Raw genomic sequence first — 57,671 nt, forward strand, 5'->3', positions numbered from 1 at the left:
TGGCACTTCAAGGCAAATGCATATAAAGGAGTTTTATCTTTGTACCATCAGGATCGCTACCAAATTTCACCCCATGCTGTGTCTCTCTTGGCTGCTTTAGGTAAGAAGCAAGAGCACGAAAAGTAAATTTAGACGAGTTTTCAAAAAGTTTGACACAAGAATAGCATTTAAAGTTAAAAATGGCTGCCATATATCTCTAGCATTATAGTTAGGTTGCGCGTATGACGCGGCGTTACCAGCAGGCGATGGTGGACCGGTCTTCAGTCAATTACGGGGCAGACAAGGTTTGCAAAGCTTGTCAAAGTCGAATTCGCATTACATGCATGGCGTACAGCCTGGGTTGAGCCTTAGTTGTGACCCTTTTCAGCGTACTATATCAATGGCTTTGCTGGATTGAAGGTGTGTTTGAGCGAATGTTTGATTTTGGCATTTGTCCGCCACCAGCCACTGATTTTGGTTGGCCGAGGAAAACAGGGTTGGTTTTTGATGGTAGATCGAAACAAAATGAGGTTTTACGACAGCCTCATCTGGTGATGATGCGGTAAAGCATGAGTCGCAGGGAAGTTTGCTGGGATAATGCCCCGCTGGACGCTTTTTCCACAGCTTGAAACACGAATAACTTGAATACGAGGTTTTTAGAACCAAAGAGGCCGCAACTCAAAGTCTGCTGGATTAATTTGGCCTTTTACAATGGCCGCCGAGGTCACTCAACTCGTGACTACCTATCCCCGCTTAATTTTGAGCGGAATTATTTGCAGAATGTGGCTGGTAGGTGTGCGGTTTTGATTGATACATATAGTGTGTTCTGGGTGTGAACAGTCTTTTATATTTGCTTTGAACTTTCTCAATACTAATGAATGCCAACAATCAATATTTAATTCAGCGAGATCTCGCCGTACTCTGGCACCCTTGCAGCCAGATGAAGGATCACGAACAATTACCGCTGATTCCGATTAGATCCGGTCGAGGTGTCTGGTTGGAGGATTTCGACGGTAAGCGTTATTTGGATGCGATCAGTTCCTGGTGGGTTAATTTGTTTGGGCATTGTAATCCCGTTATCAATCAAGCGATCAAGGCTCAGCTGGATACGCTGGAGCATGTGATCCTGGCTGGCTTCAGCCACGAGGCGGCGGTGGAATTGGCGGAAAAATTGGTGGAGATTACCCCGCCGGATTTGAATAAATGTTTTTACGCCGACAATGGCTCATCGGCGATCGAAATCGCGTTGAAGATGAGCTTTCACTACTGGCGTAATCTCGGGCAGAGTCAAAAAAACCAATTCATTACCTTGGAAAACAGCTATCACGGTGAGACGCTTGGTGCGTTGGCGGTCGGTAATGTCAGTTTGTATAAGGAAACCTACGCGCCATTATTGATGGATGTAATCAACGTGCCTAGTCCGGATTGCTACCATCGTGAAAGTGGAGAAAGTTGGGAAGATTATTCCATCCGCCGTTTCGCCGATATGGAACAAACCTTGGCGCGGTACGCCGATTCGGTTTGCGCGGTGATCGTCGAACCGCTGGTGCAATGCGCCGGTAGCATGCGCATGTATCATCCGGTTTATCTGAAACTGTTACGCGAGGCATGCGACAAGTACGGGGTTCATATGATCGCCGACGAAATCGCGGTCGGCTTCGGCCGAACCGGCACCCTGTTTGCCTGCGAACAGGCGTCTATCAGTCCGGATTTCATCTGTTTATCGAAAGGATTGACCGGCGGCTATTTGCCGTTGTCGGCAGTGCTGACCACCGATACGGTTTATCGGGCATTTTACGATGACTATCAAAATCTGACGGCATTTTTACATTCGCACAGTTACACCGGCAATGCGCTAGGCTGCCGGGCAGCTCTGGCAACCATCGGTTTGTTCCAACGGCAGGATGTTCTGGGTGACAATCGTCAGTTGGCAGCGATCATGACCAAAGCCTGCGAACGCTTCAATGGACATCCCAATGTGGCCGAGGTGAGGCAGACCGGCATGATAGTCGCAATTGAATTGGTCAAAAACAAACAAACTCGTGAAGCTTATCCGTGGCAGCAACGCCGGGGGCTGAAGGTTTACCAATATGCTCTCGGTCGCGGTGTGCTGTTGCGTCCGCTAGGCAATGTCATTTATTTTATGCCGCCCTATGTGATTACCGAGCAGGAGATACAGTTGATGGCCGAAGTTGCTTGGCAGGGCATACAGCATGCGGTACAAGACTGATGCGTGTATCTCGATTATTTGTAAATTCGCCGCTGAATGTCGGCGGACGGATCGAGTTGGATGATGAGGCCGCGCATTATGTGCGTAGCGTGCTTAGGCTGAAACAGCAGCAAAGCATAGTCTTATTCAACGGACACGGCGGTGAGTATCTGAGCCGCTTTAGCGAAGTCAGTCGGAAAGCGGTACGAGTCGAAGTCGAGCAATACATTGACCGGGATGTGGAGTCGCCGCTGGCTGTGGTCCTGGGGCTAGGTATTTCGCGTGGCGACAGAATGGACTGGTCGGTGCAAAAAGCCGTCGAATTGGGTGTGACGCAGTTGACGCCTTTGATCACGGAACGTTGCGTGATCAAACTCAACGATGACAAAAAACAGCAACGCCTGCAGCATTGGCAAGCTATCATTCATCATGCGGCGGAGCAATCCGGTCGCACGCGTTCGCCGGTGATAACCGAGATAGCCGATTTGTCGGATTGGATAGTTCAACAGCAAGGTGTTTGCGTTTTTTTGGATCCGTATGCCGAGCAAAGTCTGGCCGACTTGCAGCCGGCAAATAACCAAATCACCTTGCTTTCGGGGCCGGAAGGTGGCTTTAGTGAACAAGAACGGCAAATTGCCAAAGCCGCCGGCTTCATTCCGGTAAGAATGGGGGCGCGAATTTTGCGCACCGAAACAGCAGTGTTATCGGCGCTGACTGCGGTGCAAACCCTTTGGGGGGATTTTAATTGATGCGCTTTACCGCTTATGCGTTACTACCGTAAGTTACTGCTGGTAGCTCTGGCGGGCTGCGCCAGCATGTTGGCTACGGATTGTTGCAACTAACTGACGCCATACTGCCGCAGCCAAAGTCATCTTGATCTTACTTATCCTTAGCATTGTCTCGTTGAAAAAAATCCTGAATTTCAGCTGGTCGGATTTAGGTTTTGTACTTCCCATTTGTGTCGCCGCCCTCAACACCCTGAGTTCTCTGGCCTACAATCGGAGTTCCTGCACAACCTTTTAGACAAGTTAATTGAAGATTAAAGTTTCAGAAGAAGTTGTCGATACCCCTCTCAAATCCGTCGGCTCTTAAGTTATATCGGGAAGAGCGAACTCTAACAATGGCATAATAAATTAAGGGGATTGGTCATGACTTCAATCGTTACCGGAATGACGCCAGCGCAAATTTCAGCGCTGACAACCGCCCAGATCAAGGCTCTCAATACCGCTGACTTTAAAGCAATGTCAACGGATCAAATACAAGCGATTACCAGTGATCAGGTCACCGCAATCGAAACCAGGGATCTGGTAGTGCTGAGTTCCGGGCAAATTGAAGCAATACAGACATACAGCTTACAATCGTTAGCAACCAGTCAGCTCCAAGCTCTTACTTCAAGCCAAGTTCAAGCCCTCTCAACCGATCAAATTCAAGCACTTACCACTGATCAAGTTGTTGCCTTGACAACCGCGCAGGTTAAAGCGCTGGAAACACGCGATCTGGCTGCCCTGTCGACCGACCAGATTGCCGCCATGGAAACACGGGATATCGCATCCTTGACGACCGCACAAATTGGCTCGCTGACCACCGATCAAATCCAAGCACTGAGCACTAACCAAGTTGCTGCACTGACGACCGCGCAGGCCAAGGCCTTGACCACGGACCAATTAACGGCGTTGTCGACCGACCAAATTGGTGCGCTGGAAACCCGCGACGTGGCGTCCCTAACCACTGCGCAAGTCGCGGCCTTGACCACCGATCAAGTTCAAAGCGGGTTGAGTACCGCGCAAGTTGCGGCGCTGACGACTGCACAAATTGGCGCCTTGAGCACCGATCAAGTTCAAGCGCTGAGCACCGACCAGATCGTAGCGTTGTCGACCGCACAGGTTAAAGCATTGGAAACGGCTGATTTGGCCGCGTTGTCGACCGACCAAATTGGTGCGCTGGAAACCCGTGATATTGCCGCGTTGACCACCACGCAAATTGGCGCATTAACCACCGATCAAATTCAGAGCGGTCTGAGTACCGCGCAAGTTTCCGCACTGACCACTGCCCAAATCGCTTCATTCTCCACCGATCAAATCCAAGCATTGAGCACTGACCAGATCGAAGCGTTGTCGACCGCCCAAGTCAAGGCGTTGGAAATAGCCGATTTGAAAGCGTTGTCGACCGATCAGATTGCCGCGATGGAGACTCGTGATCTAGCATCCTTGACGACTGCGCAGATTGCCGGCTTGTCAACCGACCAAATCCAGGCGTTGAGCACCGATCAGGTTGTGGCGTTGACGACCGCGCAAGTCAAAGCGTTGACCACGGATCAATTGACGGCGTTGTCGACCGATCAAATCGGCGCGCTGGAAACCCGCGACGTAGCGTCCCTGACCACCGCCCAAGTTGCCGCGTTGACCACCGACCAAGTTCAAAGCGGTCTGAGTACCGCGCAAGTTGCCTCGCTGACGACCGCGCAGATTGGCGCCTTGACCACCGATCAAGTGCAGGCTTTAAGTACCGACCAGATCGTGGCACTGAGTACCGCACAGGTTAAAGCGCTGGAAACGGCCGATTTGGCCGCGCTGTCGACCGACCAAATTGGCGCGTTGGAAACCCGTGACTTGGCGTCCTTGACGACAGCCCAGGTTGCCTCGCTGACCACCGATCAAATCCAAGCACTGAGCACTGACCAAGTTGCTGCACTGACGACCGCGCAGGCCAAGGCCTTGACCACGGACCAATTAACGGCGCTGTCGACCGATCAAATCGGTGCGCTGGAAACCCGCGATCTCGCATCCTTAACCACCGCGCAAGTCGCGGCCTTGACCACCGACCAAGTTCAAAGCGGGTTGAGCACGGCGCAAGTTGCCTCGCTGACGACCGCGCAGATTGGCGCGTTGACCACGGATCAAATCCAGGCTTTAAGTACCGATCAAATCGTAGCGCTGAGCACCGCGCAGGTTAAAGCGCTGGAAACGGCCGATGTGGCCGCGCTGTCGACCGACCAAATTGGCGCGTTGGAAACCCGTGATCTGGCGTCAATGACAACAGCCCAGGTTGCGGCGCTGACCACCGATCAAATCCAAGCACTGAGCACTAACCAAGTTGCTGCACTGACGACCGCGCAAGCCAAGGCCTTGACCACGGACCAATTAACGGCGTTGTCGACCGACCAAATTGGTGCGCTGGAAACCCGCGACGTGGCGTCCCTAACCACTGCGCAAGTCGCGGCCTTGACCACCGATCAAGTTCAAAGCGGGTTGAGTACCGCGCAAGTTGCGGCGCTGACGACTGCACAAATTGGCGCCTTGAGCACCGATCAAGTTCAAGCGCTGAGCACCGACCAGATCGTAGCGTTGTCGACCGCACAGGTTAAAGCATTGGAAACGGCTGATTTGGCCGCGTTGTCGACCGACCAAATTGGTGCGCTGGAAACCCGTGATATTGCCGCGTTGACCACCACGCAAATTGGCGCATTAACCACCGATCAAATTCAGAGCGGTCTGAGTACCGCGCAAGTTTCCGCACTGACCACTGCCCAAATCGCTTCATTCTCCACCGATCAAATCCAAGCATTGAGCACTGACCAGATCGAAGCGTTGTCGACCGCCCAAGTCAAGGCGTTGGAAATAGCCGATTTGAAAGCGTTGTCGACCGATCAGATTGCCGCGATGGAGACTCGTGATCTAGCATCCTTGACGACTGCGCAGATTGCCGGATTGTCAACCGACCAAATCCAGGCGTTGAGCACCGATCAGGTTGTGGCGTTGACGACCGCGCAAGTCAAAGCGTTGACCACGGATCAATTGACGGCGTTGTCGACCGATCAAATCGGCGCGCTGGAAACCCGCGACGTAGCGTCCTTGACGACAGCCCAGGTTGCCGCGTTGACCACCGACCAAGTTCAAAGCGGTCTGAGTACCGCGCAAGTTGCCTCGCTGACGACCGCGCAGATTGGCGCCTTGACCACCGATCAAGTGCAGGCTTTAAGTACCGACCAGATCGTGGCACTGAGTACCGCACAGGTTAAAGCGCTGGAAACGGCCGATTTGGCCGCGCTGTCGACCGACCAAATTGGCGCGTTGGAAACCCGTGACTTGGCGTCCTTGACGACAGCCCAGGTTGCCTCGCTGACCACCGATCAAATCCAAGCACTGAGCACTGACCAAGTTGCTGCACTGACGACCGCGCAGGCCAAGGCCTTGACCACGGACCAATTAACGGCGCTGTCGACCGATCAAATCGGTGCGCTGGAAACCCGCGATCTCGCATCCTTAACCACCGCGCAAGTCGCGGCCTTGACCACCGACCAAGTTCAAAGCGGGTTGAGCACGGCGCAAGTTGCCTCGCTGACGACCGCGCAGATTGGCGCGTTGACCACGGATCAAATCCAGGCTTTAAGTACCGATCAAATCGTAGCGCTGAGCACCGCGCAGGTTAAAGCGCTGGAAACGGCCGATGTGGCCGCGCTGTCGACCGACCAAATTGGCGCGTTGGAAACCCGTGATCTGGCGTCAATGACAACAGCCCAGGTTGCGGCGCTGACCACCGATCAAATCCAAGCACTGAGCACTAACCAAGTTGCTGCACTGACGACCGCGCAAGCCAAGGCCTTGACCACGGACCAATTAACGGCGTTGTCGACCGACCAAATTGGTGCGCTGGAAACCCGCGACGTGGCGTCCCTAACCACTGCGCAAGTCGCGGCCTTGACCACCGATCAAGTTCAAAGCGGGTTGAGTACCGCGCAAGTTGCGGCGCTGACGACTGCACAAATTGGCGCCTTGAGCACCGATCAAGTTCAAGCGCTGAGCACCGACCAGATCGTAGCGTTGTCGACCGCACAGGTTAAAGCATTGGAAACGGCTGATTTGGCCGCGTTGTCGACCGACCAAATTGGTGCGCTGGAAACCCGTGATATTGCCGCGTTGACCACCACGCAAATTGGCGCATTAACCACCGATCAAATTCAGAGCGGTCTGAGTACCGCGCAAGTTTCCGCACTGACCACTGCCCAAATCGCTTCATTCTCCACCGATCAAATCCAAGCATTGAGCACTGACCAGATCGAAGCGTTGTCGACCGCCCAAGTCAAGGCGTTGGAAATAGCCGATTTGAAAGCGTTGTCGACCGATCAGATTGCCGCGATGGAGACTCGTGATCTAGCATCCTTGACGACTGCGCAGATTGCCGGATTGTCAACCGACCAAATCCAGGCGTTGAGCACCGATCAGGTTGTGGCGTTGACGACCGCGCAAGTCAAAGCGTTGACCACGGATCAATTGACGGCGTTGTCGACCGATCAAATCGGCGCGCTGGAAACCCGCGACGTAGCGTCCTTGACGACAGCCCAGGTTGCCGCGTTGACCACCGACCAAGTTCAAAGCGGTCTGAGTACCGCGCAAGTTGCCTCGCTGACGACCGCGCAGATTGGCGCCTTGACCACCGATCAAGTGCAGGCTTTAAGTACCGACCAGATCGTGGCACTGAGTACCGCACAGGTTAAAGCGCTGGAAACGGCCGATTTGGCCGCGCTGTCGACCGACCAAATTGGCGCGTTGGAAACCCGTGACTTGGCGTCCTTGACGACAGCCCAGGTTGCCTCGCTGACCACCGATCAAATCCAAGCACTGAGCACTGACCAAGTTGCTGCACTGACGACCGCGCAGGCCAAGGCCTTGACCACGGACCAATTAACGGCGCTGTCGACCGATCAAATCGGTGCGCTGGAAACCCGCGATCTCGCATCCTTAACCACCGCGCAAGTCGCGGCCTTGACCACCGACCAAGTTCAAAGCGGTCTCAATACAGGTCAAATTGCTGCGATGCTTTATACTCAAGTTGCGGCATTAACTACTGATCAAGTCCAAGCCCTGAGTACCGACCAAATAGTGGCGCTTACCACTGCGCAGACTGCTGCGCTGGAAACGGCCGATGTGGCCGCGCTATCGACCGACCAAATTGGCGCGCTGGAAACCCGTGATCTGGCGTCAATGACAACAGCCCAGGTTGCCTCGCTGACCACCGATCAAATCCAAGCACTGAGCACTAACCAAGTTGCTGCACTGACCACGGCACAAGTCAAAGCCTTGACCACGGACCAATTAACGGCGTTGTCGACCGACCAAATTGGTGCGCTGGAAACCCGCGACGTGGCGTCCCTAACCACTGCGCAAGTCGCGTCCTTGACCACCGATCAAGTTCAAAGCGGGTTGAGTACCGCGCAAGTTGCGGCGCTGACGACTGCACAAATTGGCGCCTTGAGCACCGATCAAGTTCAAGCGCTGAGCACCGACCAGATCGTAGCGCTGTCGACCGCACAGGTTAAAGCATTGGAAACGGCTGATTTGGCCGCATTGTCGACCGACCAAATTGGTGCGCTGGAAACTAGTGATTTGGCGTCCTTGACGACAGTTCAGATCGCGGCATTGACCACTGATCAAGTCCAGGCCCTTAGTACTGATCAGATCGCCGCGCTGACCACCGCGCAGACCAAGGCCTTGACCACGGACCAATTAACGGCGCTGTCGACCGATCAAATCGGTGCCCTGGAAACCCGTGACCTGGCGTCATTGACCACCGATCAAGTCGCGGCTTTGTCAACCGATCAAGTACAAAGTGGATTGAGAACTTCGCAAATCGCTGCGATGCTTTACACTCAAATTGCGGCATTGACCACTGATCAAGTACAGGCACTCAGTACCGATCAGATCGTGGCGCTGACCACCACGCAAGTCAAAGCGATAGAAACCGCCGATCTGGCCGCGCTATCGACCGACCAAATCGGCGCACTGGAAACCCGCGACCTGGTGTCATTGACCACCGATCAAATCGCCGCATTAACTACGGATCAAGTACAGACCGGTTTGAGTACAGCGCAAATATCCTCGCTGGCAACCTCGCAAATTGCGGCGTTGACAACCGATCAGATCCAGGCATTGAGCACAGATCAGATCAGTAGTTTGACCACAAGTCAGGTTCGCTCGTTGACATCGGATCAGATAGGCGCTTTGTCAACGGATCAGATTCAGTATCTGACGTTCTAAGTATAGAATTTGAACTGTTCTTATAGCGTCTCCTGTGTGATGAATAATCGCACAGGAGACGCTATGGGCGTCTTTTCGAGGATACCCGATGTTGCTTTATCATTCCTTAACGTATTTCCGTGTCATTTATTGAAGTTGATTTTACCTCTGCGTTACTACATGCTTGGCAAGGAGAGCTCGACTTTGGTCAACTGATCAATTACGCGAACGAACTGCAAGCAAATGGTGAAACACCGCTTGCCGCAGTACTTTACCAAACATGGTTGCGACGAAACCAATCACCACACAACCATCTGGTGTGTTTTAATTTGGGCACAGTGCTTTTCAATCTAGGGGATTTTCCTGGTGCGAAGGAGATATATGTCCAGGCCATCCAACTAGCGCCTTTATTTGTGCAGCCGCGCTTTAATCTTGGTTTGACTTACGAGCGCCTTGGACAGGTCGAGGATGCGATTGTCGAATGGCGTTGGATCGATGACAACGTGGGTCCCAATATCGCCGAATACCGACAGATATTACTGTTAGCCCTCAACAATCTTGGCCGCATCCTCGAAACCCGTAAGCAATATGCTGGCGCACTGGATTATTTGGCAAGAAGCCTAGCAATCAATCCCAATCAACCGGACGTCATTCACCATTGGGTTTATTTGCGGGAAAAGCAATGCGCCTGGCCCATTTATGGGCCTATATCAGGCATCAACTCGGAGTTGATGCGTCAGTCGACTTCGGCCCTAGCGATGCTCAGTTTGTCGGACGATCCGGAACAACAACTTACGGCTGCGCGTAATTACGTAAAAAATAAGATTAATTCTAACGTTCCAAAGCTAGCTCCCGTAAAAGCGTACGGGCATCAGAAAATACGCATCGGCTATTGTTCGTCAGATTTTTGTTTACACCCGGTCGCCATGTTGACCGCTGAACTGTTCGAACTGCATGATAGGAAAAATTTCGAAATTTATGGCTACTGTTGGACGCAACAAGGCCATTCGCCGCTACGCCAGCGAATAATCGATGCGATGGATTACTTCGAGCGCATCGATACCATCAGCGACGAAGTTGCCGCCAGACTGATTCGAGAACAGGAAATCGATATTCTTGTTGATCTGCAAGGTCAAACGTTGGGAGCTCGTGCCAATCTGATGGCTTATCGACCGGCGCCGATACAGATTACCTACCTTGGTTTGCCGGCAACCACGGGGCTGCCTTCAATCGATTACGTTATCTCTGACCGTTTCCTGATTCCGGAAGAATATGCCCATTATTATTCCGAAAAACCATTGTACATGCCCGATGTATACCAAGTGAGCGATCGTCGGCGGCAATGTGCCTCTATTCCTAGCCGAGAAAATTGTCATCTGCCGGTGGAAGGCTTTGTATTTTGTTCGTTCAATAACAGCCACAAGTACACTCCGGAAGTTTTCAGTATTTGGATGAATATCCTGCGGCGTGTCCCCGGCAGTGTGCTGTGGCTACTTGCCGACAATCCCTGGGTCGAAATTAATTTGATAAATGAAGCTAAAACTTGCGGTATCGATCCGAATCGGCTCATTTTCGCGTCTAGGGTTGAGCCGGAACACTACTTAGCTCGGTTTGCGGTGGCCGATCTGTTTCTAGACTCTTTTCCGTTCAATGCTGGCACTACCGCCAATGATGCCTTATGGATGGGCTTGCCAGTACTGACCAGAAGCGGACGCTCCTTTGCGTCCAGAATGGCCGGTTCTTTGCTTACGGCGGCTGGATTACCCGAATTGATTACTTATAATTTGCGGGATTACGAAGACAAAGCCGTGGCCTTGGCTCAATCTCCGGAGTCGTGCTTGCAACTCCGGGAACATTTGCAAAACATCCGTAATAGCGGCGTATTGTTTGATACGCCGCGTTTTGTAGATAACCTTGAGCGGCATTTCAAACGTCTCATTGCTGAACTGAGTTGAGTGTTGGCTGTTCTTTCATACCGCTACGGCTCGTACCACATATTGAAAGGCCATGGCGTCCTTTACAGCCTGCTCTGGATCGGCGCCGCTGGCAATCGCCATTCCCCGGATATGTGGCAGATATTTATCCGCATCCACTCCCGGAAAATTGAAAATTCTGGACACAGCCGTTTCAATATGAAAACCGTTGGTTTCAAACATTTCGAAAATGGTCTTGCGAGTAAAGAAACGCAGATGGGTTCTATCGAATAATCCGCTATCCTCGTATCTGAATTCGCCGATATTGAGCCGAGCTTGGAAACTCCAATGTTGCGCATTGGGTATGCAAGCGATCACTTGATTGCCAGGCGCCATTCGAGACTTAAGTTTTCGCAACAACTGCCAAGGGTCACGCAAATGCTCCAGCACATCGCCAAAGACCCAGACATTGGCGGGAAACAAAGCATCCAATTCCGCATCGCGCATTGTTTCGATATCGGCGCAAAATGCTTGCGTACATTCCTGGTTGGCAATTTGAATGTTATCTTCATCAATGTCGATCCCGACCCATTGGCAATTGGGGGTGTTTTTGAGATATTCCCTGGCCAGAGTTCCGCGCATACAGCCGACTTCCACCACTTTTTCCAGGTTAGGAGCTAGCATCGCCAATATCGAATCGTTGAATAAGTCGTGCGCGGGTGTTTGTTTCATAGTGGTCTCTTGCGGCTTGTGGATGGGCGGTTTCGGGAATACTTGCTGACGAATTTGATTATAAACGGCTGCATATTCCGGAAAATCTTGTTGAGTCATCGCGATTTTAAGCGCATCGGCGATGACCGCCTGTTGCTTGAATTGTCCCAGTTGGCTGGACCAATTCATGATAAAGGGATTATAAATTTCGGTTTTCCATGAGTTTTGGCACAGCAGCAGTGATGCGATCCCTTCTATCACAAACACTTTGCGAGCTACCGCGCCAGGGTAAGCGGTTTTATGAGATAGTTGTTGGGTTAACTCATCGTCGTTATTCTGTTGCTCGGCTATCGCGAAAAGTTTTTCGGTAAGTTCCAGCCAAGCTCGCCAGAAACACGGTTTGGCTGCGAAATAATTACTGAAAACAATGCTCCGAGAGTCCATGACCAATGCCTTCAGGTCTATAGCGAAGCCAATCCGGTCGAAAAACTGCTGGCAAGTTGCCATGGCTCCGGGATCAGTTACATCACTACCTTCGAAGATATTCTTAAAAAAAGCGCCGATATCCGGCTGAGGGCTAAAAAGAAAAACATCCGTCTGGCTATCTTTGGATTCGATGAACGCCATCACGTCACTGTAAGATAGGCGAGTCTTATCTCGAAAACGGGGTGAAAAAAAGCCGTAATAAGCGGATTCGTCTAAAGCTGGTGATTGTCCGAAGAACTTGCGTATCGGCCAGTATTCATACCAATCCGGGCGTTCGTTGTCGGTGTTATCCAGCAGCAAATAGCCGTCTTCGATGGCATTTAAAGTCTCGGCGGAATAAGCAATGTGATAGAGAAAAGCTTTCATTTGATTCATAAGCGATGTATGTTGAGATTTGATGGTCCGGTATTGGTCTTTCGGCATTCATACCGGTTGCGGCAAGCTCTAAATCTACGATCCCCATTTGTCAAAATATAGCGTTCGCCCACTTTCCCACTCCGGTGTTGCGAAAGCGCCGCCGCTCCGATGCGTGAGACAAATGGGCCATGTACCGATCTTCAATCCGAAATTCGCCGCGCTACGGCAAAAGTCCAGATCGTAAAAATGAAAATTAAAGCGCTGGTCAAACAATACCCCATGCTTTCGCAGTGTGTCTTTCGATGCAGCCAGAAACAGGCCATCCAATAATTCGCAAGCCGCCGGAGCCGGACCATAGATATTGATCTGTCCAAAAGCCTCGTTTCCATGCGCCACGGAACCGCTAAAATTTTCCGGAGTGTCGACTTTAAGTCCTCCGCCGTGTTGCACGAATGCCCAGCTCGGTTGGTATGGTTGTCTTCGCTTGTTGCCGGCCACGCCAATGATGTCGTAACTTTGCAAACCTTCGATGACGCGATTTACCAAAAAAAAATCGTCGATCCAAACATCGTCATGCACAAACACTAAATAATCAGCCGCATCATCGACCTGAATCCGGCGATTGTAAATCTCCGGCAAACCGAGCCGATTTTGATAGGTGATGTGCGTTCGCAGGCGTTTATCTTGCTGCAAGCGTTTTAAGGAAAGGCCCAATGCGGAATGATTCCAAAAATCATCTTCGGTTTTTAGGGTGGCGCTGACTATTTCAATAATTGGGTCGGCCTCGCGCTTGGGCAAGGTAAGTTGAGCGTAAACGTCCAATAGAGCTTGTTCCAGGCTGCGGGCGAAACGTTTCGAATCAAACAGAGGTGTTTCAAGCTTATGGCTGCGCAGATAGGCTTTGTAATTGGCAATGTGTTGCGGCTGTTGTGCAAGCATCACCGCCCGTTCTTCATAGGCATGCCAATTCGGCATGATCAATTCGGGTAATCCGACAGCGTTCAGTAAACTCCCTGCCATACGGGAGGCAAAGGTGTTGCCTGGGCAGGTCAGTACCGGTAAATCCGCCCAAAGAGCATCGCTGGCGGTCGTTCCCGCGTTATAGGGGCTGGTATCGAGCAGCAAATCCGCTAGCCGATAACGCGCGAGATATTCCATGGGGGCGACTTTTTGCGCAAAGATTAAGCGCTCCGAATCGATTCCGTGTTTTTTTGCTTGGTTATGTAGATTGGCTTTTGCAATTTCATTGTCCGCGACCAGCCACAAAACGCTGTTTGGAACCCGGTTAAGTATTCGCATCCAGACAGCGAACACGTCGGGATTGATTTTGTAACTGCCGTTAAACGAGCAGTAGACAAAACAATCCTCCGGTAAGCCGCACGCGGCCCGGCTAGGCGTTTCTCCAATCACGCGCTGGCTATCGTTCACCTGATAGACATCGGGCAGGTACAAAGGCTTCTCCATAAAGTGTTGTGCCAACGCCTTGGGAAAAACGAATTGGTCGGCCAAGATATAGTCGATTTCCGGCATGCCCAGTGTGCCGACAAAACCCAGGTAGGAAACCTGTATCGGCGCGGGTTTATACGCCAAAAGGGTTACCCTGGCGCCCGATGTCAATCCGGTCAGATCGATCAGCACATCAATTTCAAGCTCGCGAATTGCCTGTGCCGCTTGTAGATCGGACAAGTCATGAATCGGGACATGACGGTCCATCGCCCGCAATACTCTCTGTCTGAGGGCGCCGCCGTCGTCGACGCTATAATCGATGGCATAGATCTCAAAGTGCTGCCGATCATGTAGTTCGAATAGTTCAACTGCCAGGATAGACACGGCGTGCCAGCAAAAGTCGCCTGACAAATAGCCGATACGCAATTTGTCGTGCCGGTATCCCGTGGCTGGGGACAAGCGCGGCAAGTTTCTCGGAATTTTACGCTCGACCCAGGAAGAAATGACTCTTAACTGTACCGCCGGATCGTCGGTAAGCGCTAACACGCCTAATGGGCCGCAGTGATCGAGTAGTTTCTGTTCGGAAATGCCGGCGACGGCTTCGAGAATGGGCCACTGACACATTTTTTGCTGGATATGCAAGTAGTGTTGGATGACGTCCGCTTGTTCGGGATTGGCCATCAAGCTTCGCTTGAGTAGCATTTGCGCTTGATCGTAGCGTCGTGCGTTTTCATGCACACGTCCGCTGTGATTCAACAGCAGAGTTTGTGCTTCTATTGGTTGCATGGCGCGTTGCCATGTGTCCAGAGCTTTTTGGGTGTCCCCCGTGGCTTCAAAAGCTAGGCCCAAATTTACTGCTGCTTGGTAAAAATCGGGCTTGAGTTGTAAGGCTGATTGATAAGCGGCGATCGATTGGGGTAATTGGCCCAGCAAGCGTAGTAGGCGTCCCATGTTATAAAATGCTACATAGCGTAGGTGAGCGTCCTCACTATTTGCGTTAGCCAGCCATGCCTGGTAAATCTCAACAGCGTTAATCAGCTGGTTTTGATTTTCAAGTTGTTGTGCCTGTTCCATGACGGAGGCTAGTGGGATTGATTTCATTGTAATTGTTACTGAACGTCGAAGTTTGCAGTGTTATGCGAATCAATTTAGCATCGATTTTACTTGGCGCGGATTATTTTTTCCCACCGAAGAATAGAACAAAAGAGAGTTGGGCCTTTTGGGGAAGGGGGACAAATTTTTCAACTTTCTAAAACTGTAAAATCTTTGATGGCGGTTTGTTAAGTTGCAATTCAGGCTAAAGACAGTGTTCAATGACGGGCACCGTGAGCGACCATTACATTTCAAATCTCCAGTGAACAAGCAAACCCTGCAATATTTAGTTGGCATCGACCTTGGCACCACCCACACCGTGGTAGCGTATGTCGCTATCCATGACCCTGATAAATTCATTCATCTATTCGAAATCCCACAGCTCACCGCGCTCGGCGCAGTGGCGGCTAGGCCGTTATTGCCCTCGGTGCGTTATCACCCCGCCGGCGGTGAACTCAGCGATGATGCCGGATTTTTAACCACGGAAGACGGGGCGATATTGGGCGAAGCCGCGCGTGTACTCGGCGCCAAAACGCAAGGCCGCTTGGTGACTAGCGCCAAGAGCTGGCTGTCGCATCCCTCGGTTGACCATGGTGCGGCGATCTTGCCGTGGGGTAGTGACGAGTCGGTATTCAAAGTCTCGCCCTTGGAAGCCAGTGCCAGTTATCTGCGCCATGTGCGTACGGTCTGGGAACAACGTTTCCCGGATGCGTTGTTAGGCAATCAAAATGTAGTGATTACGGTGCCGGCCTCGTTCGACGAGTCGGCGCGCTCGTTGACGCTGGAAGCGGCCAGAATGGCAGGGCTAAGCGATGTGCGCTTGCTGGAAGAACCGCAGGCGGTCTGTTACGACTGGCTGCGCCGGCATGCCGGCAGCATTGCGCCCAGTCTGGCCGGCAGCCGCTTGTTGCTGGTCTGCGATGTCGGCGGCGGTACCACCGATCTGACTCTGATCAAGATCGAACATGGCGACGGCGAGCCCAAGCTGACGCGGATCGGTGTCGGCGACCATTTGATGCTGGGTGGCGATAATATCGATCTGGCGTTGGCGCACTTGGTCGAAAGCAGGTTGCGAATCGGCGACAAGAAACTGTCAACCGCCGATCTGTCGCAATTGCTGGAACAATGCCGGATCGCTAAGGAACGCTTGTTGGCCGTCGATGCGCCCGAGCAAATCGCCGTGACCTTGCTGGGTGGCGGCTCCAAACTGATTGGCGCTAGCCGGGGCACGGTATTGACGCGTGAAGAAGTTAGACAAATTGCGCTGGATGGTTTTTTGCCGTTGTCGGGATTAGACGAGCTTCCCGATAAGAAACGTAGCGGAGTAGTGGAATTCGGCTTGCCATATGCGGCGGAACCCGCCATCAGCAAGCATATTGCCGCATTTTTGCAATTGCATGCCCAAGCGGCTAAAGCTGCCTTATCTGATGAGGATATTGTACCCGATGCCTTATTGCTGAATGGCGGGGTATTTCGCAGCCCGGCGATGGTACAGCGGGTTATCGATCTGCTGGCCAGCTGGCGCGGAGGGCAAACACCGTTGTTGCTGGATAACCGCCATCCCGAACTGGCGGTGGCTTATGGCGCGGTCAGCTACGCCGTCGCCCGAAAGGATAAAAAGCTCAAGATTGACGGCGGCGCGGCCCGCGGGTATTTTCTGCTGGTCGATACGCTCAAGAGCACAAGTAGTGGTGGTGCCGATCAAGCTCGGCGCGGCGTCTGCATCCTGCCAAAAGGTAGCGAGGAAGGGCATGAAATCTTATTGAGCGATCGCCAGTTTGGCTTACGGGTCGGTCAGCCGGTGCGGTTTCATTTATTGTCCAGCAGTGGCGACGGTAATTACCAGCCGGGCGACATCGTCGAGATTGACGACGAACGCTTTCATAGCCTGCCGCCGTTGGCCGTGGCCTTTGTGGGTCAGCAAAAAACCGAAGTGGCCGTGCAATTGCTGGCGACCTATACCGAAGTCGGCACCTTGCAGTTGCAATGTGTGGCGGTCGAAGACGCGGCTCAGCGTTGGGACGTGGAGTTTCAGATTCGCAAAAAGACATCGGCCACGGTTGGCGCCGACTTGCCGGCGCAGTTGCCGCAAGCGCTTGAAAAAATCCAAGCCGTGTTCGGCGCTAAATCCAAGCAGATCGATCCGCAAGCCGTCAAAACTCTGCGCGCCGATTTGGAAAAAACTTTGGGTACTCAGAGGGGCGACTGGCAAACACCGCTGCTGCGGGAATTGTTTGGTGCTCTGCTGGAAGGCGGCAAATACCGGCGCCGTAGCGAACAGCACGAACGCCTGTGGCTGAGTCTGTCCGGCTTTTGCTTGCGACCGGGTTTCGGTTATCCGTTGGATGATTGGCGGGTCGAGCAACTGTGGAAGTTCTATCCGGAAGGCTTGCAGTTCGTCAATGAAAAGCAGAACTGGACCGAATGGTGGACGCTGTGGCGCCGCGTCGCCGGCGGGCTACAGGCTGACGCGCAGCAACGCATTTTTAACGACATCGCCAAATTCATCAATCCGGCCGCGGCCCGGCAAGCCGGGGTAACCAAGCAACTGGCGATGCGCGGCTATGAAGACATCGTGCGATTGGCGGCGGGGCTGGAACGCTTGCCGATTGCCGACAAGACTCAACTCGGCGAATGGCTGTTGAAACGTCTGCAAAAAGCCGGCGAACCCGAGCAAAGCTGGTGGGCGTTGGGGCGTATCGGTGCAAGGATTCCATTTCACGGCAGCAATCACGACGTGATTCCTCCCGCTACGGCAGCCGTCTGGCTGCAACAGTTGCTTGAGGTCGACTGGAAAAAACAAGCGCAAGCCGGTTTTGCCGCTACATTGTTGGCGCGTCGTTGCGACGACCGTGCCCGCGACATTGATGACGATTTACGTTTGTGGGTATTGGATAAACTGAAACAAGCCAAGGCTCCGGCTTCCTGGCTAGAGATGGTCGCCGAGTTCAAACCGCTGGACGAAAGCCAGGAAAAACAAATATTCGGAGAGGCCTTGCCGCCGGGTTTGCGGTTGATTTAGGACTTGGTCGGAAACGAGTAAAATGCCGCCCATCTATTAACTCTACTCATCATGGACAACGACATTTACCTTTACGACACCGACCGTTTGCACGGCATCGCTTCGGATGAGTTGGTCAAGCAAGGCTTGAGTTATTTCACCGACAACCGGGTTATCGGGGTGGCACTGGAAAATGGCTCGGTGCTGGCACAAGTCGAGGATGAGAACGACGAGCAGTATTGGCTGGAATTGTCGGCGGAAAGCGATGGCGGTTTGGCCGTGGCTTGCGACTGCCATTTAGGATCGGATGTTTGTGTGCATGCCATCGCCGCGCTTTACGCCTATGCCGATCAGAACGCACCCATAGATACTACCGGTCTGGGTAGTGCGGTGGACGAGGCCATCCAGGAGCGAGTCAAGAAGGGCCGCAACGAGGTTAGGGTCAAACTGTTGAGCGGTAATCTCGGCTTTGGCACCTGGCAGGCGACGTCCTTGGTTTCGGCGACGCATTGGCAGCGTTCGTATCAAGTGCAAATCCGCTCGCTGGACCAAAGCGTCAATTATTGTACTTGCCCGGATCTGGCCAGCAATCGGCTGGGCACCTGTAAGCACATCGAGGCGGTTTTACATCATGTCAAAAAGCAGCCGGAATACAAGACGCTGAAGGATCAAGGTTCGCCGGTATCTTTCGTTTATCTGGCCTGGGAATCGGCCACCCGTCCGCTGATCCGTTTGCAGCGTCGAGCCGAACTGGCGGATGATCTGGCGGCGCTGCTGACCGAGTTTTTCAATGAGCACAATGTCTTCACCGGCCGCTTGCCCGAAGACTTTTTTCGCTTCTCGCAAATAGTCTACGGCCGAGAGGATTTTTTGTTGGGCGACGATGCCGTGCAATATGCTCAGCAATGCGCGGAAGATGCGGCGCGGGCTTTGCGCGGGCAGGAGATCAAACAGGCTATCAGGCAAAGCAACGGCGTGTTGCCGGGATTGAAGGTCAAGCTGTTTCCGTATCAGGTCGAAGGTGTGGCCTTTCTGGCTTCGCGCGGCCGCGCCTTGCTGGCCGATGACATGGGCTTGGGCAAGACACTGCAGGCCATCGCCGCCGGCACTTGGCTGGCCGACAACGCCGGCGTCAAACGTATCCTGATCGTCTGCCCGACCTCGCTTAAATATCAATGGGCACGGGAAATCGCCAAATTTACCGGTCGCGGTGTGCGGGTTTTGCAAGGTGGTCCCGAACAGCGCGGCGTGCAATACCGGGACGACGCGTTATTCTTCATCGTCAATTACGAGCTGGTGCTGCGCGATTTGAGCATCATTAGCGAAAACCTCAAGCCTGATTTGCTAATCCTCGACGAAGCTCAGCGGATCAAGAATTGGCGCACCAAGTTGTCGTCCACCGTCAAGCTGATTCCTGCCCGTTATGTGTTTGTGCTCAGCGGTACGCCGTTGGAAAACCGGCTGGAAGATTTGTATAGCCTGCTGCAACTGGTCGATGCCCGCGTGTTGGGACCGTTGTGGCGCCGTATTGCGCAGTACCCGCAGTCTGGTCTCCGATCAATTGCCGGACAGGACCGAGGTGACGCTGGATATTGCGATGGACGTCAAACAGCAAGAATTGCATGGATCGGCATTACAAGCAGCCGGTCTATTGGCGCAAATCGCCAAGCGCCGGCCGCTGATGCCCGGTGAGAGTAACCGGCTTCTGGCTGCGCTTCAGGAGGCGCGCATGGCATGCAATGCCGCCGGTTTAGTGGACAAGGAAACTCAAGGCTCGCCCAAGCTGGAAGAATTGGCGCGGCTGTTGGACGAGCTTTGTTTGCAAAGCAACCGCAAAGCCGTGGTGTTTTCGCAATGGGCGATGATGACCGAAATGGTGGAGGTGCTGGTGCGCGGCATGGGCTTGGGTTGCGTGCGCCTGCACGGTGGCGTGCCTAGTCATAGGCGCGGTGAATTGATGGAGCAATTTCAAACCGACGATGCCGTGCAAGTATTCATTTCCACCGATGCCAGCGGCACCGGCTTGAATCTGCAATCGGCCACGGTTTTAGTCAATCTGGACATGCCCTGGAATCCGGCTATCCTGAATCAACGCATCGCTCGCATTCACCGGCTGGGACAGAAACATAAGGTACAGATATTTCTGCTGCTGGCCGAGGATTCCTACGAGCAGCGCGTTGCCCAATTGGTGAAAGGTAAACGCGATTTGTTCGATAACGTCATCGATCCGGCCGCGTCTGAGGATACGGTGGGTGTATCGAAGAAAATGCTGGAGACTTTGATCGATGACTTGGCGGGTAAGCCCGCCGAGGATGCGGCAAAGGTCGAAACCTCGACAACGCCGGAGCCGAAGATGCAGGAGTCTGCCGGCGAAAGGCCTGCCGCCAAACCTGCCGCGACGGTGGACTATGAAGACGATGAATCAGTGCGGCGGATTGTGAGTGGCATTCAAAGCGAATTTGGCCCACGGATAGAACGGGTGCTGGCCAAGGCCGGCGGTTTGCTGGTGGTGGTGGAGCAGTGGCGGGACAGCGATGAACAAACGGCCCAGAAATTATCCGCCGACGATTTACCGGTGGCGGTGATCGATGGCCGCACCTGGCGTAGCCTGAAACGCTTGGGGAGTGCCTCGCCGCTGGCTGAAACTCGCACCCTGTTTGAAGCGGCAGAATCCGAACAGCCTCAACAAAACCCCTTGCATGAGCAGGCCGTGCAAAAACTGCGTTCGGCCGAAGTGTTGCTGGAACAACAATGCACCGTCGGCGTGATGGATTTATTGGCGTCGGCGTTGTTGTTGAAGCTGGCGGCCTTGAATGGGCAAACGCAAGCTCCGGCCGTTACGGAAGCCGCTGCATGGCTTTATACCGACATCGTGCCGCGCGGTATTTTGACCGGCGAACAGGCGGCGCAGGTGGTGCAAGTCGTGTCTTTGAGTTTGAGTAGCGCGTTACCCGACGTGTTGATACGGCAAGCCGAGAGCGATGTGCGGCAATTATTTGCGGCTTGGTCCTGATCGGCTATGCCGGCTTTTATACCGGCCAAGCAGCATGAGTGACGGCTAACGAGATTATCCTGCCATCGAATATTCACGGCGTCGAGAGATTGGTTTTCGAGTTCGCCGTGGATAAGGTGAGGACTTGGTGCACCATTGTCCGGTATCTGTGAACGATCGAGTACTCGTTGGGGCACAAATCGTTTTATCCGCGTAAAACCAGTGTCATTGGTGATCAAAGTTTAGGTGCCGGGAAGATTGGGCGATGGCTGAGGTTTTAATTAAACAGGGCTTGGTGTAATGAAAAAGGTTTTGGTGACAGGGGCCGACGGTTTTATCGGTTCACATTTGACGGAGATGCTGGCTGGCAGTGGATTGCAAGTCAGGGCTTTGGCACAATACAACTCATTCAACAGTTGGGGGTGGCTGGATCATGTGAACTGTAAGAACGATATCGAAGTGGTGTGCGGCGATGTGCGTGACCCGCATTTTTGCAAATCTATCTGCAACGGTGTCGACACGGTGTTTCATCTGGCCGCGCTGATTGCCATTCCGTATTCGTATCAGGCGCCGGACAGCTATGTCGATACCAATATTCGCGGTACTCTGAACATTTGCCAGGCTGCCCGCGACAGGGGCGTTCAAAGAGTGATTCATACCTCGACCAGCGAAGTTTATGGCTCCGCGCAATATGTACCGATCGACGAAAAACACCCATTACAACCTCAGTCACCATATAGCGCATCAAAAATAGCTGCCGATGCAATGGCTATGAGTTTCCATAACGCCTTCGACTTACCTTTGACCATTGCCCGTCCGTTCAATACCTACGGTCCCCGGCAATCGGCGCGCGCGGTGATCCCGACCATCATTACTCAGATAGCCAACGGCAAAAAGCAGATTCAGCTCGGTGATGTATCGCCGACCCGCGATTTCAATTATGTCGAGGATACCTGCTGCGGATTCATCGCCTTGGCCGAATCCGACAAAACCATAGGCGAGACCGTCAACGTAGGTTCGAATTTCGAAATTTCGGTTGGCGATACCTTGAATTTGATCAAAAACATCATGGCTAGCGATGTCGAATTCTTGGTCGACGAACAGCGATTGCGCCCGGAGAAGTCGGAAGTGAACCGTTTGTGGTGCGATAACGGCAAGATCAAACAACTGACCGGTTTTGCGCCACAAGTGAGCTTGGAAAACGGTCTGCGCCGCACCGTGGACTGGTTTTGCGATCCCGATAACCTGAAAAAATACAAAGCGGATATTTACAATGTTTGATGGGTTCATTGGCTTGGTTAGGGATATTTATAAGACCGAAGCGTTCATTCCATTGCATGAGCCGCGTTTTGTCGGCAACGAAAAACAGTATTTGTCGAATGTGATCAACAGCACCTTCGTTTCCAGCGTTGGACCTTACGTCGCGGAATTCGAGCATAAAATCGCCGACTATTGCGGCGCCAAACACGCCATCGCCACCGTTAACGGCACAGCAGCTCTGCATGTCGCTTTACTATTAGCTGGTGTCAAGGCAGGCGAAGAGGTGATTACTCAAGCGCTAACCTTTGTCGCCACTTGCAATGCGATTCATTATTGCGGTGCCGAACCTGTGTTTGTCGATGTCGATGGTTCAACGCTGGGTTTGTCGCCGCAAGCATTGGCGAATTTCCTGGATGAATTTGGCGAGCGCCGTGACGACGGCCTCTGGAACAGGCTTAGCGGCAAACGCATTGCAGCTGTTTTGCCTATGCATACCTTCGGGCACCCCTGCGATATGAAGGGTTTGATGGCGGTTTGCCAACACCATGGTTTGCCGTTGGTGGAAGACGCCGCCGAGGCCTTGGGGAGCCTATGTACTCTTTCTCCTGACGACGCGGGGGAGGAAAATGTAACCAAGCATTGCGGCACTTTCGGCAAGCTCGGCGTCCTCAGCTTCAACGGCAACAAGATCATCACCACTGGTGGCGGCGGCATGATCTTGACCGATGATGCCGAATTGGCGCGGCAGGCCAAGCATCTGACCACGACCGCCAAGTTGGCTCATGCCTGGCGCTTTGCCCATGACCAAGTTGGATTCAATTATCGAATGCCGAATCTGAACGCGGCGTTGGGATTGGCGCAATTGGAACAGCTGCCAGCCTTTGTCGAACGCAAGCGCGCACTGGCCGATCGTTATTTGGGCTGGGCGGAGGCCAACGGCGTCCAAATGATCAAAGAACCAAACGGTGCGCAAGCCAATTACTGGCTCAACACCTTATTGCTGGATGACGCCTTGCAGCGCGACGCCTTCCTGGAGTTTAGCAACGCTCAGGGCGTGATGACCAGGCCTCTCTGGGAACTGATGCCGGATTTGCCTATGTACCGAAATTGTCGGACAGACGGCTTGAGGCAATCGCGGTGGCTGGCCGACAGGCTGGTGAATATTCCCAGCAGCGTGGTATTCTGAGCCAAATTTGTTGCTGACAAGACCTGGGAGACGGGATGGAAAACCAGAAAGCCGAGTGGGAGCGCTCTTATCAAAACCGAGATAATTTCGTGTTTTATCCGCATGAGGAGGTGATTCGCTTTGTTTCTCGGCATATACGCAAGCGAACCGGGTTGGATGAGTTTCGTGATGTTGCAGCCGAGCCTGGAAAATGCAATATCCTGGATTTGGGCTGCGGTATTGGCCGCCATGTGATTTATTGTCATGAAATGGGCTTGAATGCCTATGGCGTCGATTTATCGGATGAAGCCGTGAAAGTGGCCGTTGACTGGGCCGGCAGCAAAGGACTGGCAGACGCCGAGCAAAAAATTCTGCAAAGCGATATTCGTACACTGCCGTGGCAGGACGGCTTTTTCAATTTCGTCGTCAGCCACGGCGTGCTGGACAGCATGGCGTTTGAAATTGCCCGAGCGGCTTGCGTCGAGCTTGCCAGAGTCATGGCGGATGGCGGATTGTTTTACTGCGATCTGGTTTCCGGCGACGATTCAAAGCATGCCCGCGAATATTCTGGCGAGGAAGTCGTCGATACCCGGCATGAGCAAGGCACGATACAGTCTTATTTTAATCTCGCCAAAATTGAACGGTTAATAGATGGGCTGTTCGAGATAGTCGAATGCGTGTTGATTCGCCGCGAAGAGGTCGTTACAGGCGGATACATTTCGCGCTACCACCTTGTGCTCAGGAGAGCTTGATGCAGTCGTTGATAGAAAAATACCCCGGGCCCATCAACTCGAAACTGGATAATTTCGAAAAATATGTCAGACGCCAGGTCATTTCAAGATTTCTGGTCAGGTACGAGTTGTTCCAGATGCAGCTTGGCATCAAGGGCAGCATCATCGAATGCGGTGTTCATCACGGCGGTGGTTTGATGGCATGGGCCAAGCTTTCGGCAGCGCTCGAGCCGTTTGCGCTGGATAGGCGCATCTTCGGTTTCGATACCTTCGAAGGATTTCCATCGGTAAACGACAAGGATATTGGTCAAGCGGCCAACGCACAAACCAAAGTCGGTGGGCTCGCCACTGGTTACGATGTCTATGCCGAATTGCAGGAGCTGATCGGCGAGTACGATGACAATCGGGTGCTCAATCAATTCGAAAAGGTGTTCTTGGTTAAGGGAAACGCCATGGAAACCATTCCTGCGTTTATGGAGCAAAATCCCTACCTTCTGATTAGTCTGCTGTTTCTGGATTTCGATCTTTACGAGCCGACCAAGGTGGCATTGCAGCACTTTCTACCGCGCATGCCTAAAGGCTCTATCCTGGCATTCGATGAAATCAACAATCCCTGGTGGCCAGGCGAAACCACGGCCATGCTGGAATTGCTCGACATCAGACAAAAAGAAATTCGGCGCTTCTCGTTCGACCCGAATATTGCTTATATCGTCATTTAGGAAGCTCGATGCGCAGGAGAATTCTTACCGAGGCATCGGGTAGTCTGGTCAGCGGCTATCTGATCAATGCCATCAAAGATGCCGGTCATATCGCCGTCGCTTCAGATATTGACGATCAGTGCGTCGGACGCTATTTGGCTGACGATTTTGTGCAGATGCCTTCGAAGCACGATCCGGATTTGTGGCCGAAAGTCGCGGCTATTCTTACCGAACATCGTATCGATGTCGTCATTCCATCGCTGGACGAAACGCTGTTGGGCTGGGCAAAGAACAAACCTCAGTTTGCCGAGCGAGGTGTTGAAGTCATCATCTCTGATCCGCCGGTGATCGAAACCTTTGTCGACAAGTGGTTGGCTTACCGGTTTTTTGTCGACAACGGCATTCCCACGCCGGCAACCAGTCTCAGTCAGGATTATCCTTTGGTCAAACCCCGTAACGGTAGAGGCGGGCAGGGTGTCGGCGTGGTTCATGAGCGGATCGACATGGCGGGTATGTTGTCTCAGGCGTTGCTGGAAGGCGAGGAATATACGGTCGATGTATTGTGTGACAAGGCATCGCGGCCTTTGTATATCGTGCCTCGCCGGCGCATCGGCGTGAAGGACGGCAAATCGACTCAAGGCGTCGTCGTCCGCCACGAAAAAATCATTGAGGTCGTCGGCGCGTTATGTAAGGCCGCCCAATTTATCGGTCCCATCAATGTCCAGTGCTTTTGCTGTAACGACGGTACGGTGAAAGTCGTTGAAGTCAATCCGCGCATCGCGGGCGGTATGGCCTTGGGGTTTGCGGCCACGGAAAACTGGATCTCGGTTTTATGCGATAAGTTGACGGACGGTCAAGTTTACCAAACCAAGCCGATCAAATATGGGCTTAGGATGATGCGCTATTATGCTGAAGTCTTTGTATCCGACTGTTGATTGGCAGGATGTGAAGGCCGTCGGCTTTGATCTCGACGGCACGCTTTACGACGAATTCGATTTTATTTCCCAGGTGTACGGGCCGATCGCGGACAAAATTGCGGCTGCGGCCGGCTCGGATTACTCGTATATGTATAACGTGTTGCTCAGAAGTTGGCTCGAGAAAGGTAGTTCCTACAACCGGATTTTTTCGGACGTGTTATCTGCTGCAAAGGTAGAGCAGGAAACAGCGGATCGCGTTGTCGGCGACTGTCTTGGCGTGTTCAGAGCTTTTCAGCCGGCTTTAAAGTTGAGTGCCCGCGTCGCTGCGTTGCTGGCGTTTTTCGCTGAGCGCTATCCGTTGTTTTTGGTTAGCGATGGTTCTTGTGAGCTTCAGCGCGCTAAAATCGAAGCGCTCGGCTTGAATCGATGGTTTCGCCCGGAAAATGTCGTGATTTCGGGGTGTTTGGCCAGCCGAGTCGAGAAGCCGTCCACCGTTGCCTTGGATAGCATCGCGATTTTCAACGACGGCTTCGATCCGGGCACCGTGGTTTTTTTCGGTGACCGGGCCGTCGACCGATTGTTTGCCGAGGCGGCGGGATTTAGGTTCGTCGGCGTTAAAAATATGTGGGCTGTTTGAGGTTGGATGTGAATGGATAAAAGGATAGTGCTGGGTGTTACAGGCATTCGTTCCGAATACGATATTATGTCTTCGGTGTTTAGCGCCATAGCTGAGCACCCCTCGCTGGCGCTGGAAGTTGCGGTGACCGGCGCCCATCTGGCCGATGCCTACGGTTATACCGTGGACGAAATTCGTAAGGACGGCTTTAAGGTCGCTGACGAAATCGAGAGTCTGGTTAACGGCGATAGGGCGTCATCGCGAGTCAAGGGCTTGGCCTTTCAGTTGCAGGGTTTGGTGCAAACGGTATGCAGAATCAAACCGGACTTTCTGTTGGTTTTGGGTGACCGCGAAGAGGCCATGTCGACTGCCCTGGTGGGCGCGTATATGAATGTGCCGGTGGCGCATATTGCCGGCGGTGACCGGGTCATAGGCAACGTCGATGATCAAGTGCGGCACGCCGTCACCAAGCTGGCGCATCTTCATTTCGTAACCAATCAGGAAAGTTACCAGCGGATTATTCGTCTCGGTGAACAGCCGTTTCGGGTGTATGACACCGGCAATCCGGGGCTCGATCGATTGCTCGAGGTGCCGGTTTTGAATGCTGAACAACTGTCGTCGCGCTTGGGATTTGTGCTCGAGGATGGCGAGCCGCTGATTTTGTTGATACAGCATGTCATTTCCACCGAAATCGAACAAGCGTATTGGCAAATGCGGCAAACCTTGGAAGCCGTCAAGGCCTTGGGTATCAAAACCATCTTGAGTTATCCCAACTCCGACGCCGGCGGCCAGCAGATCATCAAGGCGATCCGGGAATACCAAGACCTGCCCTGTCTTCATACGGTGAAAAACATGCCTAGGCTGGAATTCGTAAACGTCATGCGCAGAGCAGGCTGCATGCTCGGCAATTCCAGCGCCGGCATTCTGGAAGCGCCCTTGTTGAAGCTCCCTGTCATTAATGTCGGCAACAGGCAAAAAGGCCGTTTGCATGCCGAAAATGTCGAATTCGTGGCGCACGATGTAGATGCAATCGTTGCTGCGGTTAATCGGGCCTTTTTTGATGCCGATTATCGAAAACAAGTCGAGCGCTGCAGCAATCCCTACGGCGACGGACATTCCGCCCGGCGGATTGCCGATATTTTGGCGACAGTGCCTATCGATCAGGCCTTGCTGATCAAGGATATAACCTACTGATGAAACACGTGATAGTCGTAGCGCCGCATCCCGACGACGAAACTTTGGGCTGCGGTGGAACCTTGCTCAAGCATAGGCAGGCTGGAGATCAAATTCACTGGTTGCTGCTGACCGCGATGACGCCGGAGCGGGGCTTTACCGAGCAGAGGATTTCGGCGAGAGAGGCGGAAATTGCCGAAGTGTCGCGTCGTTATGGTTTTGCGTCCGTCAATGCGCTCGGTTTTCCTACCGCTCGGCTGGATGCCATCGCCAAGGGCGACCTGATTGCCGAAATCGCAGGCGTATTCCAGACTGTGAAGCCGGAGGTCGTTTATTTGCCGTTTAGAGGCGACGTACATTCCGATCATGCCGTCGCCGCGGATGCGGTGATGTCGTGTTGCAAGTGGTTCCGCAACGCATCGGTCAAGCGCATTCTGGCTTACGAAACCTTATCGGAAACAGAATTCGGCATCAGCCCGGATACGCAGGGTTTTCGGCCTAATGTGTTTGTAGACATCGGCGCTTATCTGGAGCAAAAGCTTGATATGCTGCATATATTTGACGGAGAACTGGGTGAATTTCCGTTTCCGAGAAGTGATGATGCGGTATGTGCGTTGGCTAGGTTCAGAGGCGCGGCCTCCGGTTGTCAGGCAGCGGAAGCTTTTATGTTGTTAAGGGAAATCATCTAACCGCTTTATTGTTGCCGGCTTGGTCGGCCCCAACTAAAAATGTAATAACACAGCATGAAAATCATCGCATTCATACCGGCTCGTAAAGGAAGCAAGCGGCTGGCGGATAAAAATATCAAGCCGCTTGCCGGCAAACCCTTGATTGCCTGGACGATTGAGGCGGCATTGGCGGCTGGGTCGAATATGGATGTGATTGTGTCTACCGATTCCCCTGAAATCGAGGGCATAGCCAAAGCTTACGGCGCCGAAGTGCCTTTCTTGAGACCCGAGAGTCTGGCGGGCGACAATATCCCTACCTTCGATGCTTTGGAATATACCTTGGACCGTTTGAAGAAAGCCGGCAGAGAGTACGATACGGCCGTGTTGTTGCAACCAACCTCTCCGCTACGCAAGGCAAACCATATAGCCGAGGCGTTGAAGCTGCTGGAGCAACCGGATGTGCGCTCGGTAGTATCGGTGTCGGAGTTTGAGCATCCGGTCGAATGGACGATGCCTTTGCCGGAAAATCGCCGACTGGATAGCTATATTTCGGAGCATGAACAAGTCCTAAGGACCCGGAGTCAGGATTTGCCCAAACGCTATCGATTGAATGGCGCCGTTTATTGCGCCAGAACCGCCGATATTTTGCAATACAAGAGCTTTTATATGCCGCAAGGGACCTGTGCCTATATCATGGATAAGGTGTTTGCGACCGATATCGACGATTTGTTCGATTTTGAATATGCGGAATTTTTAATTAGCAAGGGTAAATGAATGGACAGGCGCATTTTTGTGATTGCCGAGGCCGGCGTTAATCATAATGGTAGTCTGGAAACGGCGATGCAATTGGTCGATGTGGCTGCAGCAGCCGGAGCCGATGCGGTGAAGTTTCAGACCTTTAAGGCCGAGAATCTGGTGACTCGAAAAGCGGTAAAGGCTGCCTATCAAATCGTCAATACCGGCGGCGAAGAAAGTCAGCTGGCCATGCTGCAACGCCTGGAACTCAAGCACGAATTTCACTTTCGGCTGCGGGACTATTGCCAAAGCCGCAACATCCAATTCTTATCGACCGCTTTCGACTTCGACAGCCTTGGGTTTTTAGTCGAAGAGGTTGGTGTCGAGCAACTCAAAGTCCCCTCGGGAGAAATTATTAATGGCCCCTTTTTACTGGCCCATGCCCAAACCGGTAAAAAACTCATCGTTTCCACTGGGATGGCAACCTTGGGGGAAGTGGAGGCGGCGCTGGGGGTATTGGCATTCGGTTACTTGGATTGGGAGCAACCGTCACCGGCGGCCTTTCAGCGGGCTTACAGTTGCGAACAAGGCCAAGCCTTGCTAAAACAGAAAGTGACTTTGCTGCATTGCACCACCGAGTATCCGACGCCGATGGCACATGTCAATTTGCGCTCCATGGATGGTTTGCAGCATGCATTCGGTTTGCCGGTTGGTTATTCCGATCATACCGAAGGCTTGGCGGTGCCGATAGCCGCAGCCGCTCGCGGAGCGACTGTCATCGAAAAACATTTTACCTTGGATAAAAAACAACCAGGCCCGGATCACAAGGTATCCTTGGAGCCGGATGAACTGATGCAGATGGTGACGGCGATTCGAGACGTCGAGCAGGCGCTGGGCTCGCCTTGTAAAAGGCCGCAGACTGTTGAGCTGGAAAACCGCGATGTTGCCCGCAAAAGTTTGGTGGCTGCTACGGCTATTGCCGCAGGCGAATGTTTCAGTGTCGAAAACTTGGCAAGCAAGCGGCCTGGAACCGGACTTAGTCCGATGGAATATTGGCGCTTGTTGGGGCAAACCAGTCATCGCGCTTATCAGTCGGATGATTTGATCGAATGAAACCGGTTATTTTATTGGGTAGCGGTGGGCACGCACGAGTGTTACTCGACATGCTGCGGCGCTTGAATGTTAAAGTGCTGGGTATTGCCGATCCGCATCGCCCGATTGGTAGCGATTATTTGGGGGCGAGAATACTGGGTGATGATGCCGCAATATTGAGTTATGTGGCCGATCAAATTGAACTGGTGAATGGAATAGGCTCCTTGCCGAGAGATGTTGGTTTGCGTTCGGCCCTGTTTCGGCAATTCCGGCAGCAGGGGTTTCGCTTCAGAACTTTGATCGATCCCAAGGCGTTTACGGCCGCCGATGTCGAACTGGCGGAGGGTGTACAGGCGATGGTCGGTACCATTATACAGGCAGGCGCAAAAATTGCCGAGAACAGCATAGTCAACAGCGGCGCGATTGTCGAGCACGATTGCAGTATCGGTAGGCATGTGCATATTGCTCCTGGCGTGGTACTCAGCGGTGGCGTCGAGGTTGGCGATAACGTCCACATCGGCACCGGTGCAATGGTCATTCAAGGTATTCGAATAGGCGAGGGGAGTGTGATCGGTGCTGGCAGTATAGTAACCAGCGACGTTGCTTGTCGCCAGATCGTCTACCCGGCGCGTTCGCATCGGCGGGATTTGGAATAGGATTATATAGATGAAACAGCATTGGCGGCAGGTATTGATTCGGACGGAAACGACATTGCGTTCGACGATAGAGGTGATAGACCGTGCGGCTTTGCAAATCGCGTTGGTAGTAGATGAGCAGGAAAGACTGGTCGGGGTTGTTACCGACGGCGATATTCGGCGAGCCTTGATTCGCGGTTTGTCGTTGGAAACTGCTGTTGGCGAAGTGATGAACAAGCGACCTAAGGTCGCCTCATTACGAGATAGTAAGGCCCAATTAATTGCGATGATGGAAGGGCATCATCTATACCAATTACCGGTCATCGACGACCAGGGTCGGGTAGCACGATTGGAGTCCTTGCAGGCCTTGTACAAACAGCCATCGTTTCCCAATCCCGTGTTCCTGATGGCGGGTGGTTTCGGCAAGCGTCTGAGACCTTATACCGACGAATGCCCGAAACCACTGTTGGAGATCGGAGGCAAGCCGATTTTAGAGACTATTATCGAGAACTTCGTCAAGTCCGGTTTCCGGCGGTTTTATATCGCCGTACATTATCGTGCCGAGCAAATTAAGGATTACTTTGGTGATGGCGGGCGCTGGGGCGTCAAGATTGATTATATTGACGAAGTTGAGCCAATGGGCACAGCTGGCGCTATCGGTTTGTTACCAGATTATTTGCCGGACGTGCCTGTGATCGTGATGAACGGCGATATTTTGACTCAAATCGATTTTGCTCGGTTGCTGGCTTATCATAACGAGCAACAAGCTATCGCGACGCTGTGTGTGCGGCAATATGAGTATCAAATTCCCTACGGTGTGGTGAACCTGGACCAGCAGAGGGTAATCGGTATCGAAGAAAAACCGTTACAAAGTTGTCTGGCTAGCGCTGGAATCTATGTGCTGGATCATAGCCTGATCAAGGTCATTGCCGAGCAGAAACAGTTGGATATGCCGACACTGTTAAATCAGCAAGTCTCCCGGGGTGAGCAGGTGGCGATGTTTCCGATATACGATTATTGGTTGGACATTGGTCGAGAAGCCGACTTTTTGCGGGCTCAGGGAGAATTCACCAAATATTTTTGAGCAAGGGTTAAAGTAATCCAAGCCTGGGCCGATAAAATCAACGAGTTTGAAATAAACCTTTTACTTAATTCAACAAAACTAAAAATTACTGAGGCGCTGAAGGCACCCAGAATTTGGAGGATAACATCATGGCAATGGTAATCAATACAAACGTCGCATCGTTGAATAGTCAACGGATGCTGACCAAAACAAACACATCGCTGAGTACATCAATGGAGCGTTTGTCATCCGGTTTACGCGTGAATTCCGCGAAAGATGATGCAGCGGGCCTGTCGATTGCCGATAAAATGACTTCGCAGATTCGTGGTATGACCGTAGCGATGCGAAACGCCAATGACGGTATTTCGATGGCGCAAACGGCCGAGTCCGCAATGGGATCGATCACTGAGACGTTGCAGCGTATGCGTGATCTTGGGGTTCAAGCTGCTAATACAGGTGCGGTATCTACAGGGGATCGGCAAAAATTGCAGACCGAATTCAAACAGCTCAGTGAGGAGATTGGAAGAATAATTAGCAATACCGAGTTTAACGGTAAAAAAATCCTGAACGGCAGTCTGACTGGAGCGATGTTTCAAGTAGGGGCCGGAACTTCAGCTAATAATCAAATATCGATTACTGTTTCAGATTTGGAAACAGTTTCAGGGATTGGTTCTCTTGGTTCCGCTCAAGTATCTATAGGTAGTGATGCTACGTCAGCGCAGATATTGGCCGCTGTCGATACTATAGATCTTGCAATTGGTAAAATTGATGACTTTCGTGCTAAATTGGGCGCCGTACAAAATCGTTTTACTACTACCATCGGTAATTTGCAGTCTTCTATCGAAAATCAAAGTGCTGCGCGTTCACGCATCATGGATGCTGACTTTGCAGTTGAAACTTCTAACTTGAGTAGGTCACAAATTCTGCAACAAGCGGGTACAGCGATGTTGGCACAGGCTAATCAGTCCGCCCAAGGCGTGCTTAGTTTGCTCGGGTAGTATTGATGGGAGGTTACGGAATCCATAGCCTCCCTTTTATTTGATTTGGATGGTGCAGGGTGAGTGTCATGAATAGCGAGATTCCCAATCTGTTGAAACTATCTCCGATTAGTGTTGCCAAACCCAGCCATCAGGCTTTAGTACCGCAATCTTCGGGGGGGGCGAGGAGGCTGGCGGGCTAGTAGTATCTTTTGTTTCTTCGCCTCAAGACAATAAGCCAGTTTCTACTGTTAATCAAAATGAAAAAAGTGAGCAGGAGACTTCTCCCGAGTTGGTCAAGGAGGCTGTTGATCAAGGAAATAGTTTGCTGCAAATGGCCAAGCGAAATTTGCAGTTTAAAGTCGACGAAGAAACTAATGAGCAGGTAGTTAAGATTGTCGATAGCGATAGCGGCGAAGTGGTGCGGCAAATACCAACGGAAGAAATGTTGGCGTTTATTAGGCGCATGCAAGAATTGGAGGGGTTACAGGGATCTGTACTTCAGGACCGTGCATGAGCTGTTGATTTGATGAGGAGTGTGTCATGGGGATTGTATCTTCAGTAGGCTTGGGCAGTGGAATCGACATTCAAACCCTTGTTTCCCAGTTGTCGAAAGCCGAATCACAACCAGCCTTAAATGCTATTAGTCGCCAAAAGACCATCGCCGACACCCGGCTCAGTGGATTGGGAACGTTGAAGAGTGCGTTGTCTGATTTTCAAAAGGCAGTAGCCAAGTTGAAAGACAGTAGTTTATTCAAAACGCATAAATCCAGTTCTTCCGATGAATCCATTTTAAAAGTCACTGCAGGTACTGGTTCGGTATCTGGATCTTACACCATAGAAGTCTCTCAGCTGGCCAAGGCGCAAAAATCAATCGCAAGCTCGGAATTTACTAATGCTTCGGCTTTGGTGGGAGCTGGTACCGTAACCATCGAAACCGCATCAGCATCGTTTCAAGTAACAACTGACGGCTCCACGACTTTAACTGGTTTGAGGGATGCCATCAACACCGCTTCAGATAACAGTTTAGTTACTGCCAGTATCATAAATGTCGATAATGGAGCCGGTACTGGTACCATTTCCAAACTGGTGTTGACAGCCAAAAATACGGGTACTGAAAATGCATTCGCAGTCTCAGTAAACGATGATGACGGTAATGATTCTGATACATTAGGATTGTCTAGGTTTGCTTCGGTTAATTTTGATGCGTTATCTCAGGTGGATGCAAGCGATGCCAAGATAAAAGTCGATGGTCAAATAGCAACTCGAAGCAGTAATACCATAACCGATATTATGCCAGGGGTTACGCTTAATTTGAGCAAAGTAACTGCGGCAGATCAGACTATCAATGTGGAGATCAGTCTTGATAACGACGCGATCAATACTGTTGTTAATGAATTTGTCACGGCCTATAACAAATTAAGTTCTACGACTCAGAGCCTAGGGAAATATGGAGGTTCTACAGACGGTAGCGGTTCTGGCAATGGCCCCTTGATCGGCAATTCAACTTTACGTTACATAAGTAGTCAACTGCGTCAGACCGCCATGAATACTGTGTCATCGGTGGTAGGTAGCTATAATTCGCTGGCGATGATGGGTATCTCTATCAAGGATGGTTCCATGTCCCTGGATAGCTCGAAACTCAATGAAGTATTAAGCCTTGATTTGCAGGCAGTCAGTGATGTTTTTACATCTACCGAAGGGGTGGCGACCCGGTTGCATGAGCGTTTGAGCTATTTTTTGCAGTCGGGTGGCCCTTTAGATAGCCAGCAAAACTCACTGAAGAAGCAATTATCTGCTTTGGATAGTCGGAAACTTGACGTCGAACGACGGCAAAGTAGTGTTGAGGCGATGTTGTTGAAACAGTTTACTGCGATGGATATTTCAGTTGGCACTTTTAATTCGACAGGTACTTTTTTAAGCAATTGGATCAATAATCTAAATTAAGAGAAATTTTCATGTATGCCACCACATATAAGAAGGGCGCCAGTCAATATGCCAGTGTGCATAATGTTGGCGGAGTAGGTGATGATTCTCCTCATCGTTTGATACAAATGTTAATGGAAGGTTTTTTGGCGAGAGTCAATTCGGCAAAAGGGGCAATCATTCATGGAGATATGGAAACCAAAAGTCTCTATATATCGAAGGCAATTGGCATCATAGGCGGTCTTGACGAAGCCTTGAATGTTGAGCAAGGTGGGGAATTGGCTGTTAACTTACGGCAGTTATATGTTTATATCAATAATTGTTTATTACAAGCCAGTCATGAAAATAGTGTCGAAAAATTGGATGAAGTAGCGGGTTTAATGAAAGACATTAAGGAAGCATGGGATGCTATCGGCTGATGATTTGGATTTTATTGATGGGGATTGGATAGAGCAGCAAAAAAATGCTCTGCATACTTACTCCGAGAAAATTGAGTCTTGTATCATTTCTTCTGAATGGGAAACTTTAGCGATGGTTCTGGAGTCACGCTATGCCTTCATTCGGCAATTATTCTCTTCCGAGCTTAGTGGGCAGAGACGGGCAGTTCTTAAGCCGCTCGCCGACGCTGTATTAGAGCAAGATGCGCTGTTTCAGGCCAGAGTCGAAGAGCAAAAACAGATTGCTGTCCAGCAGCAAATGACCATCAGACGGGCGCGCCTGGCTGTCAATGCCTATAATAATCAATAGTGGTTTTTCTTGAAGTTGCCCCATATTGTAGGCAACTCTTCTCGTTCATCGGTAGTGTCGATTTCCTTTAGAAATCTCATTCTGACTGCATTCTTTTGCTATCTTTGAAATAAGGAATTATGCAGAATGTCTGGATTCTTTCAAATATTTTGAATTGTTATTCCTGCGGAAGGAGAAGCGTTTTGCTGTTGTTTAAGACGTGACGGCGCGAAAACTTTGTCACTTGAATATTGATAGTAAGGGTAAAAAATTAAAATGGTAAAAAGTCAAAAAATTGTCAAATAGAATGCTTATTTTGTTAAATTATTGATATTTAAGTGGTAGTTTGGTCTATGGCATGAAAAGTGTATGAAATGGGTTGTTGGCGATAAAGCCTATTTCATCAAACACTTACGGGGAGAACCGTCATGCCATCATCAATGGTTATTAATACCAACATTGCATCACTGAATAGCCAGCGGATGCTCAGCAAAACCAACGAAGCGCTACAAACTTCTATGGAAAGGTTGTCTTCAGGGATGCGGGTAAATAGTGCAAAAGACGATGCTGCGGGTTTGTCCATCGCCGACCGCATGACCTCTCAGATTAGAGGTATGACTGTGGCGATGCGGAATGCCAACGACGGTATTTCCATGGCGCAGACAGCGGAAGCGGGTATGGGGAATATTACTGAAACTTTGCAGAGGATGCGTGATCTGGCCATACAAGCGGCAAATTTTGGGGCCGTAAGTTCAAATGATCGGGAAAAATTACAAACAGAATTTAAGCAGCTTGGCACGGAAGTGCTGCGGATTATTGAAAACACTCAGTTTAATGGTAAGAAAATTTTAAATGGGTCGTTAGCCAGTGCGATTTTTCAAGTTGGCCCCAATACCAGCACCAATAATCAGATCAGTATCACCGTGTCTAATTTAGAAACACTTTCCGGTTTGAGTTTGTTATTTGGTGATGCGGCATCAATCGGCAGTTTGGCGACATTTTCCAATGTTATGTCTGCGATTACGAATATCGATACGGCCATTGCCAGGATCGATGACTTCCGAGCCAAACTTGGTGCCATCCAGAACCGTTTTACGGCGACTATCTCCAACTTGCAATCGTCTATCGAAAACCAAAGTGCAGCCCGCTCAAGAATCATGGATGCGGATTTTGCATCGGAAACGGCACAATTGAGTCGAGCGCAGATTCTGCAGCAAGCTGGAACGGCTATGCTTGCGCAAGCCAATCAATCAACCCAGGGCGTTCTGCAGTTATTGCAATAAGCGTCTTTAATTAAATAGCAAAATGGATAGTGGCGAAACTCTGGTAGGCGAACATCTGTTAGGTCCTTTGTCTAGTAATGAAGCGGGCGAGACCTTTCTGTTCAATTTAAACCGGCACGCTTTCGATAAGGTGAGTGCGTCCGCATTGTTTGATGCTAGATTTGGAGATGCGTTGTTCAAGGAAAATACCTTGAACATCATTGTCGGTACCGATTCGGGACTATTGTTGCGCTATTTACAAAACCGAACCTTGCCGAAAGGGACGCGCTATATTTTCATAGAGCCTGAAATCGTGTTGCAAGCGCTACGGGAATATCGATTGCTGGGCGAATCAAACGATAGGATAGTTTGCATTAGTTTGTCGGATTGGGACAGGGCGATTAGGGGGTTCAAAATATCCGATTACCTGTATATCGGAGCGGTACGGTCTTTCAACGCCATTTGTGCGCAGGATGATTTTATCAACGAATATGCTGAATTGAGCTGGGGAATTGTGGAAGTTTTGTCGCAATTGCATTGGCAAAACAACATGGCGATCGGGCAGGAGGCATTTATAGACCGGCAGATTAACAACATTGCCGAAAACAGATTGCCTGCGAAATTATTGCAAAACGCTTTTCGGGGGCAAACGGTCGTGATTTTAGCGGGAGGCCCATCGCTGGATGAGGCGTTGCCGTGGATAAGGATGCATCGGCGAAAGTTTGTACTATTCGCAGTTTCTAGAATTTCCCGGCAGCTGCTTGCTGCGGGGATAGAGCCAGATTTTGTATTTTCGGTGGATCCACACGAGGTCAGTTTTGATGTCAGTAAGGAAATGCTTAACTTTGGCCGAAAGACAATATTCATCGCTTCTTATCATGTCGTGCCTACGTTGGCCAATCAATGGCCTGGCTTAATGTTATACCTAGGGCATCGATTACCGTGGGATTCTGCGTTGAATGAGGCTAATTTAAGTGGAGCCGGACCCACTGTGACCAATTCTGCAATGAATGTGGCTCATGATTTTGGCTTTAGGCGTGTTATCTTGGCTGGTGTCGATCTCTGTTACACTCGCGATGGCTTTACTCATGCTAAAGGTAGTAACGAGCAATTGGCGGGGCCAAAACTCGATTTGACGTCGTTACAAGTTGAAACTAACGGCGGCTTCATGGCTCCAACCGGTAATGATTTTGCCATGGCGATCAAGAGCCTGAGTATGCAGGCTAAGCGCATGGTCGCGGAAGGTGCACAGGTAATAAATGTCTCCTCGGGCGCGGCCAGGATTGAGGCTGTCGAGTTCATGCCATTCGGCGATATTCACCTTGATGAATCTTGTATGGAGACTTCAGCAGTGGTCGACGCCAGAATCAAGAATACGGCGGATACCGATCAATATTTACAGGCCTCGCTGATCGAATTGAAGCGTGCTCAATTCCAGATTCGAGCCATCGTCCGTTTGGCTATACAGGCGCGCAGTATCAATGATGCTATGTATAACGCATCGGGCGTTTTGGAGAATTACAAAGACAAGAAGTTGCTTGATCGAATCGAGAAAAAACTCAAACGCGAGCATAGACATTTTGCCAAGTTGGTAAAAAGATTCGGTATCAGGCGCTTTATGCAGGTGATGAAACCATTCAATGATGAAGATTGGACTGCGGAAGAAGCCAGGCAGCTGGGTAATGTTTATTATGACGCTTATCAAGAAGGCGCCGCGAAATTATTGCAAATAATAGAAGAGGCTATTGAACGGCTTATTGTGAGACGACAAGAAAATCTTTCGGAACCCAATTTTGATCGTATTTTCGAGCAGTGGCGGCAAGACAAGAGTTTTGGACGGGTCAGAATTTGGCGTGCTGCACACCCCGATCGGGTAGTTTCGTCGGAAGCGGAAGCGGAAGCGGTTTTTGACGAATTTGAAAATAATTTCGTGCAGATACTTAATCATAAAGACACCCGTCACTTGGCTTTGATAAAAAGGCATAGTAATTTGGCTATTGTTAGGCAAAGAGCTGGTCTGCTGTTCAAACATAAGAAAACTGAAGGATTGCGTGACTTGTTAGTTAGTTTGGACGGACACGAACAGCAACAGTTGGTAGCGCCTTATCGGTATTTGGTTAACGGCTATTTAGCTGAATTGGAAGGCAAGACTGAGCTTGCATTGATTGCTTACCACCAAATTATAGATGGTGGTGACGTTTTGCTGGAAGAAGCTTTGCTTAGAATTGCCGCGATTGGTATTGAGCTTGGCGATGCAGACAACGTGAATTTAGCATTACAGTGTCTGTCGCAATTAAATCCGGTGTTTTTACCTTTTTATGCGGAAATACAGCGTTTGCATGGTGATGTAATGCTGGCCATCGACGCGTACAATAGTTATGTTGGTCAATTCCCCGGTGATACGTTGGTGCAAATGAAGCTTGCGAGGCTTTATATGGAGTCTAATGTTTACGATGCCGCAGAGATGATGCTCGATTTTATTCTACAGCAAAAGCCCGACTACGAGGCTGCTATCAGCATGAGGCGGCAATTGTTAGCTGGTAGAGGAAGTTAAATATTGGTTGATAATTGTCGATAGCTGCTGGGTTATTTATCGTTAGGAGGTGTGTTATGGTCGATTCAGTTTCAAGTGGTAATGCCGCCGGATTGATAACGGCTCTGATGAGCGAGGTGGCTGCGAAACAGAACCTTCAAGTCGGTTTGGTGAAGAAGGCTCAGGATGTCGAAAAAATGCAAGGAGAGGCCGCTTTAAAATTAATAGAGGCCGCGGGAAATGTTGCCGATGCCGGTAAAATAGATGTTCGTGCTTGAATCAATAACTTCAAACTTTTTTCAAAATCAATTCCAGCACCAGTTTGCTGCCGAAATAGGCCAGTAACAATAAAACGAATCCCGTCAATGTCCATTGGATGGCGGTTTTGCCTCGCCATCCATATCGCACTCTACCAAGTAACAGGCTTGAAAAAATTATCCAGGCGATGATGGATAATACGGTTTTGTGTACAAGATGCTGGGCGAATAAATCTTCAATAAAAATAAAGCCGCTAAACAAAGATGCGGTCAAGAAAAACATTCCCGTGCCTATCATTTGAAATAGCAGTGTTTCCATGGCTTGTAATGGTGGCAGGGCAAGGATTAGGCGCTTGGGGTGGTGGCTTCGAAGTTGTTGGTCCTGGATGGCAAGTAATATGGCTTGCAGGGCGGCGATGTTGAGTAGGCTGAAGGCGATAATGGAGGAGAGGATGTGAATGCTCATTTGCCAGTCGTGTGCGGCGACAGAATGGTTGTTTTCCGGTAGGCTCATGGCCAGGCCGAGCATAATTGCGGCTAGCGGAAAAATGGCGATGCCCAACTTTTCAACCGGTTTGTCCAGTGCCGCAAACAATAGCAATAAAACGATGAATAGTGCTACTAATCCGGCTGCATTGAAAAAACCGAAATTAAAGCCGTTGTTCTGCAGAAAAATTAGAATGATATAGGTGCAGTGCAAAGCCGCGCCAAGCCAGGCCATGCGAATGGAATTGCGGTGTTGTTCGCACTGGCTGATTAATTCTCGAATAATCAGTGTCGATGCGAAGGCGTAGCTTAAAACCGAAGCGATGCCGACAAAAGTGCTGTTCATGACTGTATGGTGGGAAATAATCAAAAAGGCGTTGCTAATGGCTTATGTTAAACTAAGCGGCCGGATTGTTCTAACCTGTTTAATGTTAGACCCTGTCAGCCTCAATCATAGAAAAACAAAGACGCAGATATGTTTGATAATTTAACCGACCGCCTGAGCGGTACCCTGAAAAAACTTAAAGGCCAAGGCCGTCTGACCGAGGCAAACATTCAAGATACCCTACGTGAAGTCCGTATGGCGCTGCTGGAAGCCGACGTTGCGCTGCCGGTGGTGACTGATTTTATCGGGCAAGTCACGGAGCGTGCCTTGGGGCAGGAGGTGCAGACTAGTCTGACTCCGGGCCAGGCGCTTATCAAGGTCGTGCAGGCCGAATTGGTCAAGGTGATGGGGTCGGCCAACGAAGAGTTGAATTTGCGTACACAGCCGCCGGCGATCGTGTTGATGGCGGGTTTGCAGGGGGCCGGGAAAACGACCACGGTGGCAAAATTAGGCCGCCATCTAAAGGAAAAGAAAAAGAAAAAAATCGGCGTAGTCAGTGTCGACGTTTATCGGCCTGCCGCGATCAAGCAGTTGCAAACCTTGGCCGAGGATGTCGGCCTGAAGTTTTTCGAAAGCGATGCGTCCGAGAATCCGATTGATATCGTCAAGCGTGCTGTGGATGCCGCTAAGCGTCAATTTATCGACGTGTTGATTGTTGATACTGCGGGCCGGTTGCATATCGATGATGAAATGATGGCTGAGATCAAAGAACTGCATGCGGCGATCAAGCCGATCGAGACCTTGTTTGTGGTCGATAGCATGACGGGTCAGGATGCCGCCAATACCGCGAAGGCGTTTCATGATGCCCTGCCGCTGACCGGTGTGATTTTGACCAAGGCCGATGGCGATGCTAGGGGTGGCGCGGCGCTGTCTATTCGTCATATAACCGGTAAGCCAATCAAGTTTATCGGTGTGGGCGAAAAAACCGATGCTCTGGAGCCGTTTTACCCGGACCGGTTGGCTTCCCGTATTCTGGGCATGGGCGACGTGTTGTCGCTGATTGAGGATATCGAAGATAAGGTCGACAAGAAAAAAGCCGAGCAACTGGCGAAAAAGATTCAAAAAGGTAAGAGTTTTGATCTGAATGATTTGAAAGAACAGTTGCAGCAGATGCAAAACATGGGTGGCATTAGTGCCATGATGGACAAGTTGCCCGGCATGGGCAGTGTTCCGAAAGAAGTTAAGGATAAGGTCAATGACAAGGACTTGGCTCGACAAATTGCGGTGATCAATTCCATGACGCCGCAAGAAAGAAAATTTCCGGACTTGATTAAAGGTAACCGAAAACAGCGTATCGCCGATGGTTGTGGCTTGGATCTACAAGCGGTAAATCGGGTTCTGAAACAGCATCAGATGATGGAAAAGATGATGAAGAAGTTCAGCAAAGGCAATATCACCAACATGATGCGCGGTTTGAAAAGCAATATGCGCGGCATGAGATTGTAAGTTTTGTAATTTATACTTCACTTATGCGAAAAATCGCGTAGAATAGTTTAATTAAATTTTGATTCAATGTTTAAGGTATTCAAATGGTAAGCATTCGTTTGTCCAGAGGCGGCGCTAAAAATCGTCCTTTTTATCACGTTGTCGTTACTGATAGCAGAAGTAGTCGTGACGGTCGTTATATCGAGCGCGTTGGTTTCTTTAACCCTTTGGCGCGTGGTAACGAGCAAAGATTGGTTCTGGATACGGAACGCGTTCAATATTGGCAATCCAACGGCGCTCAGCCGTCGGATCGCGTAGCCAGATTGATCAAAGACGCTAGCAAAGCAGCCGCTTAAGAGACCGTTGTCAAATAGTGATTATCTAAATGCCGGGCAAATATCCGGCGTTTTTGGTGTAAAAGGCTTCGTAAAGGTCTTCTCGTTTACTCAGCCGCGCGAAAACATATTGCAGTATTCACCATGGATTTTGCGGAAAAATAACCAAGTCAGGGAAATCAAGGTTATAGGTGGTCAGCGCCAAGGTAATGCCGTGGTGGCCGAGCTTGAAGGTATTGTTGATCGGGATGTTGCGTTAGCGCTGATGGGTTCCGAGATACTGATCCTCAAACAGCAGTTGCCAAAGCCGCAGCCGGGCGAATACTATTGGGCCGACTTAGTGGGACTCCAAGTTGAAACTCAGACAGGTGTCAAATTGGGCCAGGTTGACCATCTGCTGGAAACCGGGGCAAACGACGTATTAGTGGTTCTGGATGGGGAAATCGAACGCTTGATTCCCTTTTTGCAGCAACAGATAGTGTTGAAGATCGATTTGGAAGCCGGTTTGATGGTTGTCGATTGGGATCCTGACTTCTGATCCGGGATGCGATTTGACATCATCAGTCTTTTTCCGGAAATGGTGCGGGATGCCGCAAGTTATGGCGTTACCGGAAAGGCAATCGAAAATGGCCTAGTCGGGCTGTCGGTTTGGAATCCTCGCGATTATACCCATGACAGGCATCGAACCGTCGACGATCGGCCTTATGGCGGTGGTCCGGGAATGGTGATGAAGTATCAGCCCTTGCTGGATGCGGTCGATGCCGCTAAGTGCCGGACAGCCTCGGCGGAACGTCGGGTGATTTGTCTAAGTCCGCAAGGCAAATTGATTTCCCAGCCGTTATTGCAGGAAGCCAGTCAACTTGAACAATTGATTTTGATTGCCGGACGCTATGAAGGCATAGACGAGCGTTTCATCGATCAGGTGTGTGATGAAGAATGGTCTTTGGGCGATTATGTGATTAGTGGGGGTGAGCTGGCTGCGCTGATTGTGATTGATGCGGTGACTCGATTGATTCCCGGTGTATTGGGTGATGAAGATTCGGCCAAACAGGATTCTCACGCCGATGGGTTGCTGGATTGTCCGCACTATACCCGACCGGAACAAGCTGATTTCGGTGGAGTACCACGGGTGCTTTTGGGGGGTAACCATGCCGAAATCAAACGTTGGCGGATGAAGCAATCGCTAGGGCGGACTTGGTTGAGAAGACCGGATTTGCTGGAAAAAATACAATTAACCGCAGAGCAAAAGGCTTTGCTGAGTGAATTTAAAACTGAAGTTGATAAATTAGGGTGTGGTAATGAGTAATATTATTGAAGAATTGGAAGCGGCTCAGCTGAAACAAGACGTGCCGAATTTTGGACCGGGCGATACCGTGGTTGTGCAAGTACGGGTTGTCGAAGGTACACGGGAAAGATTGCAGGCATTTGAAGGTGTTGTGATTGCCAAGCGTAATCGCGGTCTGAATTCTGCTTTCACCGTCAGAAAAATTTCTCACGGCGTAGGCGTCGAGCGTGTATTCCAAACCCACAGCCCTTCAGTTGGTAGTATCGAAGTTAAGCGCCGAGGCGATGTGCGCCGCGCCAAACTGTATTATTTGCGCGAACTGACCGGTAAAGCCGCTCGTATCAAGGAAAAACTGTCTTGATATAGGCGATAGACAGGTTCGTGTAACTGGCGAATCGATCCAAAAAAGGCGGCTTCAAGCTGCCTTTTTTTTGTCCTGGCATTTAGAACAAATATGTCTCTACAGATCATTTGGCAAACTGTTGCGGATGGCGTTAAGACGCAACTGACTGTGCCGCTATTGGAGGCGGAGTTAACGATCACCCTGCTGGGTGATGTCATTGTCGATGCCTCATGGGTTATCCCGGACAGTCGCCCGTCGCTAACAGATACCGAGTTAGCCGTTCAACTAAAACGTTATTTACTCGACCCCGACCGCAATCGTCTTCAGGTTAGCTTGCTCAAACAGGGAAGCGCTTATAGTCAACGTGTTTGGCAAGCGCTTCTTGAGATTCCGCTGGGACAAAAAATGAGTTATTCGGCGTTAGCCAACAAATTGGGTTCAGGTCCGCGCGCCGTCGCGCAAGCTTGCCGAAATAATCCTTATGCCGGTATTATTCCTTGTCATCGCGTGGTTTCCAAATCCGGTCCGGGGGGGTTCATGGGGCAGAGTCGTGGTGCCATGGTCGACTTGAAAATACAGTTGCTCGAATATGAAAGTGAAATTGTAATGAATCGGCCATGAGTGGCTCGGCGAAGATCATAGAATCTTTTCTAAATGACCTGTGGCTGGAGTTTGGTCTCAGCAATAACACATTGGCTGCGTATGGCAGCGATCTAAATCAGTTCGACAAATGGCTTGAAAAAAAGACGTTGATCGAGGTCGGCGCGGAGGATATTGCCGTTTTTTTACAATACCGGCAGAAGCAAGGGCACAGTAGTCGTTCTTCGGCCCGGTTGCTGTCTTGCTTACGGCGATTTTATCGATATTTGCTGCGGGAAAATAAAATTAGTACGGATCCTTCCCAGTTGATCGATGCGCCGCATATCGGCCGCTCATTGCCGCATTCCTTGTCGGAAACCGAGGTCGAGCTGCTGTTACAGGCTCCTGAAACCGTGCATGCCTTGGGCTTCAGAGACCGAACCATGCTGGAGTTGTTGTATGCCGCCGGTCTTAGGGTATCGGAATTGGTGGAAATTAATTTTCAGCAGGTAAATTTCCGGCAAGGCTGCATTAGAATAGTCGGTAAAGGCGAAAAGGAGCGATTAGTGCCGGTGGGCGAAGAGGCCATGGTATGGTTGGAACGTTATCTGACAGGACCCAGGCAGGATATTCTCGGTAATAGGCAAAGCAATTTTCTTTTCGTCACCGCGCGAGGCTCCTGTATGACAAGGCAGTCGTTTTGGCATATTATCAAACGTTATGCCAAACAGGCCGGCATCAATGCGCATTTGTCGCCGCATACCTTGCGGCATGCGTTCGCCACGCATTTACTCAATCATGGCGCCGATTTGCGGGTAGTGCAATTATTGCTGGGGCATTCGGATTTGTCGACTACCCAGATTTATACGCATATTGCGCAACATCGCCTGAAAGAGCTACATTCAAAATTTCATCCCAGAGGATAATTCATGACCGTTCAGTTCCACCCTTCCGCCTTTATTGCGCCTAACGCCAAATTGGGGGCGAATGTCAGTGTCGGTCCGTTTGCGGTCATTGAAGACGGGGCGGATATTGGCGCCAATAGTCAAATCGGGGCGCATGCGGTGGTTCATGGCCATGTAAAAATGGGCGAGGGCAATATACTGCATCCTCATGCGGTACTGGGTGGTTTGCCGCAGGATGTCGGCTTCAAACCCGAAACCGAATCCTGGTTGGAGATTGGCGACGGTAATGTGTTTCGCGAAGGTTTCACCGCGCATAGGGCCACGGCCGCTGGCGGTTCAACTAAAATTGGTTCCGGCTGCTATTTCATGAATAACAGTCACGTCGCGCATGATTGCTCGGTGGGCGATAAAACCATCTTTGCCAATAATGTAGCGATTGGTGGTTTCGTGGAAGTGGGTAATAACGTGTTTATGGGAGGGGCTGTCGTGGTACATCAGTTTTGCCGGATAGGCTCTTACGCGATCGTGCAGGGCACTACCGGTATCAATATGGATGTGATTCCGTTCATGTTGATTGGTGGCCGCCCGGCTAAACATTACCGGCTTAACATCGTCGGCTTGAGGCGGGCCGGTATAGTTGGTGCGGATTACAAAGTCTTATCTTCCGCCTTTCGTTTGCTAAAAAATAAAAAAAGCCTGGATGAATTGCAATTAACCAAAGAGCTGCAATACTTAAAGGATTGGTTGGCTGCGGATTCAAAACGAGGCTTGCACGGTTTTGTCGATATAACCGCTGACTAGTGTGTTCCTAGGATAATCCTTGAGTTTTCGCTTTGGATTAGGCTGCAAACCAAGTATCCGCTACCCAATGGATTCTATAACCATAGCTACTGGTATTTTGTTGAAAGCCAGTCCATAGAAATTTGAATATGCCTTATCCAGATGAAAATTCTTGTAATAGATGACACCGGACAAATAGCGACAATTTTAGTGGCTATCGAAGCTGAGGTGGTTTGTATTACCGATGAAATCCGAGCCTTGAATGTTGCTCAGCAACAACAACCGGAATTGATTTTACTGGACTATGGTCTGCTAGGAGGACAAACGCCTGACTATATCCGTTTGCTACTTGCCGCAACGGCTAGGTCAAATCTGGTGGTTATTGGCGAGGAAATGAGTGAGGAGCAGATTTTTCGCTGTTTATTGGCGGGCGCCAAGGGTTATCAGGAAGGGCGGCAATTATCGGACTATATCGGTAGGTTGATACCCGCGGTGACTCAAGGAGAAGCATGGCTGAGCAGAAGAATGGTGGCTCACTTGCTGGATGCGATCAGGCAACAGCTTAACAGACAAGCTATCACCGCCTAAAAATGCACTTGGGCCTCGAAATAAAAGCTTTGACCGGCAATGGGCAGGTTATCGGGGTAACTACTGACTGCCGGTTCCTTGCCGTTACTATCGAACAGGTTACGAACCGAGGCGGTTAAATCTAAATACCCCATCAGACGTTTGGCATTTATGGTCAGGTCGACGGTTTCGTAATCTTCCAAAATCCGTCTGTCATCCGAACTGCTAAGACGGTGTCCCAACCAGTTAATTTGGGTTTGAATTTGCCATTTCGGTGTGAAATTCCAGGCTAGAGCGTTATAAACATGATGCTCAGGTACGTTGCTGACCCGGCGTAAACTGGCTTCCTGGCGAGCATATTGCCAAGCATAATTGCCGCGCAAACTCCAATCCGGATGAAATTTCCAATCCCATTCAAATTCACTGCCGTAAGCGTGTTGGCCCGGTGTATTGGTTTGGGTTAAAGGTGCTCCTTGGGTGACAAATTCACCGCCGATTAGATCTTCTATTTTGTAATAAAACAGATTTAGACTGGTTCTAAGCGTCTTGGTAGGGCGGTAATCGAAAGCTAGTTCGGTTGTTTCAATGGTTTCCGGATGAAGTGAGGGGGTGCCCGTGAATTGAGGGCTGTTTTGTTGGTATTGCTCCAGAAAACTGGGAGCCCGATAGGCTCGGCCGTACAATATTTTGCCGGTTAATTCAGGATTGATGTCCCAAACCAGAGCTGCTCTCGGATTTAAGGTATTGCCAAAATCCGAGTAATGGTCGTAGCGCAGGCCCGTGGTCAACTGCCAGTCCGCTGCGATTTGCCATTCGTCTTGTACGGCCATGGACCAGATGTCCCGATGATGATCGCCGAGAAAAGCTAGGGGAGTACCGGTAACATTTTCCAAGCCACCGGCCGTGTTGATAGCGGGAGGTGATCGTAAAGTGGAAGCGTTGATAATACCGCTGCCAAAATTGCGGTCTTCATGAGTATTCAATTCTTCGTAGCGAAATCCGGCAACCATGCGTAATAGGTGATCGCTGAAGCCGTTATAAATGCTGGTGAACTCGAAGCTGGGTACGGTATTCTTTCTACCGGAGATGAAATGCATGCCATCCGGGAAGGCAACCAAGCCGACCGGGGTTGTGCTACTCAAATTACCGTCAGCGCCCATGGGCACTACAGAGCCGGCTGGAAGGCTATAGACATTCGCTAATACGTCGGTATGCAGCAAACTGGCATGGACCTGAAGTTCCCAATCATCAATGCTATCCTCGCTGGAATAGCGCACATCAGCTAGATAGTTGCTGCCGTTGAGCTTGCCGCGGTTATCCAGCGCGCCGCTGGATCCGGCCCGAAAACCGGTATCGGCTTCGTTGAAAGCCCAGAAACTCAAATCCCAATGCTTGCGCTGTAAATTCAGATGCCCATTCCAGCGCTCGTTTTGGGTTTGCATCGGACCGGGAGCAAGGGAGGCTTGGGTGTGTAATAGGCTATCCAGTTGCGTTTGGGCATCGGAATAAATGATACGATCCGGGTCGACGCCATTATGGCTGTATTGCAGGCTGGTGGCCACGCTCCAACCTTGCCATTGCCCGCCATATTGTCCCCAAGCGCTTTTGCTGTCGGCATTGCCGCCTCGGGCGCCGACAGTGACACCATCCAGGTCGGCGGCCTTTTTGGTGACGATGTTAATCACGCCGGCAAAGGCGTCGGCGCCGTAAAGCGCCGAACCCGGCCCTCTGATGACTTCAACTCGCTGAATGTTTTCGACCGGGATGATCATGCCTGCCATATGGGTACCTTGCTGAGGTACCGAAAAGCGGGTGCCGTTCATCATTAACAACACCTCGGCATTGGTATCGTTGCGCATGCCGCGCATGGTATAGGTGTAATCGTTGGTGACAGGTTGGATGGTGACGTGGATGCCGGGTACGGTTTCCAGAATTTCATGCAGTTCGGTGGCGCCCATCGTGCTGATTTGTTCCGCCGTGATGACGCTGGTGACTGCTGCGGAGTGCGATAGGGCTTTGGCGGTGCCGGAGGCTATGCTGACGGAAATATCGCCGAGTTCCGCCGGTGATAACTCCATCAAATCGTCCATGCTGGGTTGCGCATAAGCATAATTTCCAATACAACTTAGCAACAGGGTACGTCTTAATTGTAACTTTAGACGATTTTGCATGGCGTTTCTCACAGTTCTCGCAATGGTACGGGTTTGGCTATTCCATAGCCTTGGGCGTAATCGACGCCTAGTGTTTTCAATAATTCGAAGATATTTTTGTTTTCGACGAATTCGGCTATGGTTTTTTTGTGCATTACATGGCCGACTTCGTTAATGGCTTTGACCATGGTCCAGTCAATCTTATCTTCCAGAATATCCTTGACGAATAAGCCGTCGATCTTCAGAAAATCCACGGGCAGGTTTTTCAAGTAAGCGAATGATGACAAACCGCTGCCAAAATCATCCAGCGAGAACAGGCAGCCTTTTTTGCGTAGGGTGTCGATGAAATGCTTGGCATATGACAGATTGCTGATTGCCGCGGTTTCGGTGATTTCGAAGCAGACTTTGTAGGTGGGTATCTGCCATTTGCGAAATTGCTCGCCGATGAAATCCAGCATGGTTTCATCGGACAACGATAAGCCGGATAGATTGACGGAACATAGCTCCAGGCGTTCGATAAATCCGGGGGTGGTGCCTAGATATTCGAACAGGTTGCTGATGACCCAGCGATCCAGGGCCGGCGCCATATTGTAACGTTCGGCGGAGGGCAAAAACGCACCGGGCGGAATAATCTTTCCCTGTTCGTCTTGATAGCGTAGCAAGGTTTCAAAATGCAAGCCTTCTTCCCTTTCGGCGATAGGCACAATTAATTGCCCGTACAGTTTAAAACGATTTTCATCAATGCCGACCCGGATTTTTTCCACCCATTGCATCTCGCCTTGCCGTTCGGCCAACTCGTCATCGTTGCTGCTGAAGACATGTACCCGATTGCGGCCTTTTTCCTTGGCCGCATAACACGCTGCGTCGGCTTCTTTCAAAATGTCGACGGCATTGCCGCTGCTGCGATTGATGGGGGCTATGCCGATGCTGACACTGATGCTGAAGCTGCGATTCTCCCAGGCAAATTGAAAATCACAAATCGCGTTACGAAGTTTGTCGCCGGTCAGCAAGGCTTGCTCCAGGGAACAATGCGCCATCAAAATCCCAAATTCATCGCCGCCCAAGCGAGCCAATATGTCGGTTTTTCGCACCTGTTGTTTTAATAATTCGCCCAGTTGCCTGAGCAATTCATCGCCCGCTAGGTGGCCGCAGGTGTCGTTGACTACCTTGAATTGGTCCAAATCCAGATAACACATGACATGCGAGCTATTATCGGAATGTGCTTGCGAGACTAGATCTTGAACATGAGTATCAAAATGGCGGCGGTTGGTCAAACCGGTGAGTTCGTCATGGCTGGCTTGGTAAGCAACTTTGTCGGCCAGGCGCCGGGTTTCGGTGATGTCTTCACCCACCAGTAAAACGTGCTGATGGTCATTTCCGATATCCACCAGTCTTGCGGTTTCTCGTACCCAGATAATATGGCCATTATTGCAAATGAAGCGTCTTTCCTGTTTATGGACCTGCTGCGGATATTTTTGGCATAGTTGGAAAAACGTCCGGCTATTGGCTAAGTCTTCAGGGTGGGTAAAGTTGAAGATGGAGGTGTGCTGCAATTGGTTGACGCTCAAACCGATCTGTCTGGCACCAAACTGGTTGACCGACAGGATTTGCCCTTGCAGGCTTAGATCGAACACCATGGTTGGGTTATTGTCATACAGTGTTTGGTAATTGTTCTTCAGGGCGACCAGGGTTTTGTTTTTAGCCTCGACTGTTTCCAACATGCCGTTGAAGGCGTCCACCAAAATACCGATTTCGTCGTCGCTGCATTTATGCGCGCGTATCGAATAATCGTGGTTTCGGCTGATTTTCTCAGCGGTTTTAGCCAGGAAGGCGATGGGCTTGGCTACGCGGTTAAGTAGCGGTATGGTCACCAGAAAAGCCGCAAATAAAGCGATAAACAGCACGATTAATACCACGCCTACAAATTTTACTTGGCGCATCAGCGCCGAACTCAAATCGGAGATGATCAAGACGCTACCGATCGGCTCCTTGTCCATCAGCATCGCTTCAAAAACGTAGATAGTTAGTTTGTCGGTATGCGTCCGCATTCCGGACGAGGATGGCGGACACGGTGCGTCGATATGGTCCAGGCTCGTAAACAACAGTCCTTGTTTATCATAAACACAGGCGTTTAATAAATCGGGCAGATTAGCCAGCGATGTCAGGTTTTCCTTGGCCAATCCATGGTCGTCAAACATCACCGCGGCAACGCTTCGGTTGGCAATCAGAGTAGCCGCGGCCAAAAAGTCATCTTGTGCCTTACGTTTAACCTCGGTGATATTGATGATGACCAATATTAGTAAAGCCAGTAGCATCGAGAAGAAACTGGAGGCGAGCGCAATCGAAAGTAGTTTGGATTTGATGGAAAAACGCGAGAATAGATTACTCATGTTCATCCTCTTTGACTAAGGTCGAGACTTCGATCAATTTAGCGCTAATCTCGAGACCGGATAGTTTTAAAGCCTTGAGATTAATATGTAATTTTATTTTTTCCTGTTCAAGGACAAAACCGATCATCCCACCGGATTCGGCAAAAAAAGGCTGGCTACCGACCGTCAAGGTGCTGGGCAAAGCGCCTACGATTAATGAATTCGGTGCCGAAATGCTGGTGACATCCTCGATTTTGTCAAAATAGGCAATGTGGCAATCTTTCGCCTGTTTTATGTGGGCATAACGAAATACCCGGATCGGCTTATCGAACGCCGTTTTGCTTTCCAGGTTATCGAGCAACTTTCGAAACGGGTCACCTCCAACAATGCAAATATTGAAAGTCGTGGCATGGTTTTCCGGCCAGGTGATGAATTTGGTGAAATTGTAAAGATAGGCGGCCTTGATTTTGTACTCAAGGCTTTCATCGCCATACGCCACGTTACAAATCAGGCAAAGTGGCAAGATTATTTTGCTAACGGCGGCTATCAGACCAGCAGACGAACCGTCATGCTCGAAAAATACCAAGCTTAATTCCTATCAGATGGGGTCATCGGACAAGGATAGTCTAAGTTTTTTCTTAAAGCTATATGCTCGAAAAAAAGTAGTTCAATACTTTGATCATATAGGTATGATCTTGCACGCCGGCGCTTTCGCGCGCACTATGCATGGCCCACATCGGGTTACCGACATCGACCGTGGCCATGCCCAGCTTAGCCGATGCGATAGGACCAATGGTACTGCCACAGGGCAGATCGCCGCGATGGGCATATTTTTGGAAAGGCACTTCGGCTTGCCGGCAAATCTGCATAAAGGCGGCTTCGGATAGACAGGTTGAGGCATACCGGTGATTGGCATTAATCTTGATGACCGGTCCCCGATTAACGATGATTTTATGACCAGGTTCATAAGCGTTAGGAAAATTGGGCTGATAAGCGTGGGCCATGTCGGCGCTGATCATCAGGCTGTTGGCGAGTGCGCGGTGATAACCCTGTTTATCCAAATCCAGTGCAAGCGCGACACGCTCCAGTACATCCGGTAAAAAGCTGCCGGCCGCGCCCTTGCAACTCTCGCTGCCGATTTCTTCATGATCGAAAAACGCGCAGACCAATGTATTGCCGCTGTTGAGGGCGGATTCGTTTAATAAGGCAGTCAGCCCGGCATGGCAGGAGGCCAGATTGTCCAGTTGGCTGTCGGCATAAAAAGCCTGATTGTCACCCCAAAATACGCCTTTTTGGGTGTCGTAGATGTTGAATTCCCAGCTCAGAATCTGTTCGACGGCCAGCCCGGCCACTTGAGTCAGCAGTTCGATAAATCGATCGGATGCCAGTTGCTGTTGGGTTGCATTGGCGAACAGTAACGGCAGCTCGGTTTGTTTGTTCAGTTTTAAGCCATCTTCGTTGACCGACCGGTTCATGTGTATGGCAAGGTTAGGCAGCCTTAATAGCGGCTGCTCGAAGCGCAACAGGCGGCTGGCGATAGTACCGTCGTCGGTTCGATAGGCAATCCGGCCCGCCAGGCTTAAGTCGCGGTCGCTAAATGTCGCCAGGATCGGGCCGCCGTAGACTTCCACACCGAGACGAAGTAGTTGTTCGCTATTTAGCACCGGATTGGGTTTTAGGCGTAAACCGGGCGAATCGGTGTGGGCACCGAGTATTTTAAAGCCGGTTTGAGCCAAGTCTTTGTGTCCAGCCACGAACATGACGATGGAAGAATCGTCGCGTACCACATAATAACGCCCGCCAGCGCTCAACGACCAGTGCTCTGTTTCGTGCAGACGCTGAAAGCCGAAATCCCGTAAACGTTGTTCCAGGCTAGCAATTACATGCCAGGGGCTGGGGCTGGCATCGATAAAATCCAGACAATCTTGTACTTGTTGCCGAGCATTCATGCTGGTTTCTTCAGGTCCAGAGCCACGGAATTGATGCAATAACGCAGGCCGGTCGGTTGCGGGCCATCGGGGAAGACATGGCCTAAATGGGCGCCGCAATGGCTACAAGTCACTTCGGTGCGTTGCATGCCGTGACTGGTATCTTCGTGTTCATCCAGGCTGCTTTCGTTCAAGGGTTCCCAAAAGCTGGGCCAGCCGCAGCCGGAGTGGAATTTATGGTCCGAGGCAAATAAGGCCTGGCCGCAACAGACGCAATGGTAAATGCCCTCAATGTTGCAATCGGTATATTTGCCGGTAAAGGGCGGTTCGGTGCCTTTTTCGCGACAGACATGAAATTGTTCAGGTGTCAGTTTTTCCCGCCAGGCTTGTTCGTTGTCGGATTGGTCGTTCATCTGTGATTCCCGGATTTATACATATTGGTTTATTGTACGCGCTGCGACTTTTTCTGCATAAGGGACTATATTGAAAAGGCAAGAAAAATTTAGTTGCAAATATTATCAAATGCTAATATTCTGAGTTTTCCAGTTTTTGAAGTCGATAAAAACATAATCACGTAGCATGGGCACCACTTCAAAAACAATACCTTCAAGTAAAAACAAGAGGAGATAGTCATGGCTAGAATCGTTGTATTGGGTGCGGGTATCGGTGGTGTGCCGATGGCTTACGAAATGAAAGAAATTGTCGGTAAAGAGCATGAGGTGGTAGTAATTTCCGATTCGCCCACTTTTCATTTCGTGCCGTCTAACCCCTGGGTGCCGCCCAAATGGCGTAAACCCGAGGATTTGAAAATCGAGCTGGCGCCGGTAATGGCGAAAAAAGGCATCAACTTTATCCAAAAAGCCGCCACCAAGGTTGATCCGGCCAATAATAAGGTCGATTTGGCCGATGGTTCCTCAGTTGATTACGACTATTTGGTGATTGCCACCGGTCCACGCCTAGCCTTTGACGAAGTGCCGGGCATGGGGCCGCATGGCGGTTATACCTCGTCCGTCTGTCATGTTGATCATGCCGCGGTTGCCGCGCAGGATTGGGACAAGTTCATGCAAGAGCCAGGTCCGATCGTCATTGGAGCGGTGCAGGGCGCGTCCTGTTTCGGTCCTGCTTACGAATATCTGATGATTCTGGAAACCGAACTGCGTAAACGCAAAATCCGTGACCGAGTACCGATGACGTTCGTTACCTCGGAACCTTATATCGGCCATCTGGGCTTGGGCGGTGTCGGCGATACCAAGGGGTTGCTGGAAAGCGCGCTACGCGACAAAACCATCAAATGGATTACCAATGCCAAGGTCGACCGCATTGAGCAGGGCATGATGTACGTCACCGAAGTCGACGACGACGGCAACGAAAAGAAAAAGCACGAAGTGCCTTTTAAACATTCCATGATGCTGCCCGCATTCACCGGTGTCGATGCCGTGCGTCACTGCGGCGCGGAAGGATTGACCAACCCTCGCGGGTTTGTGATTGTCGACCAGCATCAGCGTAATCCGACTTATAAAAACATTTACTCGGTCGGCGTATGCGTAGCCTTGCCGCCGGTGGAAAAAACCCCGGTGCCGACAGGTACGCCGAAAACCGGTTACATGATCGAATCCATGGTGACGGCCACCGCGCACAATATTCGCGACGAACTGGCGGGCAAGCAGCCGTCGGATATTCCTAGCCTAAGTGCATTATGTCTGGCCGATCTGGGCGACACTGGGGTAGCGTTTTTGGCGGTGCCGCAGATTCCGCCGCGCAACACGACTTGGGCCAACCATGGCAAATGGGTGCATCTGGCCAAAATCGGCTTTGAAAAATACTTCATGCGCAAAGTCAGAAAAGGCATCAGCGAGCCGTTTTACGAACGCATGATGCTGAAACTGATGGGCGTGGTGCGTTTGAAATAGGAGGCAACGATGTCTATCGATCGCATGGTCATGGCGTTTGCCGGATCTTTTATTTTGCTCAGCTTGGCATTGGCGCATTGGCACTCACCAAATTGGCTGTGGTTTACCGCTTTTGTCGGGGCTAATTTGTTACAGGCGTCTTTTACCGGCTTTTGTCCGCTGGCTATCATCCTGAAAAAATTAGGGGTAAAACCCGGTTGTGCGTTTTAAAAAAAATTGATTGTTGACTGAACTACTAGGTTGCATAGCTGTCTATTACAACGGAGATAGTAGAAGGTCCGGTAGCGCGGAAAGTGATCTTGATGTGCTGCCGGATTTTTTTTGCCCGTCGTTTTAACCATCCACCGGCTGCTGGCTGATTCTTAAATTGTTTCCCGCCGAAAAGTCCGCTCATCCCAGCACAGGCATTCCGCGCTGTCTTTTTTCCAATCCCCCAGCACGATGCGTTGCGCGGCGGCGCCATCAACCGTTAGATCATGCATGGCCGGTCTATGGGTATGTCCGTGGATCAATGTGCGGCATTGATATTTTTGCATCGTTTCGATGACTGTTCGCGGATTCACATCCATGATGTCTTGCGTCTTTTTGCGTTTATGCCAATAGCTTCGCAAACGATACCAGCGCGCCGCCAGCAACCGCAGCCATAACGGTTTGGATAACACGTTTTCCTGCCATTCCGGGCTGTGCGCTTTTAGTCGAAAGGCTTGATAGGGAAGGTCGTCTGTGCACAGCAGGTCGCCGTGGGTCAGCAGGACGCGATGGTGATTGAGTTCGACCACGGCGTACTCGTCTAGCAAAGTAATGCCGGTTTCGTCGGCAAATCGTTGGCCGATTAAAAAATCCCGATTGCCTTGCAGCAAAAAAACTTGGGTGCCGCTGTCGGATAATTGTTTAAGCGCCTGCTTGATGGTTTTGTTGGGCGGAGTATTGTCATCGTCGCCTATCCAGGCATCGAATAAGTCACCGAGAATATACAGCGCTTGAGCCCGCCGGGCGCGGTTTTGTAGGAAATCCAGGAATCGCCGGGTGATCTCGGTTTTTTCCAGCGAGATATGCAGGTCGGAGATAAAGAGTGTGTCTTGTTTCAAGAGATAAGGGTTCCGCCTGGCGGCGGAACCTTGCCCAAAATTTACTCGATGATTTCGGCTTTTTCGATCACGATGTCGGTTTTAGGCACATCCTGATGGCCGCCGCGATTGCCGGTGGGTTGTTTGGCCATTTCGTCGACAACTTCCATGCCTTCGATGACTTCGCCGAAAACGGCATAACCCCAGCCGCTGGGGGTCGGACTGGTGTGATCCAGAAACGAGTTGTCCTTGTAGTTGATGAAAAACTGAGCGGTGGCCGAATTCGGATCATTGGTGCGGGCCATGGCTAGTGTGCCGCGTTTGTTTTTCAGGCCATTGTCGGCTTCGTTTTTGATCGGCGCCTTAGTTTCTTTTTGCGCAAAGCTGGTGTCGAAACCGCCGCCTTGCGCCATAAAGCCCGGAATCACCCGGTGAAAGATGGTGCCGTTATAAAAGCCGCTTTTGACATATTCGGCAAAATTGGCGGCGGAAACCGGGGCTTTGGCATTATCCAGCTGGATCACGAAAGTGCCCAAGGAAGTGGTCATTTTTACTTTGGTTTGGGTGTCGGACATTTGTTTTTCCGTTGCAAATGAAAGGGTTGAAAACAAAAACAGCATCAGGTAAACAAGTGGGTTACGCATGCATGGCTCCTAAAATCGCTGCAAGCCGGCAATTCTAGGTGTTTTTATCTTGAAAGAGAAGCCGAAATCTTGATAGATTGCTCGGTCTTTAGCCGTATTCACCTGATCCCGATGCTGAAAATCTACAATACCCTGACCCGAAGCAAGCAAGAATTCGTCCCCAAACAGCCTGGCAAAATCGGCATGTACGTCTGCGGCATGACGGTTTACGACTATTGCCATATCGGCCATGCCAGGGTGATGGTGGTGTTTGACACGGTGGCGCGCTATTTACGGCATTCGGGCTACGAATTGACTTATGTGCGCAATGTCACCGACATTGATGACAAAATCATCCAGCGCGCCAACGACAATGGCGAAGATTTTTCGGCCTTGACCGAGCGCTTCATCGAAGCAATGCATGAAGACGAGCGCGCACTCTCGGTGTTGCCGCCGGACATCGAACCTAGGGCCACCCGGTCGATCACGGCTATCATTAATATGATCCAAAAGTTGATCGAGCGCGAATACGCCTATGTTGGCGGCAATGGTGACGTGTTTTATGCCGTCAATCGTTTCCAAGGCTACGGCAAATTGTCCGGTAAAAACATCGAAGACTTGCAGGCCGGCGAGCGGGTTGATGTCGATATCGCCAAGCGCGATCCGCTGGATTTCGTGCTGTGGAAAATGGCCAAACCCGGCGAACCTTACTGGGATTCGCCTTGGGGCCAGGGCCGTCCCGGTTGGCATATCGAATGCTCGGCGATGTCGACTTGCTGCCTGGGCAATCATTTTGATATTCACGGCGGCGGCATGGATTTGCAATTTCCGCATCACGAGAATGAAATTGCCCAGTCCGAAGGCGCCACCGGCGAGCCGTTCGTCAATTACTGGATGCACA

General features: G+C 50.8%; 49 protein-coding genes (1 of these 49 only partly in view). 39 read left to right on the forward strand and 10 right to left on the reverse strand.

Annotated features, from left to right (window positions below):
* Positions 1-919 precede the first annotated feature (919 nt).
* From IVG45_RS20330 to IVG45_RS20345, 4 genes are all read left to right on the forward strand, one after another.
* A complete protein-coding gene (locus IVG45_RS20330) occupies positions 920-2,209 on the forward strand; it encodes an adenosylmethionine--8-amino-7-oxononanoate transaminase (protein ID WP_442923349.1) in 1,290 nt (429 codons plus the stop codon).
* The gene (locus IVG45_RS20335) at positions 2,209-2,937 is read left to right on the forward strand and encodes a 16S rRNA (uracil(1498)-N(3))-methyltransferase (RefSeq protein WP_196435568.1); all 729 of its coding nucleotides are present in this window, start codon (positions 2,209-2,211) and stop codon (positions 2,935-2,937) included. The genes IVG45_RS20330 and IVG45_RS20335 overlap by 1 nt, the downstream gene beginning before the upstream one ends.
* A gap of 399 nt (positions 2,938-3,336) precedes the next feature.
* Positions 3,337-9,222, forward strand: a complete 5,886-nt coding sequence (locus IVG45_RS20340) for a hypothetical protein (protein WP_196435569.1) — start codon at positions 3,337-3,339, stop codon at positions 9,220-9,222.
* A 119-nt stretch (positions 9,223-9,341) separates the two neighbouring features.
* Entirely contained in the window at positions 9,342-11,156 is a 1,815-nt protein-coding gene (locus IVG45_RS20345; RefSeq protein WP_196435570.1) for an O-linked N-acetylglucosamine transferase, SPINDLY family protein, read from the forward strand.
* Between the two features lie 15 nt (positions 11,157-11,171).
* Here IVG45_RS20345 and IVG45_RS20350 read toward each other — a convergent pair whose 3' ends face one another.
* A complete protein-coding gene (locus IVG45_RS20350; RefSeq protein WP_196435571.1) occupies positions 11,172-12,686 on the reverse strand; it encodes a class I SAM-dependent methyltransferase in 1,515 nt (504 codons plus the stop codon).
* A gap of 75 nt (positions 12,687-12,761) precedes the next feature.
* The gene (locus tag IVG45_RS20355) at positions 12,762-15,215 is read right to left on the reverse strand and encodes an O-linked N-acetylglucosamine transferase family protein (RefSeq protein ID WP_196435572.1); all 2,454 of its coding nucleotides are present in this window, start codon (positions 15,213-15,215) and stop codon (positions 12,762-12,764) included.
* Positions 15,216-15,468: 253 nt separating this feature from the next.
* Here IVG45_RS20355 and IVG45_RS20360 point away from each other — a divergent pair, with 253 nt between their 5' ends.
* The 23 genes from IVG45_RS20360 (at position 15,469) to IVG45_RS20470 (ending at position 39,654) form a co-directional block, all read left to right on the forward strand.
* Positions 15,469-18,228: an Hsp70 family protein gene (locus tag IVG45_RS20360; RefSeq protein WP_196435573.1), complete on the forward strand. Its 2,760-nt coding sequence runs from the start codon at positions 15,469-15,471 to the stop codon at positions 18,226-18,228.
* A gap of 51 nt (positions 18,229-18,279) precedes the next feature.
* On the forward strand, positions 18,280-19,899 hold the full coding sequence (locus IVG45_RS20365) for an SNF2-related protein (protein WP_196435574.1): 1,620 nt from the start codon (positions 18,280-18,282) through the stop codon (positions 19,897-19,899).
* Positions 19,805-21,220 carry a DEAD/DEAH box helicase gene (locus IVG45_RS20370; RefSeq protein ID WP_196435575.1) on the forward strand — a complete coding sequence of 472 codons (1,416 nt, stop codon included), beginning with the start codon at positions 19,805-19,807 and terminating at the stop codon, positions 21,218-21,220. Before IVG45_RS20365 ends, IVG45_RS20370 begins: the two co-directional genes overlap by 95 nt.
* Before the next feature lie 279 nt (positions 21,221-21,499).
* Entirely contained in the window at positions 21,500-22,480 is a 981-nt protein-coding gene (locus tag IVG45_RS20375) for an NAD-dependent 4,6-dehydratase LegB (RefSeq protein ID WP_196435576.1), read from the forward strand.
* The gene (locus IVG45_RS20380) at positions 22,473-23,645 is read left to right on the forward strand and encodes a LegC family aminotransferase (RefSeq protein ID WP_196435577.1); all 1,173 of its coding nucleotides are present in this window, start codon (positions 22,473-22,475) and stop codon (positions 23,643-23,645) included. The genes IVG45_RS20375 and IVG45_RS20380 overlap by 8 nt, the downstream gene beginning before the upstream one ends.
* A 35-nt stretch (positions 23,646-23,680) precedes the next feature.
* A complete protein-coding gene (locus tag IVG45_RS20385; protein ID WP_196435578.1) occupies positions 23,681-24,376 on the forward strand; it encodes a class I SAM-dependent methyltransferase in 696 nt (231 codons plus the stop codon).
* On the forward strand, positions 24,376-25,074 hold the full coding sequence (locus IVG45_RS20390; protein WP_196435579.1) for a TylF/MycF/NovP-related O-methyltransferase: 699 nt from the start codon (positions 24,376-24,378) through the stop codon (positions 25,072-25,074). The genes IVG45_RS20385 and IVG45_RS20390 overlap by 1 nt, the downstream gene beginning before the upstream one ends.
* Positions 25,075-25,082: 8 nt before the next feature.
* The gene (locus tag IVG45_RS20395) at positions 25,083-25,988 is read left to right on the forward strand and encodes an ATP-grasp domain-containing protein (RefSeq protein WP_196435580.1); all 906 of its coding nucleotides are present in this window, start codon (positions 25,083-25,085) and stop codon (positions 25,986-25,988) included.
* The gene (locus IVG45_RS20400; RefSeq protein ID WP_196435581.1) at positions 25,960-26,607 is read left to right on the forward strand and encodes an HAD family hydrolase; all 648 of its coding nucleotides are present in this window, start codon (positions 25,960-25,962) and stop codon (positions 26,605-26,607) included. Before IVG45_RS20395 ends, IVG45_RS20400 begins: the two co-directional genes overlap by 29 nt.
* 12 nt (positions 26,608-26,619) lie before the next feature.
* A complete protein-coding gene (neuC, locus tag IVG45_RS20405; protein WP_196435582.1) occupies positions 26,620-27,780 on the forward strand; it encodes a UDP-N-acetylglucosamine 2-epimerase in 1,161 nt (386 codons plus the stop codon).
* Positions 27,780-28,448 (forward strand): PIG-L deacetylase family protein, encoded by a 669-nt coding sequence (locus IVG45_RS20410; RefSeq protein ID WP_196435583.1) that lies wholly within the window; start codon positions 27,780-27,782, stop codon positions 28,446-28,448. Before neuC ends, IVG45_RS20410 begins: the two co-directional genes overlap by 1 nt.
* A gap of 54 nt (positions 28,449-28,502) precedes the next feature.
* Complete coding sequence (locus IVG45_RS20415; protein ID WP_196435584.1) at positions 28,503-29,201, forward strand: acylneuraminate cytidylyltransferase family protein; 699 nt, start codon at positions 28,503-28,505, stop codon at positions 29,199-29,201.
* Positions 29,202-30,275, forward strand: coding sequence for an N-acetylneuraminate synthase (gene neuB, locus IVG45_RS20420; protein WP_196435585.1), 1,074 nt, complete (start codon positions 29,202-29,204; stop codon positions 30,273-30,275).
* Complete coding sequence (locus tag IVG45_RS20425; protein WP_196435586.1) at positions 30,272-30,910, forward strand: acetyltransferase; 639 nt, start codon at positions 30,272-30,274, stop codon at positions 30,908-30,910. The genes neuB and IVG45_RS20425 overlap by 4 nt, the downstream gene beginning before the upstream one ends.
* A 10-nt stretch (positions 30,911-30,920) precedes the next feature.
* Positions 30,921-31,973, forward strand: a complete 1,053-nt coding sequence (locus tag IVG45_RS20430; RefSeq protein WP_196435587.1) for a nucleotidyltransferase family protein — start codon at positions 30,921-30,923, stop codon at positions 31,971-31,973.
* A gap of 128 nt (positions 31,974-32,101) precedes the next feature.
* Positions 32,102-32,950, forward strand: a complete 849-nt coding sequence (locus tag IVG45_RS20435) for a flagellin N-terminal helical domain-containing protein (protein ID WP_196435588.1) — start codon at positions 32,102-32,104, stop codon at positions 32,948-32,950.
* A 148-nt stretch (positions 32,951-33,098) separates the two neighbouring features.
* The gene (locus IVG45_RS20440; protein WP_196438106.1) at positions 33,099-33,446 is read left to right on the forward strand and encodes a flagellar protein FlaG; all 348 of its coding nucleotides are present in this window, start codon (positions 33,099-33,101) and stop codon (positions 33,444-33,446) included.
* 26 nt (positions 33,447-33,472) lie between these two features.
* Positions 33,473-34,876 (forward strand): flagellar filament capping protein FliD, encoded by a 1,404-nt coding sequence (gene fliD / locus IVG45_RS20445; RefSeq protein ID WP_196435589.1) that lies wholly within the window; start codon positions 33,473-33,475, stop codon positions 34,874-34,876.
* Between the two features lie 11 nt (positions 34,877-34,887).
* Positions 34,888-35,274, forward strand: a complete 387-nt coding sequence (gene fliS, locus IVG45_RS20450; protein ID WP_196435590.1) for a flagellar export chaperone FliS — start codon at positions 34,888-34,890, stop codon at positions 35,272-35,274.
* A complete protein-coding gene (locus tag IVG45_RS20455) occupies positions 35,261-35,602 on the forward strand; it encodes a hypothetical protein (protein ID WP_196435591.1) in 342 nt (113 codons plus the stop codon). The genes fliS and IVG45_RS20455 overlap by 14 nt, the downstream gene beginning before the upstream one ends.
* 407 nt (positions 35,603-36,009) lie before the next feature.
* Positions 36,010-36,864: a flagellin N-terminal helical domain-containing protein gene (locus tag IVG45_RS20460; protein WP_196435592.1), complete on the forward strand. Its 855-nt coding sequence runs from the start codon at positions 36,010-36,012 to the stop codon at positions 36,862-36,864.
* 22 nt (positions 36,865-36,886) lie between these two features.
* On the forward strand, positions 36,887-39,397 hold the full coding sequence (locus tag IVG45_RS20465) for a motility associated factor glycosyltransferase family protein (RefSeq protein WP_196435593.1): 2,511 nt from the start codon (positions 36,887-36,889) through the stop codon (positions 39,395-39,397).
* A gap of 56 nt (positions 39,398-39,453) precedes the next feature.
* Positions 39,454-39,654: a hypothetical protein gene (locus IVG45_RS20470; RefSeq protein ID WP_196435594.1), complete on the forward strand. Its 201-nt coding sequence runs from the start codon at positions 39,454-39,456 to the stop codon at positions 39,652-39,654.
* 10 nt (positions 39,655-39,664) lie between these two features.
* Here IVG45_RS20470 and IVG45_RS20475 read toward each other — a convergent pair whose 3' ends face one another.
* The gene (locus IVG45_RS20475) at positions 39,665-40,465 is read right to left on the reverse strand and encodes a cytochrome C assembly family protein (RefSeq protein WP_196435595.1); all 801 of its coding nucleotides are present in this window, start codon (positions 40,463-40,465) and stop codon (positions 39,665-39,667) included.
* 129 nt (positions 40,466-40,594) lie between these two features.
* Between IVG45_RS20475 and ffh the strand changes: the two genes are divergently transcribed.
* The 9 genes from ffh to IVG45_RS20520 all read left to right on the forward strand — a co-directional run bounded on the left by ffh (position 40,595) and on the right by IVG45_RS20520 (position 46,744).
* Positions 40,595-41,950 carry a signal recognition particle protein gene (ffh, locus tag IVG45_RS20480; RefSeq protein WP_196435596.1) on the forward strand — a complete coding sequence of 452 codons (1,356 nt, stop codon included), beginning with the start codon at positions 40,595-40,597 and terminating at the stop codon, positions 41,948-41,950.
* Between the two features lie 83 nt (positions 41,951-42,033).
* Positions 42,034-42,285 carry a 30S ribosomal protein S16 gene (gene rpsP / locus IVG45_RS20485; protein WP_196435597.1) on the forward strand — a complete coding sequence of 84 codons (252 nt, stop codon included), beginning with the start codon at positions 42,034-42,036 and terminating at the stop codon, positions 42,283-42,285.
* A gap of 7 nt (positions 42,286-42,292) precedes the next feature.
* Complete coding sequence (gene rimM / locus IVG45_RS20490; protein ID WP_196435598.1) at positions 42,293-42,802, forward strand: ribosome maturation factor RimM; 510 nt, start codon at positions 42,293-42,295, stop codon at positions 42,800-42,802.
* 6 nt (positions 42,803-42,808) lie between these two features.
* Positions 42,809-43,570: a tRNA (guanosine(37)-N1)-methyltransferase TrmD gene (gene trmD / locus IVG45_RS20495; protein ID WP_196435599.1), complete on the forward strand. Its 762-nt coding sequence runs from the start codon at positions 42,809-42,811 to the stop codon at positions 43,568-43,570.
* The gene (gene rplS / locus IVG45_RS20500; RefSeq protein ID WP_196435600.1) at positions 43,563-43,910 is read left to right on the forward strand and encodes a 50S ribosomal protein L19; all 348 of its coding nucleotides are present in this window, start codon (positions 43,563-43,565) and stop codon (positions 43,908-43,910) included. The genes trmD and rplS overlap by 8 nt, the downstream gene beginning before the upstream one ends.
* A gap of 93 nt (positions 43,911-44,003) precedes the next feature.
* A complete protein-coding gene (locus IVG45_RS20505; protein ID WP_196435601.1) occupies positions 44,004-44,513 on the forward strand; it encodes a methylated-DNA--[protein]-cysteine S-methyltransferase in 510 nt (169 codons plus the stop codon).
* Positions 44,510-45,397, forward strand: a complete 888-nt coding sequence (gene xerD, locus IVG45_RS20510; protein ID WP_196435602.1) for a site-specific tyrosine recombinase XerD — start codon at positions 44,510-44,512, stop codon at positions 45,395-45,397. The genes IVG45_RS20505 and xerD overlap by 4 nt, the downstream gene beginning before the upstream one ends.
* 3 nt (positions 45,398-45,400) lie before the next feature.
* Positions 45,401-46,177, forward strand: coding sequence for an acyl-ACP--UDP-N-acetylglucosamine O-acyltransferase (lpxA, locus tag IVG45_RS20515; RefSeq protein ID WP_196435603.1), 777 nt, complete (start codon positions 45,401-45,403; stop codon positions 46,175-46,177).
* 141 nt (positions 46,178-46,318) lie between these two features.
* Positions 46,319-46,744 carry a response regulator transcription factor gene (locus tag IVG45_RS20520; RefSeq protein WP_196435604.1) on the forward strand — a complete coding sequence of 142 codons (426 nt, stop codon included), beginning with the start codon at positions 46,319-46,321 and terminating at the stop codon, positions 46,742-46,744.
* Here IVG45_RS20520 and IVG45_RS20525 read toward each other — a convergent pair.
* From IVG45_RS20525 to msrB, 5 genes are all read right to left on the reverse strand, one after another.
* Positions 46,741-48,894 carry a TonB-dependent receptor plug domain-containing protein gene (locus IVG45_RS20525; RefSeq protein WP_196435605.1) on the reverse strand — a complete coding sequence of 718 codons (2,154 nt, stop codon included), beginning with the start codon at positions 48,892-48,894 and terminating at the stop codon, positions 46,741-46,743. The genes IVG45_RS20520 and IVG45_RS20525 overlap by 4 nt on opposite strands.
* 8 nt (positions 48,895-48,902) lie before the next feature.
* Positions 48,903-51,263 carry an EAL domain-containing protein gene (locus IVG45_RS20530; RefSeq protein ID WP_196435606.1) on the reverse strand — a complete coding sequence of 787 codons (2,361 nt, stop codon included), beginning with the start codon at positions 51,261-51,263 and terminating at the stop codon, positions 48,903-48,905.
* Positions 51,256-51,741 (reverse strand): YfiR family protein, encoded by a 486-nt coding sequence (locus tag IVG45_RS20535; protein WP_230874862.1) that lies wholly within the window; start codon positions 51,739-51,741, stop codon positions 51,256-51,258. Before IVG45_RS20535 ends, IVG45_RS20530 begins: the two co-directional genes overlap by 8 nt.
* A gap of 145 nt (positions 51,742-51,886) precedes the next feature.
* Positions 51,887-53,191 (reverse strand): M18 family aminopeptidase, encoded by a 1,305-nt coding sequence (locus IVG45_RS20540; protein WP_196435608.1) that lies wholly within the window; start codon positions 53,189-53,191, stop codon positions 51,887-51,889.
* Entirely contained in the window at positions 53,188-53,583 is a 396-nt protein-coding gene (gene msrB, locus IVG45_RS20545; RefSeq protein ID WP_196435609.1) for a peptide-methionine (R)-S-oxide reductase MsrB, read from the reverse strand. Before msrB ends, IVG45_RS20540 begins: the two co-directional genes overlap by 4 nt.
* A 219-nt stretch (positions 53,584-53,802) precedes the next feature.
* On the opposite strand from msrB, the gene IVG45_RS20550 reads away from it, so the two are divergent.
* The gene (locus IVG45_RS20550; RefSeq protein WP_196435610.1) at positions 53,803-55,080 is read left to right on the forward strand and encodes an NAD(P)/FAD-dependent oxidoreductase; all 1,278 of its coding nucleotides are present in this window, start codon (positions 53,803-53,805) and stop codon (positions 55,078-55,080) included.
* A gap of 9 nt (positions 55,081-55,089) precedes the next feature.
* Positions 55,090-55,290, forward strand: a complete 201-nt coding sequence (locus IVG45_RS20555; RefSeq protein WP_196435611.1) for a YgaP family membrane protein — start codon at positions 55,090-55,092, stop codon at positions 55,288-55,290.
* Positions 55,291-55,442: 152 nt separating this feature from the next.
* Here IVG45_RS20555 and IVG45_RS20560 read toward each other — a convergent pair whose 3' ends face one another.
* Positions 55,443-56,168 (reverse strand): UDP-2,3-diacylglucosamine diphosphatase, encoded by a 726-nt coding sequence (locus IVG45_RS20560; RefSeq protein ID WP_196435612.1) that lies wholly within the window; start codon positions 56,166-56,168, stop codon positions 55,443-55,445.
* A 41-nt stretch (positions 56,169-56,209) separates the two neighbouring features.
* Positions 56,210-56,791 (reverse strand): peptidylprolyl isomerase, encoded by a 582-nt coding sequence (locus tag IVG45_RS20565; protein ID WP_196435613.1) that lies wholly within the window; start codon positions 56,789-56,791, stop codon positions 56,210-56,212.
* Between the two features lie 111 nt (positions 56,792-56,902).
* Here IVG45_RS20565 and cysS point away from each other — a divergent pair, with 111 nt between their 5' ends.
* Positions 56,903-57,671: the 5' portion of a cysteine--tRNA ligase gene (gene cysS, locus IVG45_RS20570; RefSeq protein WP_196435614.1), read on the forward strand. The gene runs 605 nt beyond the window's last position; 769 of the gene's 1,374 nt are visible here — the first part of the coding sequence; it begins with the start codon at positions 56,903-56,905; the stop codon falls past the right edge of the window.

This window comes from Methylomonas sp. LL1 (assembly GCF_015711015.1).
In the GTDB taxonomy this organism is placed as follows: domain Bacteria; phylum Pseudomonadota; class Gammaproteobacteria; order Methylococcales; family Methylomonadaceae; genus Methylomonas.

Excerpts from the sequence above, each read along its gene's own strand:
- IVG45_RS20330 (WP_442923349.1), top strand. The coding sequence starts at position 920 with ATGAAGGATCACGAACAATTACCGCTGATTCCGATTAGATCCGGTCGA.
- IVG45_RS20335 (WP_196435568.1), top strand. The coding sequence starts at position 2,209 with ATGCGTGTATCTCGATTATTTGTAAATTCGCCGCTGAATGTCGGCGGA.
- IVG45_RS20340 (WP_196435569.1), top strand. The coding sequence starts at position 3,337 with ATGACTTCAATCGTTACCGGAATGACGCCAGCGCAAATTTCAGCGCTG.
- IVG45_RS20350 (WP_196435571.1), bottom strand. The coding sequence starts at position 12,686 with ATGAATCAAATGAAAGCTTTTCTCTATCACATTGCTTATTCCGCCGAG.
- IVG45_RS20355 (WP_196435572.1), bottom strand. The coding sequence starts at position 15,215 with ATGAAATCAATCCCACTAGCCTCCGTCATGGAACAGGCACAACAACTT.
- IVG45_RS20365 (WP_196435574.1), top strand. The coding sequence starts at position 18,280 with ATGGACAACGACATTTACCTTTACGACACCGACCGTTTGCACGGCATC.
- IVG45_RS20370 (WP_196435575.1), top strand. The coding sequence starts at position 19,805 with ATGGACGTCAAACAGCAAGAATTGCATGGATCGGCATTACAAGCAGCC.
- IVG45_RS20375 (WP_196435576.1), top strand. The coding sequence starts at position 21,500 with ATGAAAAAGGTTTTGGTGACAGGGGCCGACGGTTTTATCGGTTCACAT.
- IVG45_RS20380 (WP_196435577.1), top strand. The coding sequence starts at position 22,473 with ATGTTTGATGGGTTCATTGGCTTGGTTAGGGATATTTATAAGACCGAA.
- IVG45_RS20385 (WP_196435578.1), top strand. The coding sequence starts at position 23,681 with ATGGAAAACCAGAAAGCCGAGTGGGAGCGCTCTTATCAAAACCGAGAT.
- IVG45_RS20390 (WP_196435579.1), top strand. The coding sequence starts at position 24,376 with ATGCAGTCGTTGATAGAAAAATACCCCGGGCCCATCAACTCGAAACTG.
- IVG45_RS20395 (WP_196435580.1), top strand. The coding sequence starts at position 25,083 with ATGCGCAGGAGAATTCTTACCGAGGCATCGGGTAGTCTGGTCAGCGGC.
- IVG45_RS20400 (WP_196435581.1), top strand. The coding sequence starts at position 25,960 with ATGCTGAAGTCTTTGTATCCGACTGTTGATTGGCAGGATGTGAAGGCC.
- neuC (WP_196435582.1), top strand. The coding sequence starts at position 26,620 with ATGGATAAAAGGATAGTGCTGGGTGTTACAGGCATTCGTTCCGAATAC.
- IVG45_RS20410 (WP_196435583.1), top strand. The coding sequence starts at position 27,780 with ATGAAACACGTGATAGTCGTAGCGCCGCATCCCGACGACGAAACTTTG.
- IVG45_RS20415 (WP_196435584.1), top strand. The coding sequence starts at position 28,503 with ATGAAAATCATCGCATTCATACCGGCTCGTAAAGGAAGCAAGCGGCTG.
- neuB (WP_196435585.1), top strand. The coding sequence starts at position 29,202 with ATGGACAGGCGCATTTTTGTGATTGCCGAGGCCGGCGTTAATCATAAT.
- IVG45_RS20425 (WP_196435586.1), top strand. The coding sequence starts at position 30,272 with ATGAAACCGGTTATTTTATTGGGTAGCGGTGGGCACGCACGAGTGTTA.
- IVG45_RS20430 (WP_196435587.1), top strand. The coding sequence starts at position 30,921 with ATGAAACAGCATTGGCGGCAGGTATTGATTCGGACGGAAACGACATTG.
- IVG45_RS20435 (WP_196435588.1), top strand. The coding sequence starts at position 32,102 with ATGGCAATGGTAATCAATACAAACGTCGCATCGTTGAATAGTCAACGG.
- fliD (WP_196435589.1), top strand. The coding sequence starts at position 33,473 with ATGGGGATTGTATCTTCAGTAGGCTTGGGCAGTGGAATCGACATTCAA.
- fliS (WP_196435590.1), top strand. The coding sequence starts at position 34,888 with ATGTATGCCACCACATATAAGAAGGGCGCCAGTCAATATGCCAGTGTG.
- IVG45_RS20455 (WP_196435591.1), top strand. The coding sequence starts at position 35,261 with ATGCTATCGGCTGATGATTTGGATTTTATTGATGGGGATTGGATAGAG.
- IVG45_RS20460 (WP_196435592.1), top strand. The coding sequence starts at position 36,010 with ATGCCATCATCAATGGTTATTAATACCAACATTGCATCACTGAATAGC.
- IVG45_RS20465 (WP_196435593.1), top strand. The coding sequence starts at position 36,887 with ATGGATAGTGGCGAAACTCTGGTAGGCGAACATCTGTTAGGTCCTTTG.
- IVG45_RS20470 (WP_196435594.1), top strand. The coding sequence starts at position 39,454 with ATGGTCGATTCAGTTTCAAGTGGTAATGCCGCCGGATTGATAACGGCT.
- IVG45_RS20475 (WP_196435595.1), bottom strand. The coding sequence starts at position 40,465 with ATGAACAGCACTTTTGTCGGCATCGCTTCGGTTTTAAGCTACGCCTTC.
- ffh (WP_196435596.1), top strand. The coding sequence starts at position 40,595 with ATGTTTGATAATTTAACCGACCGCCTGAGCGGTACCCTGAAAAAACTT.
- rpsP (WP_196435597.1), top strand. The coding sequence starts at position 42,034 with ATGGTAAGCATTCGTTTGTCCAGAGGCGGCGCTAAAAATCGTCCTTTT.
- trmD (WP_196435599.1), top strand. The coding sequence starts at position 42,809 with ATGCGATTTGACATCATCAGTCTTTTTCCGGAAATGGTGCGGGATGCC.
- rplS (WP_196435600.1), top strand. The coding sequence starts at position 43,563 with ATGAGTAATATTATTGAAGAATTGGAAGCGGCTCAGCTGAAACAAGAC.
- IVG45_RS20505 (WP_196435601.1), top strand. The coding sequence starts at position 44,004 with ATGTCTCTACAGATCATTTGGCAAACTGTTGCGGATGGCGTTAAGACG.
- xerD (WP_196435602.1), top strand. The coding sequence starts at position 44,510 with ATGAGTGGCTCGGCGAAGATCATAGAATCTTTTCTAAATGACCTGTGG.
- lpxA (WP_196435603.1), top strand. The coding sequence starts at position 45,401 with ATGACCGTTCAGTTCCACCCTTCCGCCTTTATTGCGCCTAACGCCAAA.
- IVG45_RS20520 (WP_196435604.1), top strand. The coding sequence starts at position 46,319 with ATGAAAATTCTTGTAATAGATGACACCGGACAAATAGCGACAATTTTA.
- IVG45_RS20525 (WP_196435605.1), bottom strand. The coding sequence starts at position 48,894 with ATGCAAAATCGTCTAAAGTTACAATTAAGACGTACCCTGTTGCTAAGT.
- IVG45_RS20530 (WP_196435606.1), bottom strand. The coding sequence starts at position 51,263 with ATGAGTAATCTATTCTCGCGTTTTTCCATCAAATCCAAACTACTTTCG.
- IVG45_RS20540 (WP_196435608.1), bottom strand. The coding sequence starts at position 53,191 with ATGAATGCTCGGCAACAAGTACAAGATTGTCTGGATTTTATCGATGCC.
- msrB (WP_196435609.1), bottom strand. The coding sequence starts at position 53,583 with ATGAACGACCAATCCGACAACGAACAAGCCTGGCGGGAAAAACTGACA.
- IVG45_RS20550 (WP_196435610.1), top strand. The coding sequence starts at position 53,803 with ATGGCTAGAATCGTTGTATTGGGTGCGGGTATCGGTGGTGTGCCGATG.
- IVG45_RS20555 (WP_196435611.1), top strand. The coding sequence starts at position 55,090 with ATGTCTATCGATCGCATGGTCATGGCGTTTGCCGGATCTTTTATTTTG.
- IVG45_RS20565 (WP_196435613.1), bottom strand. The coding sequence starts at position 56,791 with ATGCGTAACCCACTTGTTTACCTGATGCTGTTTTTGTTTTCAACCCTT.